Genomic DNA, 55,534 nt, shown 5'->3' on the forward strand with positions numbered 1-55,534 from the left:
GAAATACTCGCCCAGCATCAGGTGTTCGCGGTCGAAGAAGCGGGCGGCGAACAGGTCGAGCACGCGGCGAGCCGCCGCCTCGAAGGCCGGATCGGGGGCGATCGCCTGCCAGGCCAGCAAGGCCTCCAGCATGTGCATGTGCGGGTTCTGGCGACGCGGCAGGACGGGGGGCAGGGCCTCCTGCCAGCCGCCATGAACCGGGTCGGCCATCTGCGCCTCGATGGCGGTCAGGGTGGCCAGGGCCAGCGGCCGGGCGCGGTCATCCTTCAGCACACGCTGCGCGGCGGCGAGGGCGAAGAGGACGAAGGCCAGGTCGTAGAGGTCGGGCGTGGCGTCGATCACGGCGCCCGCGTCATCGGTGGCGCGGATCCATAATCCGTCGTCGCGGCGGTAGTCGCGGATCAGGACGTCGAGGGCGCGGCGGGCGACGGCTTCGCCTTCCGACCAGCCCAGGGCGGCGGCTTCGGCGAAGACATAGACCTGGCGCGCCTGCACCCGCGTACGGCGCGGGCGGCCAATGATGGGGCGGGCGTCGAAGTCCAGCTTTTCGAAGAAGCGGCCCTCGGCGTCGATCCCGGCCTGCGCCCACAGGGGCAGGGCCTGGCCGAACAGCCAGTCGCGGACCCGGGTCTGTGTGATCGGCAACGTCATCTTCTGTGCGGCTTAGGCAGGGTCGCGGGCTTTGCCAAGCACAGGTTTTCGTTGCAACCGGCAACGCGAAGTGACCCTTGCGGGTTTGTCGAGAGGCCCCGGGCTTTGGTAGGAGGCGCTCAAGACCATTGATCCGCCTTCGCGTCCGCGCGCCGAACCGAGTTCCGCCTGCGTGGCCCCCCACCGAGAGAGCGACCCTTCATGACCCTTCCCTTCATCGACCTTCAGGCCCAGCGCCTTCGCCTCGGCGGCAAGATCGAGGCCGCCGTCGCCGACGCCGTCGTCGGCGGCGCCTGGGTCATGGGCCCGCAGGTGCGTCAGTTCGAGGCCGACCTGGCCGCCTTTGGTCAGGCCAAGCACGCCCTGGGCTGCGCCAACGGCACCGACGCCCTGGCCCTGCCGCTGATGGCCTGGGGGATCGGTCGCGGCGACGCCGTCTTCGTGCCCAGCTTCACCTTCGCCGCGACCGCCGAGGTCGTGCCCTGGTTTGACGCCGAGCCGGTCTTCATCGACGTGGACGAGAAGACCTACAACATGAGCCCCGCCCATCTGGAGGCCGCCGTCGAGGCGACGCTGAAGGAAGGCCGCCTGACGCCGCGTGTGGTCATCGCCGTCGACCTGTTCGGCCAGCCGGCCGACTATCCGGCCATCAAGGCCGTCTGCGACAAATACGGTCTGAAGCTGATCTCGGACTCGGCCCAGGGCTTCGGTTGCACCCTCGATGGCGAGCACCCGCTGAAGTGGGCCGACATCACCACCACCAGCTTCTTCCCGGCCAAGCCCCTGGGTTGCTACGGCGACGGCGGGGCGGTGCTGACCAATGACGACGAACTGGCCCAGCTGATCGATTCCATCCGCGTCCACGGCAAGGCGGTGGCGGTCGATCTGAAGGACAAGACCTTCGACCACGACCCCAAATACCTGAACATGCGCGTCGGCCTGAACAGCCGCCTGGACACCATCCAGGCCGCCGTCCTGATCGAGAAGCTGAAGGTCTTCGGGCAAGAGATCGAGTGGCGCAACCGCATCGCCGCCCGCTACAACGAGGGCCTGCGTCCCCACGTCGCCGCCGTGCCGGACGTGCCGACGGGCAATGTCTCGAACTGGGCGCAATACACCATCGAGCATGAGGATCGCGACGGTCTGGCCGCGCACCTCAAGGCCGAGGGCATTCCCACGGCGGTCTATTACCCGATCCCGCTGCACCTGCAGCCGGCCTATGAGATGTATCCGCGCGGGCCGCAGGGCCTGCCGGTGACCGAGCGCCTGATGGAACGGGTCATCAGCCTGCCGATGCACTCGGACCTGGACGAGGCGACGCAGGATCGCATCATCGCCGCCGTCGCCAGCTTCAAGGCCTGATCCTCATGACCCAGCAGACCCCCCTCAAGATCGGCGTCGCCGGCGCCGGCGTCATGGGCCGCAACCACGCCCGCGTCCTGTCCGAACTGCGCGATGTCGAGCTGACGACCGTGTTTGATCCCGACGCCGTGACGGCCGAGGGCGTGGCCGAAGCCTATGGCGCGACCGCCGTGACGACGGCGCAAGAATTCGTCGCCGCCGGTCTGGACGCCGCCGTCATCGCCACGCCGAACCGCTTCCACGCCGAGCTGGGCACAGCCCTGCTGAACGCGGGCGTCCATGTCCTGGTCGAAAAGCCGATCGCGGCCACCGTGGCCGACGCCCAGGCCATGATCGACGCGGCCAAGGCCAACAACCGCGTCCTGATGGTCGGCCATGTCGAGCGCTTCAACCCGGCGGTGGACACGGTCAAGCGCGCCATCGACGGCGACGAGATCATCTCCATCCAGATCACCCGCGTCGGCCCCTTCCCGCCGCGCATGGGCGAGGTCGGGGTGGTCATCGACCTGGCGGTGCACGACATCGACATCATCCGCCACCTGACGGGCTCCGAAGTCGTCGAGGTCCAGTCGTTGCTGGGCCACACCCACGCCTCGCGCGAGGACTCGGCCCTGCTGCAGTTCCGCATGGCCAATGACGTGATCGCCCACATCACCACCAACTGGGTCACGCCCTACAAGACCCGCACCCTGCAGGTCGCCACCAAGAACCGCTTCATCGTCGCCGACCTGATCACCCGCCAGGTGACCGAGTATTTCGGCCAGCAACCGGACGGCTCCTATTCGACGCGGATGCTCAACTCCTGGCCCGCCGAACCGCTCAAGAAGGAGCACGAGGCCTTCGTCCACGCCATCCGCACCGGCGAGACGGCGGCGGTCTCGGGCGAAGACGGCCTGCGCAATCTGGAAGTCGCCCTGCGCTGCCTGGGCGACCACTAGGGCTTAGGCGCGCCGCCGGGCCGGAAGGCCAGGCGGCAATGCAGGCGGCCGTCGGCGTAGTCCATGGCCGCCGATCCGGCGAGGGTCGTACGGATGCTGGTGTCGATCAGGCGCGAGCCGAAGCCCGAGCGCGTCGGCGGCTCGACGACCGGGCCGCCGTGCTCGATCCAGTCCAGGGTGACCCGGCCGTCGTCGTCGGCGTCGGTCCAGCGCACCTCGATCCAGCCGGCCGCGCCGTCCGGGCATTTCAGCGGGCCGTACTTGGCGGCGTTGGTGACCAGTTCATGCAGGATCAGGCCCATCGACAGGGACTGTTCCGCGCCCAGGGTCACGTCCGTTCCCTCCATCCGTAACCGATCCTCGGCATAGGGGCGGAACTCCTGGATCAGGAGATCGCGAAGCCGCGCCTTTTCCCAGCCGTTGGCGGTCAGCAGGTTGTGGGTGTCCGACAGGGCGATCAGCCGCGCCTCGAACAGGCGCATGAAGTCCTCGACGCTGCTGGAGCGACGCGCCGTCAGGGCGGCGATGGACTGGATGGTGGCCAGGGTGTTCTTCACCCGGTGGTTCAGCTCATTGATCAGCAGGCGCTGGCGATGCTCGCTGGTGGCCAGGGCGGCGAAGGCCTGATGCCGGTCGGTGACGTCGGTGATGACGCCCGCCAGCTTGATCGGCTTGCCCGACCGCGAGCGGATCAGTCGGCCGCGCACCTGAAGCCAGCGGCCGCTGTCACGGATCTGATATTCGGCGGCGTAGTCGCCGTCGCCCCTGAGGGCGCGTTCCAGGGCCTCCGCTCGTCGGGCCATGTCCTCGGGCTTCAGCTTGCGGGGAAGGTCGCGGGCGGCGAAGGGCTCGCCCCGGGCCAGGCCGAGGTACTTGCGCGCCCGGCCGGACAGCCAGAGGTCCTGCCCCGGCAGGGCCAGCTCCCAATAGCCGACCCCGCCCGCGTCGATGATGGCGATCAGCTTGTCGCGCTGATCCACCATGGCGACGGCCAGGGCCAGAAACAGGATGAGGACGGTCACCCCGGCGACGGCGGCGGCCAGCATCAGCGGCGGGGCGCCCGGCGTGTCCAGGGGGGCGGCGATCTGGACCGGCGTGACGGTCAGCGCCGCCATGGCCACGTGATGCATGCCCGCGACGGCCAGACCCAGGACCAGGGCCGCCGTCAGCCGCCACAGCCGCGAGCGGTCCTGGTTGACCGCGAACAGGGCGGCGACCGAGGCGAGCAGGGCGACCGCCGCCGAGGCGGCGACCAGTCCGGGTGCATAGGACAGGGCGGCCGATGTTCTCAGCGCCGCCATGCCGACGTAGTGCATGGCGCAGATGCCGGCGCCCATGACCAGGCCCGCCAGGATCATGCGGCGCGTGTCGGCGCGTTCTGCGGCGATCAGGAAGGCGAGGCTGGACCCGGCCGTCGCCAGCAGGAAGGAGACGACGGTCAGGGTCAGATCATAGCGGACCGGCGAACCGGGATCGAAACCCAGCATGGCGATGAAGTGCATCGACCATATGCCGCCGCCCATGGCCGCCGCCGCCGTGGCCAGCCAGGCCAGACGCGCGCCGCCCTGATGGGAACGCACCTGCTGGAACAGGTCCAGCGCCGTCCAGGCCGCGAAGACGGCGACCAGAAAGGACAGGCCGTCGAAGACGGAAACGGCGTGTAGGTGCACTGTCCAGCCTCCCTCGATCTGACCGTGCGCGGACTATGGTTACTGGAGCGCCGTTATCCCGTCCTTGTCCAGCGCCGGGAAAGGGTCAGGCTCAGGCCGCCACCATCTGCATGCCCAGCCATTCGGCGATCAGGGCGGGCTTGCCGGCCCCTTCGATCTCGACGGTGAGTTCGTGCTTCAGCAGCCAGCGTCCGCCCCCCTTGTCCTCGGCGGACAGCAGTCTGAAGCGGCCGCGCACCCTTGATCCGGCCGGGACCGGGGCGAGGAAGCGCAGTTTGTCGAAGCCGTAGTTGACCCCCATGACCACGCCGTCCAGGGGGGCGACCGCGTCATAGCTCATGGCCGAGGCCAGGCTGAGGGTCAGAAACCCATGGGCGATGGTCCCGCCGAAGGGGGTGGCCTTCGCCCGTTCGGGATCAACGTGGATGAACTGCTCGTCTTCAGTGACCCGGGCGAAGGCGTCGATGCGGGCCTGATCGACGGTGATCCAGCGGCTGACGCCGACCTCCTGGCCGATCAGGGATTGAAGATCGCTCGGTTTCGTCATGACGCCCTCCCGTTTTGCGTAGCCTTGCCCGCGTCGCGAGCCCGCGCAAGAGGGCGGGTCAGCCCCTGAAGCGGTCCTCGATGATCTCGGCGAACAGGCCCGGATCGACATTGCCGCCGGACAGGACGATCCCGGTGGTCAGGCCCTTGGCTTCGACCTTGCCGGACAGAAGGGCCGCCAGGGACACGGCGCCGCCCGGCTCGATCACCAGCTTCAGCCAGCGGAAGGCGAAGCGCATGGCCTCGGCGACCTCGGCGTCGGTGACGGTCGCGGCGCCCGCCAGGCGCCGGTTGATCGGCCAGGTCAGCTCGCCCGGCATGGGCGCCATCAGGGCGTCGCAGATCGACGGCGCGCCCTGGGGGTGGGCGACTCGTTCGCCCGCCTCCAGCGAGCGGCGGGTGTCGTCGAAGGCCTCGGGCTCGACCACGATGACGCGGGTGGCGGGGCTCTGTTCGGCCATGACCAGATTGATCCCGGCGATCAGGCCGCCGCCCGAGGCGCCGCACAGCAGCTGGTTCATCGGCGCGCCCGCCTGTTCCAGCATCTCCAGGCCGACCGTGCCCTGGCCCTCGATGATGAAGGGATCGTCGAAGGGGGGAACCAGGATGGAGCCGCGCTCCGCCGCGATCTCGGCGCCGATGGCCTCGCGGCTCTCGGTCCAGCGGTCGTAGAAGCGCACTTCGCCGCCGAAGGCGCGCACGCCCTCGACCTTCACCGCCGGGCTGTCCGAAGGCATGACGATCAGGGCGCGGGTTCCCACGGCTTGAGCCGCCGCCGCCACGCCCTGGGCGTGGTTGCCCGAGGAATAGGCCACGACGCCCCGTTTGCGTTCGTCGTCCGTCAGACGGCTGATGCGGTTGTAGGCCCCGCGAAACTTGAAGGCGCCCGCCACCTGAAGCGTCTCGGCCTTCATCAGGACGCGGCCGCCGACGGCCGCGTTCAGGGCCGGATGCTCGATCAGCGGCGTGCGCACGGCGGCGGGGGCGATCTGGCGGGCGGCGTCGAGGACGCCTTGGAAGCTGGGCGTATGCATAGGATGCCAATACCCCCATCTGCTCGCTTGTCGATACGGCCTGCACCCCGCAGGATCGCCGTCATGGACCCCTATTCGATCATAGACGCGCAACTGGACCGCCGGGCCGCCGAGAATGGCTGGACCGTGGTCAAGGAGTGGGCGGAGGCGCCGGCCAGATTTTTCTATATCGGCGGCCGCGCGCCTTTTGACTGCTTTCAGATTGTGATTGATCCGCCCGCCGCCGACGCGGTTGTCGTGACCGCCCGTTCGGTGGACGCCAACGACAATCAGGAATTCGAGCAGACCTGGCGTGGAGATGTGGCCGAGTTTGACAGCCTTCTGAACTCAGCACTCGCCTTGGTCGAAACCTGGAGAAGCCGCGCGCCATGACCCGTCTCATCCTCGCTATCGACCAGGGCACGACCTCGACGCGGGCCATCGCCTTTGAGGTTACGCCTCAAGGCGCTTTCTCCGCTGTGGCGGTTAGTCAAATTGAGCTGGCGCAACATTTCCCGCAGTCGGGCTGGGTCGAGCATGATGCGGCCGAGACCTGGCGCGCGACCTTGCAGACCTGTCGCGAGGTGGTGAGGAAGGCTGGCGGCGTGGAACGCTTCGCCGCCGTGGGCATCACCAACCAGCGCGAGACCTCGGTCATCTGGGACGCGGCGACCGGCGAGCCCCTGCACCGCGCCATCGTCTGGCAGGACCGGCGCACGGCGGATGTGACCGCGCGGCTGGCGTCGGACGGGCATGAGGCGGCGGTCCAGTCGGCGACCGGCCTGATCCTCGATCCCTATTTCTCGGCCTCGAAATACGCCTGGCTGCTGGACGCCGTGCCGGGGGCGCGCGAGCGGGCGGCGAAGGGCGAGGTGAAACTCGGTACCATCGACGCCTGGCTGATCTGGAAGCTGACGGGCGGGCAAAGCCACGTCACCGACGCCACCAACGCCAGCCGCACCAGCCTGATGGATTTGAACACGCTGAAGTGGCGCGATGATCTTTGCGAGCTGTTCGATGTGCCCATGAAAGCCCTGCCCGAGATCCGGGGCTGCGCCGATCATCTGGGGGACTGCGACGCCAGCCTGTTCGGGCGGGCCCTGCCGATTCATGGATCGGCGGGGGACCAGCAGGCGGCCCTGGTCGGCCATGGGGCGCTGGCGGCGGGGGACGCCAAGATCACCTATGGCACCGGGGCCTTTCTGGTGGCCAATGTCGGAGCCCAGCCGGTGGTCTCGACCAGTCGGCTGCTGGGGACGCTGGGCTATGCGGCGGATGGCCAGGTCGCCTATGGGCTGGAGGGCTCCATCTTCTCGGCGGGGTCGGCGATCCAGTGGCTGCGCGACGGGCTGAAGGTGATCCCGGACTCGCGTCAGTCCGAGGCCATGGCCCAGACGTTGAAGGACAATGGCGGGGTCTATCTGGTCCCCGGCTTCACCGGTCTGGGCGCGCCCTGGTGGCGGCCCGAGGCGCGCGGCACGGTCATCGGCCTGACCCGCGACAGCGGCCCGGCCCACTTCGTCCGCGCGGCGCTGGAGAGCCTGGCCTATCAGACGCGTGACCTGCTGGACGCCCTGAAGGCGGACGGGGCGCCGCCGCTGACGCGGCTCAAGGTCGACGGCGGGGTCACGGCCAACGCCTTCGCCATGCAGTTCGTCGCCGACATCTGCGAGGTCGAGGTGGAACGCCCCGCCTTCCAGGAGATGACGGCCATGGGGGCGGCGCGGCTGGCGGCCTTCGGGGTCGGCCTGACGGCGGAGCTGTGGACCGCCCCTGCCGAGGCGCCCGCCGTCTGGCGTCCGCGCATGGGCGAGCCGGAGCGGACGCGGCTGCTGAAGGGCTGGCGCGGGGCGGTGAAGGCCGCCATCATCGCCGCCGATTGATCGCACGCACGCCAAAGAGCGTGGGCGAGGGGAGAGGACCATGACCGATCAGCTGGACGCGCAATCCGCCTTTTCCGGCACGCGCGAGGTGGACGAGCGCTATCGTCTGGACGAGGCGGCGCTGGACGCCTGGCTGAGCGCCAATGTCGAGGGTTACGCCGGACCGCTGACCCTTCGCCAGTTCAAGGGCGGGCAGTCGAACCCGACCTATGAGCTGACCACGCCGGGCCGGACCTATGTCCTGCGCAGGAAACCGCCGGGGACCCTGCTGGCCAGCGCCCACGCCGTGGACCGGGAGTTCACTGTCATCTCGGCCTTGCACAAGCAGGGTTTTCCGGTGGCGCGGCCCTATGCTCTGTGCACGGATGAAGACGTCATCGGCTCGATCTTCTATGTCATGGACAAGGTCGAGGGGCGGGTCTTCTGGGACCTGAAGCTGCCGGGGCTGACCCCGGCCGAGCGCCGGGCCGTCTATGAGGCGCAGACGGATACGCTGGCGGCCCTGCACGCCTTCGACCCGGCCGCCATCGGTCTGGGAGACTACGGCAGGCCGGGCAATTATTTCGGCCGCCAGGTCGAGCGCTGGACCAAGCAGTATCGCGCCTCGGAGATCGAGCCCATCTCGGCCATGGACCGGTTGATCGCCTTCCTGCCCGACAGCCTGCCGCCGGAAGGGCCGACGCGGATCGTCCACGGCGACTTCCGCCTCGACAACCTGATCCTGGACCCGGTCGAGGCGAAGGTGAGGGCGGTGCTGGACTGGGAGCTGTCGACGCTCGGCGATCCCATGGCCGACTTCTCCTACCTGCTGATCGCCTGGGTCATTCCGGCCAGCTTGAGGAATGGTCTGGCGGGGGCGGATCTGAAGGCCCTGGGCATTCCCTCGGTCGAGGAGACGGTCGAACGCTACGCCGAAAAGGCGGGCACGGCGGCGCCACAGAATCTCGACTGGCTGTTCGCCTACAACCTGTTCCGGCTGGCGGCCATCTGTCAGGGCATCGCCGGGCGGGTGCGCGACGGCACCGCCGCCAGCGCCCATGCCCGGACCATGGCGGCCCAGGTCGGGCCCCTGTCGGAGGCGGCCTGGAGCTTCGCCAAAAAGGCCGGGGCGTGAAGCTTGGCGATAATTAAAACAGTTTTTGTTGCGGTTGGATTTGTGAAACGGCGCCGGAAGCCCTACCTTCCGGTCTGGAGCATTGATCAAGATGTCTGACAGCCAGAAATTCCCCGTCGCCGCCCACGCCCTGGCCTATCTGGCCCACAAGGGCGCCTATTCGGCCGCCGACGCCGCGCCCAGCGCCGTCCTGGCCGCCTCGGTGCCGACCAACCCGGTGGTCATCCGCCGGGTGACGGCCCTGCTGGCCAAGGCGGGACTGATCGCCACGCGCCCCGGCGCCTCGGGCGGGTCCTGGCTGCTGCGTCAGCCCGAGACCATCCGTCTGGACGAGGTGCTGAAGGCGGTGAACGGCTGCGCCCATCTGGGCTCAACCCCCGCCGGGGCCAAGGGCTGTCCGGTCGGCGAGCACATTCCGCGTCAGGTGGCCAAGGCCCTGACCGCCGCCGATCAGGCGGCGGGCGCCGCCCTGGCCAAGATCACCATCGCCGACCTGCTGGAGGCGGACCCGGCCTCGCTGCGCGACTTCGCGCCGCACGGCTCCTGCCCTGTCGCCGCCTGACGCGCGTCGCTTGGGGGAGCCGCGCAAAACCATCCTGATCACAGGGGCCAGCGCCGGCATCGGCGCGGCCCTGGCGCGCGAGTGCGCGGGAAGGGGTCATGACCTGATCCTGACGGCGCGCCGCGAGGGACCCTTGCAGGCTCTCGCGGAAGAGTTGGCGAGGCGGCATGGCGTGACCGCCGAGGTCGTCGTCGCCGATCTGGCCGAACCGGGCGCGTCCGCCGCTCTGGTCGAGACGGTCGGGGGGCGCGGCCTGAGCGTTGACGGCCTGATCAACAATGCGGGCTTCAGCCGCACCACGGGCTTTCTGGCCACTGATCCGGACGACCATGCCGCCATGATCCGCGTCATGCTGACGGCGCCGGTCGAGCTGTCGCGCCTGCTGCTGCCGGGCATGGTCGAACGCGGCTGGGGCCGGGTGCTGAACGTGGCCTCTCTGGCCGGGCAGATGCCGGCGACCGGCGGCGACACCCTGTACGGGCCGATCAAGAGCTTCCTGATCAAGGCCTCGCAGGGGCTGTGGCTGGAAACGCAGGGGACGGGGGTCCACGTCACCGCCCTGTGCCCCGGCTACACCTATACCGAGTTCCACGACGTCAACGGCTCGCGCGAGCAGGTGTCGAGCGCCTATCCCAAGTGGATGTGGATGGAGGCCGACCGCGTGGCCCGCATCGGCTGGGACGCGGTCGAGGCCAATCGTCCGCGCGTCACGCCGGGGTTCGCCAACAACGTGCTGGCGGGGTTGGGCGGGCTGCTGCCGGACGCCCTGGCGCTGAAGATGGTCGGCGGCCACGCCAAACGGCTGGACCGCCTCTAGTCCTCTGAAGGCCTAGTGGCCGCCGGCGGGGTAGGGCGCGGTGACCAGGCTGCTGAACATGCCGGGGATGGCCTCGCCCAGTCCGGCGAGGATGAACTGGATGGCCAGGGCGCACAGGATCAGGCCCAGGACCCGGACCACGATGGCCATGCCGACGTCGCCGAGGATGCGGCTGATCGGGCCGGTGCAGGCGAAGCAGACGAAGGTGACGACGCAGGCGGCCACCATGGCGATCAGCGACGAGGCCGTGCCCGCCGCGCCCAGCTTCTGGGCCTCGCCGGCGTTGATGATGATGGCCGAGATGGCGCCGGGGCCGATCATCAGCGGAATGGCGAAGGGCACGATCAGGCGCTTGAAGCGGCGCTTGGCGTAGCCGCGTACGTCCTTGGCGTCGGTCACGGCGTCGGCGTCGGCGAAGATCTTGAGGAAGTCCTCGCGCGCCATGTCGAGACCGAGCAGCAGCAGCAGGATGCCGCCCGCGATGCGGAAGGCGGCCAGCGAAATGCCGAAGAACTGCAGCAGGCCCAGGCCGGTGAAGAAGAAGAAGCCGAGGAAGACCGCCGCGAAGGCGCAGATCATGGCCGAGACGGTGATGCGCTGACGCAGCGAGGCCCCGGCGGTGGCGGCGGCGAAGATCGGCACATTGCCGATGGGGTCCAGCAGGGCGAACAGCGCCACGAACAGGTTGACCCCCAGATCGACCGCGTTCATTGCTTGCCCCCGCCTCAAATCCCGCCGCGCGACCGCGACTCCTTGTCCCACCTATCGGGGCATCCGCGCGCGCCTGCAAGCCGCCGAGAACCGGAAATGTCTGAAGACCGTCCTAATCGCCCCTTCGACCCGCGCGTCATCTGCGCCCTGGACGTGCCGACGACCGACGAGGCCCGGACCCTGGTCGAGCGGATCGGCGACGCGGTCGGCTTCTACAAGGTCGGGCTGCAACTGTTCGCCTCGGACGGCATGGGTCTGGCGCGCGAGCTGAAGGCGGCGGGGGCTCAGGTCTTCCTCGACTGGAAACTGCACGACATCGGCGCGACGGTGGAGAAGGCGACGGCGGTGCTGGCTAACGCCGGCTGCGACCTGCTGACGGTCCACGCCCGGCCCCAGGTGATGGCGGCGGCGGCGCGCGGCGCGGCGGGATCGGATCTCAAGATCCTGGGGGTCACGGTCCTGACCAGCCTGACCGAGGAGGATCTGAAGGCGGACGATCACAGCCTGTCGGCGGCCGACCTGGTTGAACTGCGGGTGCGTCAGGCGCTGGAGGCGGGCGTCCACGGCGTCGTCTCCAGCCCGCATGAGGCGGCGCGGGTGCGCGAGATCGCCCTCGCCTCCGGTCGCGACGACTTTCTGATCGTGACGCCGGGCGTGCGGCCGACGGGTGCCGCTCTGGACGATCAGGCGCGGGCGGCGACCCCGGCCAGCGCCCTGCAGGCCGGCGCGACCCATCTGGTGGTCGGGCGCCCGATCACCGCCGGCGCCGATCCGCGCGCGGCGGCTCAGGCCATCACTGCAGAGATTGCCCTGATCTGATCGCGCAACCTATTGATCCACGTGAAACAAAAAGGGCGGCCTCCTTGCGGGGGCCGCCCTTTGTCGTGATCAGCCCCGCTCGCCGGGCTCCTGCATATAGGGCCGCTCGGTCGGCGACCGGTGGTGCGGCGGAGGCGGAGGGGGCGGCGGCGCCGCGGGCACGGCGTAGTAGCCCTGTTCGAAGTTGACGACCGGGGGCGCGGTCTCGACGCGGGGCGGTTCGACATGGACCTGGGGTCGGGCGACCTCGACCTGGGCCGGGGCGACGCGCACGTCGGCGGGGGCCACATGAACCGGCGGGGCCGAGACATGGACGCGGGCCGGTTCGACATAGACCGGGGCCGGCTGCACATAGACCGGCGGCGATTCCACATAGACCGGCGGCTGCGAGACATAGACCGGCGGCTGGGTCACATAGACCGGCTCGGGGCGATAATGGACCGGCTGGGGCGGCGGGCCGCAGCGGCCGCAGTCCTGGACGTAGCCGCCCTGATAATAGGACGGTTGATACTGGACCTGGCCGTATCCATAGCCGCGCGCCCAGGGATAGCGGCCATAGCCGTCCACCGGATAGCCGAAGGGCATGGAGCGGGTGACGCCGCTGTAGCCGTAGCCGTGGCGGATCGGTTCCTGTTGCGGCGCGATGACCACGGGCGGGCGCTGGCCGGCGCCGCCGTAGCCATAGCCGTATCCATAGGCCTCGACCGGGCCGTAGCCGCCCTGCCAGCCGCTGTCGCTGTACCAGGTCTGGACGCGGCTCTCGACGATGGGTCCGCGCTGGGCATAGGCCTGCTGGGCGTAGCCGGAGGCGGCGTTGTGGCGCACCTGACGTTGATGGGCCTCGGCGGTTCCGGCGACCAGCAGGGCCGCGCCGACGGCGATGTATGCGACTGCCTTCATGGCCACGCTCCTTGTTTCAGCCGCAAAGGTTAATGCGGTTTGGACGGAAGCGTTCAATATTCTCCCTTCGCGCGAAGTTGGGCGCGAACATGGGCACGACCGGGGGCGCGAACGGGGCGCGTCGCCCCCGATCAGAAGTCGATGGCCAGGCCCTTCTTCTCCCAGTCGCCGTAGCGGGTCGGTTCGGGGCCGCGCGGGCCGCCGTGTTCGGTGTCCAGAACCTGGGCCTCGGCGGCATTGCGACGTTCGGCCGCTTCCAGAAGGGCGCGGCGCGCAGCCTCGCTCAAGGGACGTTCCGCGGTCGCATGGGGCACGTCGGCATTGAACGCAGGCGTTTCCTCGACATCGGCGGCGGCGGGGGAGGTGGGCTGTTCGGTCACAGGGGGTCTGCCTTGAGGGCGGGAGTGCAGGGCCTCAAATAGAGGTTCAGGACTTCTTCGCCACCCCTGACGACGCCCGGACCCGATGAACCATCTCAAGACCTTCGCCCTGCTGGCCGTGATGACCGCCCTGTTCATGGGGCTGGGCTATCTGATCGGCGGCGCGACCGGCATGGCGATCGCCCTGGCCGTGGCGGCGGGGATGAACCTGTTCAGCTACTGGAACGCCGACAAGATCGTGCTGAAGATGTATCGGGCCCAGGTGGTGGACGAGACCCACCCCAACGCCGTGGTCCGGGCCTATGTCGCCGACATCAGGCAGATGGCGACGGATGCGGGCATGCCCCTGCCGACCATCACCATCATTCCCAACGACCAGCCCAACGCCTTCGCCACCGGCCGCAATCCGCAGAACGCCGCCGTGGCCGCGACCAGCGGCCTGCTGGACATGCTGACGCGCGAGGAGGTGCGCGGCGTGATGGCGCACGAACTGGCCCATGTGAAGAACCGCGACACCCTGACCATGACGGTGACGGCGACGGTGGCGGGCGCTATCGCCATGCTGGCCAATTTCGCCCTGTTCTTCGGCGGCGGCGATGACCGTGAGCGGCCGGGCGGCATGATCGGGACCATCGCCCTGATGCTGCTGGCGCCCATGGCGGCGGGGCTGGTGCAGATGGCCATCAGCCGGTCGCGAGAATACGAGGCCGACCGCGTCGGCGCCGAGATCGCCAACGACCCCCACGCCCTGGCCTCGGCCCTGCAGAAGATCGAGGCCTATGCCCGTGGGGCGGTCAATGCTCCGGCCGAGCGCAATCCGGCCACGGCTCACATGTTCATCATCAATCCGCTGAACGGGAAGGGGGCGGACAACCTGTTCTCGACCCACCCGGCCACCGGCAACCGCGTGCGCGCCCTGATGGAGCTGGGGGCGAAGATGGGCATGAACCGGCGTTCGGCCACTGCCCCCGTGGCGTCCGCTCCGGTCGCGGAGGCGTCCCGGACCAGCGTGCCGACCACGCCCTCGACGCCGACCGCCCCGCGCGGACCCTGGGGTTGATCCGAGGCGGATCGCCTTTGCGTGCGCGGCCTTAAGGGGTTAGAGCGCGCGCCATGACCGACGAGACCGACGCCCCCGCTTTTGATCAGGACCGCCCCGAGTGGGCCCAGGCCCACGGCCCGCTGCGCTCGTTCGGACGCATCAAGTCGCGGCCGATCAAGGCGCGCCAGGCGGCCCTGTTCGACACCCTGATGCCGCAGATCGCCGTGCCGGATCTCGCCAAGGGCCCGATCGACCCCCTGGTCCTGATGCCGGAGGCGAAAGAAGTCTGGCTCGAGATCGGTTTCGGCGGCGGCGAGCATCTGGCGGAACAGGCGGCGCGCAACCCCGAGGCCCTGATGATCGGCTGCGAGCCCTTCCTCAACGGCGTGGCCTCGGCCCTGCGCCATGTGGAGGAGGGCGGGCTGAAGAACGTGCGCCTGCACGCCGACGACGCCCGCGCCGTGATGGCGGCCCTGCCCGACGCCTCGCTGGACCGGGTGATGATCCTCTTCCCCGACCCCTGGCACAAGGCGCGGCACAACAAGCGGCGCTTCTTGCAGGACGAGACGGCGGTCGAGATCGCCCGCCTGCTCAAGCCGGGCGGCAAGGTGCGCTTCGTCACCGACTGGCTGGACTACGCCGAGTGGGCTCTGGAGCGTCTGGCGCGGACGCCGGGCCTGACGCGTCTTGAAACGGGCGCCGACTGGTTCGCCGTTCCCCTCGACCACGTCGTCACCCGCTATGAGGAAAAGAAGCTGGGCGACACCACGCCGATCTTCCTGGAGTTCCGGCGCCAAGGCTGACGTAGCGGCATAAGGACTTTTACGCAGGGAATTTTACGCAGCACGGATTTTCCGCTGCGTTTACCGACGTTCTTCATCCTGACCCGGAAAGTCAGGGGATATGACGATGCGTAGTTTGACGATCGGCGGCAGGGTGAACCTGCTGTCGGTGCTGGCGGTGGCCGGCCTGCTTCTGGTGACGGGCCTCTCTCTGATGAAGCTCGACGGCGTGATGCGCGCTGAGATCGCCGACCGGACCCAGAAGACGGTCGAGGTCGCGCACAGCGTCGTGTCCCACTACCAGGCCCAGGAGCAGCTGGGCGTCATGACGCGGCCCCAGGCCCAGGCGGCGGCCCTGTCGACCCTGCGCGCCCTGCGCTACGGCCAGGACGACTATTTCTGGGTCAACGACATGCAGCCGCGCATGGTCATGCACCCCTTCAGCCCGCAGCTGGAAGGTCAGGACCTGAGCGCCAAGACCGACGCCGACGGCGTCTTCATGTTCCGTGAAATGACCGAGATCGCCCGCCGCGATGGGTCGGGCTTCCTCAACTACCGCTGGGCCAAGCCGGGTCAGGAAGAACCGGCGTCCAAGGTGTCCTACGTCAAGGCCTTCAAGCCCTGGGGCTGGGTCATCGGTTCGGGCGTCTATACGGACCAGATCGTCGCCGCCGTGGCCGGCGCGGCCCTGACCCTGGGCGGCATGGCCCTGGCTGTGGCCCTGGCCATGGGCGTGGCTGGCTGGATGCTGGGCCGTTCGGTCGCGAGGCCGGTCGTGGCCCTGGCCGACCGCATGAAGCGTCTGGCTGACGGCGACAAGGCGACCGCCATCCCGGGTCTGGCCCGTCACGACGAGATCGGCCGCATGGCCGGAGCCCTGGAAGTGTTCCGTGACGCCGCCATCGCCAATGACCGTCTGGAAGCCGAGGCCGTGGCCCAGCGCGCCGCCGCCGAGGAGGAGCGCGCCCGCGTCGAGGCTGAAAAGGCGCGCGTAGCGGAAGAGGATCGCGTGGCGGTGACGGCCCTGGGGCAGGGCCTGCAAGCCATGGCCAACGGCGACCTGACTCACCGCATGACGGCCCAGGTTGCGACGCGTTCGGAACAGCTGAAGACCGACTTCAACACCGCCATCGCCCAACTGGAGCAGGCCGTGGCCGTGGTGGTGGACAATGTCGCCGCCATCCGTTCGGGCTCCAGCGAGATCAGCCAAGCCTCGGACGACCTGTCGCGCCGCACCGAGCAGCAGGCCGCCTCTCTGGAAGAGACCGCCGCCGCTCTGGACGAGATCACCGCCACGGTGAACAGGACCGCCGACGGCGCCCGTCAGGCCTCGAACGTGGTCCAGTCGGCCCGCGGCGACGCCGAGAAGAGCGGCGTCATCGTCCGCGACGCGGTCGAGGCCATGAACGCCATCGAGCAATCCTCGGCCCAGATCGGCAACATCATCGGGGTGATCGACGAGATCGCGTTCCAGACCAACCTCCTGGCTCTGAACGCCGGGGTCGAGGCGGCCCGCGCGGGCGACGCCGGTCGCGGCTTCGCCGTGGTCGCCTCGGAAGTGCGGGCCCTGGCCCAGCGCTCGGCCGAAGCGGCCAAGGAGATCAAGACCCTGATCTCGGCCTCGGGCCAGCAGGTCGGGGCGGGGGTGACCCTGGTCGGCCAGACCGGCGAGGCCCTGCAGCGCATCGTCAGCCGCGTGGCGGAGATCGACGGTCTGGTGAGCGAAATCTCGGCCTCGGCCCAGGAGCAGGCCACCGGTCTGCAACAGGTCAACACCGCCGTGAACCAGATGGATCAGGTCACCCAGCAGAACGCCGCCATGGTCGAGCAGTCGACCGCCGCCAGCCACTCGCTGTCGCAGGAGGCCGACGTCCTGGCCGCCTCGGTGTCGCGTTTCCGCACCGGCCAGGCCGTTGCGCCCGTTGCGGCGAAGAAGCCGGCGCAGGCGCCGGTGCGCACGCCGCAGCCGGTGGCCCAGACGGTCGCCGCCCTGCGCAGCAACGGCGGCGCGGCCCGCAAGCCGGCCCTGGCCGTGGTTACGGACGGCTGGGAGGAGTTCTGAATCGCGGACGACGACGGCGGGGGCTGACACGGCCCCCGCTTTCGCCTATATGACCGCTCACATCGTTAGACCGGCGTCCAACGGCGTCGTTTCAAGCGGCGGCCCGGACGGACCGCCGCTTTTGTATTTTGGACCCATCCGGCGCCTGCGTGGCGGCCGGATAAAGAGTGAAGCCCTTGCGCGCCAAGACCGCTGAAGACCGCGCCCTGCTGGAGATGATCGACCCCGTGGCCGAGAGCCTGGGGCTGGCTGTCGTGCGCGTGCGCCTGATGGGCGGCACTCTGCGCCGCCGCCTGCAGATCATGGCCGAGCGCGTCGTCGACAACGACATCTCGGTCGAGGAATGCGCCCGCCTGTCGCGCGCCGTGTCGGAAGTGTTCGACGCCGCCGACCCGATCTCGGGCGAATACCTGCTGGAAGTGTCGTCGCCCGGCATCGACCGGCCCCTGACCCGCCTGCTGGACTTCCAGCTGTTCGAAGGTTTCGAGGCGCGTCTTGAAACCGACCGCATGGTCGAGGGCCGCAAGCGCTTCAAGGGCGTTCTGGCCGGCGTCGAGGGCGACAATGTCGCGATCGACCTGGACGGCGAGGAAGACACGGCCCTGATCCCCTTCGAGTGGATCGCGGACGCCAAGCTGGTGCTGACTGACGAACTGCTGAAACGCGGCGCGGCCCTGCGCGCGGCGCGCGGCGAACCCGAAGACGACGGTCTGCCGGAAGGCGCGGCCGAAGACGAACAAACCACCCCGACCTCGACCAAGGACAAAGCCTGATGGCCGTCACCGGTATTTCCGCCAACCGTCTGGAACTGCTCTCGATCGCCGACGCCGTCGCGCGCGAGAAGAACATCGACCGGGAGATCGTCATCGAGGCGATCGAGGAAGCGATCCAGAAGGGCGCCAAGTCGCGCTACGGCGCCCATCACGACATCCGCGCCAAGATCGACCACAAGACCGGCGAGCTGAGCCTGACGCGTCACGTCACCATCGTCGGCGACGACTGGATGCCGGAAGACGAGCTGGAAGAGTTCAACGACAGCGCCATGGTGCGTCTGCGCGACGCCCTGAAGCGTGACCCCGAGGCCGAGGTCGGCAAGGAATACGTCGAGGTCCTGCCGCCGTTCGAGTTCGGCCGCGTCCAGACCCAGATGGCCCGCCAGGTCGTGACCGGCAAGGTCCGCGAGGCCGAGCGCGCCAACCAGTACGAAGAGTTCAAGGATCGCGTCGGCGAGATCGTCAACGGCACGGTCAAGCGCGTCGAATACGGCAACACCATCGTCGACCTGGGGCGGGGCGAAGGCATCATGCGCCGCGACCAGTCGATCCCGCGCGAGGTGTTCAACGTCGGCGACCGTGTCCGCACCTACATCTACGACGTCCGCCCGGAGGCCAAGGGCCCGCAGGTCATGCTGTCGCGCGCCCACCCCGGCTTCATGGCCAAGCTGTTCGCCCAGGAAGTGCCGGAAGTCTACGACGGCGTGATCGAGATCCGCGCCGCCGCCCGCGACGCCGGTTCGCGCGCCAAGATGGCCGTCCTTTCGAACGACAGCTCGATCGACCCGGTCGGCGCCTGCGTCGGCATGCGCGGCTCGCGCGTTCAGGCGGTCGTCGCCGAACTGCAGGGCGAGAAGATCGACATCATCCAGTGGAACGACGACGAGCCCACCTTCATCGTCAACGCCCTGGCCCCCGCCGAGGTGGCCAAGGTGGTCCTGGACGAAGAGGCTGACCGCGTCGAGGTCGTGGTGCCGGACGAACAGCTGTCGCTGGCCATCGGCCGTCGCGGCCAGAACGTCCGCCTGGCCTCGCAGCTGACCGGCTGGCAGATCGACATCATCACCGAGTCGCAGGACTCCGAGCGTCGTCAGAAGGAGTTCGCCGAGCGGACCGCCCTGTTCCAGGAAGCCCTGGACGTCGACGAGACCATCGCCCAGCTGCTGGTCACTGAAGGCTTCGCCACCATCGAGGACCTGGCCTTCGTGGAATCCTACGAAGTCGCCGAGATCGAGGGCTTCGACGAGGAAACCGCCGAGGAACTGCAGACCCGCGCCCGCGAGTATCTGGACCGCAAGGCCGCCGAGCTGGACGCCAGGCGCGTGGCCCTGGGCGTCGAGGACGACGTCCTGAACGTTCCGGGCGTGACCGGCGCCATCGCCGTCGCCCTGGGCGAAGGCGGGGTGAAGACGGTCGAGGACCTGGCCGACCTGGCCACCGACGAGATCCGCGGCGGCTATGAAGTCCGCAACGGCGAGCGCGTGAAGGTTCCGGGCGTTCTGGAAAGCTTCAACCTGTCGCAGGAAGACGCCGAGCTGCTGATCCTGCAGGCCCGCGTGGCCGCCGGCTGGATCGACGCCTCGGAGCTGCCGCAGCCGGAACCCGAGCCCGAGTACGAGGAAGAAATCTTCGCCGAAGCCGGCGAAGAGGGCGCCGAATATGAAGGCGAAGCCGTTGAAGCCGATGCGGAGGTCTTCGACGAAGACCTCGAGCCGTCGCAAGACGCCTGATGAAAGCCGCGGCCGTCCATGACTTCGAACGAGGCGCTGATCGATAGAGACCGTCAGGACCTGGTGACCCGCCAGGTTCTCGATGAATCTCGTCTGATCCGCTTCGTTCCGGCCCCGGACGGCTCGGTGGCCCCGGATCTGGCGCGCAAGCTGCCGGGGCGAGGGCTGTGGGTCGAGGCCTCGCGGGCCTCGGTCGAGACGGCGGTGAAGAAGAACCTGTTCGCCCGCTCGGCCAAGGCGCCGCTCAAGCCGGCGGCCGACCTGGCCGACATGGTCGAGAAACTGCTGGTTCGGCGTTGTCTGGACCAGCTGGGTCTTGCCCGGCGCGAAGGCGTGCTTATCTCTGGCTTCGAAAAGAGCGCCGCCGCCATTCGCGGCGGGAAGGCGGCTTGGGTCATCGAGGCGGCGGACGGGTCCGCCGACGGTCGAGGCAAGCTTCTGGCCCTGGCGAAACATCCGTCTCCGCCGCCCAAAATCTGCGGCGCTTTCACGGCGGACGATTTGAGTTTGGCCCTTGGGCTGGAAAATGCGATACACGCCGTCCTGCTGAAAGGCGGGCGAGCCGATCGTTGGACCCTGGAGGTCGAACGACTGGCGGGATTTCGGCCTCTGCGTCCAGAGAGCTGGCGCTGGGACGGTCCCGGCGACGGCGCCGAGGACGACCGGGGCGAGACCCCGGAACGAGAGCCTGAGGCTTTTGGCGGGCGAGGACCTGTTTCCTGACCAGGGAGCGGGACCACGCCCGGCTATGGGTGTTTGACGAGACGATGGCGGAATTCTCCGCCCCGAGTAAAGCGACCGGATGAGCGACGAAAACGACAAGACCGAAGACGGCAAGACCCCTGCTAACGCGCCTTCTCAAACGGGGCCGCGCGCTCCGCTGAGCCTGAAGCCGCGCGCGGCGGGATCGGTCTCGACCGGCACCGTGAAGCAGAGCTTCAGCCATGGACGGTCCAAGACCGTGGTCGTCGAGACGAAGCGTCGCGCCGGCGCCGTCCCTGGACATCAGCGTCCGCAGGGCTTCGACGTCTCGCGTCCGCGCGCCGATCAGGGCGCGGCCCAGGCGCCGCGCTCGAACGCGCCTCGCGGCGGCCCCGCCGGCGGCGCCCTGTCCGTCGAGGAACAGGAGGCGCGTCGCCGCGCCATCGCCCTGGCGACGCAGGCCCAGGCTGAGCGCGAACGCGCCGCGGTCGCCGAAAAGGCCGCGCGTGAAGCCGCCCAGCGCGACCAGGCCGCCGCCGCCGAAAAGGCCGCTGAAGCCGCCCGCGCCGAAGCCGCCGCCGCCAAGGCCGCAGCCGACGCCGCCCGCGCTGAAGCCGCCAAGCTGACGGCCGCCGCGCCGCCGGCCGCTCCGGCCAAGCCCAAGATTGAACTGCCCAAGCCGATCGTGCCGGCGCCGACGCCCGCGCCGACCCCGGTTCCGGCTCCGGCCGCGCCCGCCGCTCCGGCCCGTCCGGCCGCGCCCGCGCGTCCCACGGTCAACTTCGGCCAGCGCACGCCCAAGATCCCGACCGGCCGCGCGCCGATCGAACGCCCCGCCTTCGGCGGCCGTTCGGCCCGCGAACAGGCCATGGGCGACGGCGATCGTCCGCAGTCGGACCGCGCTCCGGCCTCGGATCGTCCGCAAGGCGCTCGCCCGCAAGGCGGCCGCCCGGCGACGACCCAGACCGTCCGCTATTCGGCCCTGGCGCCCAAGCCGGCGCCCGGCGCCGCCCGTTCCGGCGCGCCTCGCACCGGCCCCGGCGGTCGTCCGACCCCGAACCAGCCGCCGGCCACGCCGGACGTGGCGCGTCCCAGCCGCACCGCCGGCGCCGGCTTCGGCCGTCCCGTGGGTCGCGACGATGATCGCGACAAGCGTTTCTCGGACGCCGGTCCCGGCAAGGCTGTCAGCCGCACGCGCGGCGAGCCCAAGCGCCGCGAAGGCCGCCTGACCATCCAGTCGGTCGCCGGCGACGGCGACACCGCCGAGCGCATGCGCTCGCTGGCCTCGGTCCGCCGCGCCCGCGAACGCGAGAAGGAAAAGCGCAAGGGCGGCTCGACCGACGCGCCGAACCGGCCGCGTGAAGTCGTCATTCCGGACGTCATCACCGTGCAGGAGCTGTCCAACCGGATGGCCGTTCGCGGCGTCGACATCATCAAGTTCCTGATGCGTCAGGGCATGATGATGAAGATCAACGACGTGATCGATTCCGACACCGCCGAGCTGGTGGCCGAGGAATACGGCATGGCCGTCAAGCGCGTTTCGGAATCGGACGTTGAAGAAGGCTTCATCGCCGAGGCCGACGACGAGGACGCCACCACCCTGCGCGCCCCGGTCGTGGCCATCATGGGCCACGTCGACCACGGCAAGACCTCGCTGCTGGACGCCCTGCGCACGACCGACGTGGCCGGCGGCGAAGCCGGCGGCATCACCCAGCACATCGGCGCCTATCAGGTGCGCCTGGAAGACGGCCAGCGCGTCACCTTCCTGGACACCCCGGGCCACGCCGCCTTCTCGGCCATGCGGGCGCGCGGCGCCAATGTGACCGACATCGTGGTCCTGGTCGTGGCCGCCGACGACGGCGTCATGCCGCAGACGGTCGAGGCCATCCAGCACGCCAAGGCGGCCGGAGCCCCCCTGATCGTGGCGGTCAACAAGATCGACAAGCCGGACTCCAACTCGCAGAAGGTCGTCAACGAGCTTCTGCAGCATGAAGTCATCGCCGAAAGCCTGGGCGGCGACACCCAGATCATCGAGGTGTCGGCCAAGAACCGCATCAACCTCGACGGTCTGATCAACGCCATCCTGCTGCAGGCCGAGGTCATGGACCTGCGCGCCAACCCGGACCGTTCGGCCGAAGGCGTGGTCATCGAGGCCAAGCTGGACAAGGGTCGCGGCCCGGTCGCCACCGTCCTGGTCAAGCGCGGCACGCTGAAGCGCGGCGACATCGTCGTGGCCGGCTCCGCCTGGGGCAAGGCGCGCGCCCTGCTGGACGAACGCAACGCCCAACTGACCGAAGCCGGTCCTTCCGTTCCGGTCGAGATCCTGGGCCTGTCGGAAGCGCCCTCGCCGGGCGACGTCTTCGCCGTGGTGGAGAGCGAGGCCCGCGCCCGCGAACTGACCGAGTATCGCGAGCGTGCGCGCCGCGAGAAGAACCAGGTTTCGGGCGGCTCGGTCTCGCTGGTCGACATGATGTCGAAGCTGCAGTCCAAGAAGGTCAACGAACTGCCGGTCGTCATCAAGGCGGACGTGCAGGGTTCGGCCGAAGCCATCGTCGGTTCACTGGACAAGATGGGCAACGACGAAGTCCGCGCCCGCACCGTCTATTCGGGCGCCGGCGGCATCACCGAGAGCGACGTCAACCTGGCCAAGTCGGCCGGTGCGCCGATCCTCGGCTTTAATGTCCGTGCGTCCAAGCAGGCGCGCGAACTGGCCGATCGTGAAGGCGTCGAGATCCGCTACTACTCGATCATCTACGACCTGCTGGACGACATGAAGGGCGTGCTCTCGGGCATGCTGGCGCCGCTCCAGCGCGAAACCTTCCTGGGCAACGCCAAGGTGCTGCAGGTCTTCGACATCACCAAGGTCGGCAAGATCGCCGGTTGCCGCGTCACCGAAGGCGTGGTCCGCAAGGGCGCCCGCGTCCGCATCATCCGCGACGACGTGGTGGTTCTGGAACTGGGCGTGCTCAACACGCTCAAGCGCTTCAAGGACGAGGTCAACGAGGTGCCCTCGGGCCAGGAGTGCGGCATGCAGTTCCAGGGCTTCCAGGACATCAAGGAAGGCGACTACATCGAGTGCTTCACCGTCGAAGAGGTCAAGCGCACCCTGGACTAGGGCGTGCTGGATTGACGAAGGCCTCAGGGGCGCGGTTTCGAAAGGGACCGCGCCCCTTGTCTTTTCCGGCCGAGGCTTTTCGGCGGGGGCCGATGCCGTTACGGTCCGCCGGTCGCCGGGGGGCGTGTTCCATCGACGGGGTCGCCATGCGCCGCCACATCCTGATTTCAGTCCTTCTGGTCGCCTCCGCAGTTGCGGGCGCCGCCGCCGCCGACACCCGTTTCCTGGCCTTCGACGCGCGCGACCGCACGACCCAGGCGCTGACGCGCGGGGTCACCCTGGAGGTCGAGCGCGGACTGTTCGGCGCGACCGCGGTTCGGAACCTGTTTTCCAGCACTTCGCGCGGTTCGGCCCGGTTCGAGCGCGGCGGTCCCGACGCCGTGCGTCGCGCCCTGCCGGCGGGCGCGGACGAGGGAGGAGTCTACGCCATCGTGCTGGAAGGGGACGGACGCGGCCTGTCGCGAGCCCTCTGTCCCGGCGCTGATGAAAGCTGGGTGGTGATCGGACGGGTCCGGGCGGGGCGGCCCATGACCATGCAGGCGGTCGGTCGCTGGAGCGACGGTCAGTATCGTCACTGTGTCGAACTGAACTACGACTATCGCGGAGAATGGGCGACGCAGCAGGGCGCGGGTCCGGCCCGGGACGTCCCGCTGGCCTACGGGCCGAACTGAAGCCGGGATGCCGGGGCGCTTTCTGATCGCGGTCCTGATCGGTCTGATCGCGGCCCTGTGGACCCTGACCCGGCCGGGCGATCCGGCCCTCTATCCGGCGACGCCGGGCGAGGCGGGGGTGACGGTCTACCTGCTCGACAACGGCTTTCACACCGATCTGGCCGTGCCGCGCGCCGCCCTGATGGAGGGGGGAGGGGCGCTGGCCGAGGCGACGGCAAGCCTGGCGCCCGGCGACTGGGTCCTGGTCGGGTGGGGCGATGCGACCTTCTATGTGGATCAGAGCCCGATCTCGGGTCGACTGGTCGACGGGGCGCGGGCCTTCTTCAGGCCCGGCAACGCCTCGGTCGTCATGCTGGACCCCGAGGCGCGCGACCCGGCGCGGCGTTTCCGGGCCGAGGATCGTCAGGCGCTGAGGCTGTCGTCGGCGGGTATGGCGGCCCTGCGGGAGCGGGTCGAGGCGTCGCTGATGACCGATGCGACGGGGCGGCCCGTGCTGGCCGCCGCCCGTGCGGGCGACGACGCCCGCTTCTTCCAGAGCCGCGAGACCTTCTGGATCGGCCACCTGTGCAATCACTGGACGGCTGAGTTGCTGTCGGCGGCGGGCCTGCCGGTCCGTCCCTATCGCAGCCTGACCTCTGGCGAGGTGATGCGGACCGCTGATCGCGCGGCCAGGCTGGACTTCGAGGCCGCGCGCGACTAGACCCCGCCCCTTCGCTTTTTCAGCCGGCGTCCGATCCCCGGCGAGCGATGCAAGGAGGCGCGCCATGAGCCGCAAACAGCATACCCGCAACGCCACCGGGCCGATGGGGCCGTCGCAGCGTCAGCTGCGGGCCGGCGAACTGATCCGTCACGCCCTGGTCGACGTCCTGCGTGAGCAGGAAATCCATGACGAGGCCCTGCTGGGGGTGTCGATCACCGTGACCGAGGTGCGGCTGTCGCCGGATCTGAAGCACGCCACCTGCTTCGTCGAGCCCCTGGGCGCCGGCGTCGAGGCGGCCGTGACGGCCGGTCATGAAAACGAGATCATCAAGGCGCTGAACGCCCACGCCAAGTTCCTGCGCGGCCAGCTGGGCCGCCACATCGACATGAAGTTCACCCCCGACCTGCGCTTCCGCCACGACGAGAGCTTCGACGCGGCCAGCCATATCGACCGGCTGTTCGACGACCCGCGCGTCCGCGCCGACGTGGAACGCGTCGACGACCAGGACGAAGACTGACCCATGGCGCGACGCAAGAAGGGCGAGATCGTCAACGGCTGGGTCTGCCTGGACAAGCCGTTCGAGATGGGCTCGACCGAGGCGGTGACCAAGATCCGCCGCCTCTTCGACGCCCAGAAGGCGGGTCACGCCGGGACGCTGGACCCCCTGGCCTCGGGCATCCTGCCGATCGCTCTGGGTGAGGCGACCAAGACGGTGCCCTTCATGATGGACGCCGAGAAGATCTATCGCTTCACCATCCACTGGGGCATCTCCACCGACAGCATCGATCGTGAGGGCGAGATCATCGCTCGCTCGGACGTCCGTCCCTCGGTCGAGGCGGTCAAGGCGGCCCTGCCGAGCTTTGTCGGCGAGATCGACCAGGCGCCGCCGCAGTTCTCGGCCATCCGGGTCAACGGCGAGCGGGCCTATGACCTGGCCCGCGACGGGGTGCAGTTCGAACTGGAGACCCGCAAGGTCGTGATCCATGAGGCGGCCGTCACGGACGCCCCGGACGCCGACCACGTGGAAATCACCATGCGCACGGGCAAGGGCGTCTATGTCCGTTCCCTGGCCCGCGACCTGGCCGCCATGCTGGGCGCCGAGGGGCATGTTTCGGCCCTGCGGCGCGAGCGGGTGGGGCCGTTCTCGACCGAGAACGCCGTCACTCTGGATTTTCTCGTCGATCTGGCGCATAAGGGCGCCGCCTTGGAAGGCTTGCTGCCCGTTTCGACCGCTCTGGACGACATCCCGGATCTGGCCGTCACGGAACAGGACGCCTTCTCGCTGAGGCAGGGACGGCCGATCGTTCTGCTCCCCCGTCAGGTTGAAACCTTGAAGAGCCAGCTATCCGCCGGTTCGCGCACGGTGTCGGCCTTCGCGGGAGAGACCCTGGTCGCGCTCTGCACCATGCGGGCCGGACGGCTAGAACCCGACCGTGTTTTCAATCTCCCCTAGCGCTCGTTTTCGGGCGGCGCGACAGGGCTCCAACATGGAGACTCTCGATGTCGATTACGGCTCAACGCAAGAGCGAAGTCATCGCCGACAACGCTCGTTCGGCTGCAGACACCGGCTCGGCCGAGGTCCAGGTCGCGATCCTTTCGGAACGCATCGCCAACCTGACCGAGCACTTCAAGACCCACAAGAAAGACAACCACTCGCGTCGCGGCCTCCTGAAGATGGTCTCGCAGCGTCGTCGTCTTCTTGACCACCTGACCAAGGTCGATCGCGAGCGTTACACCGCTCTGATCGCCAAGCTGGGCCTGCGTCGCTAAGGCGGCCGACCGGCAGCGGATAGATTTCTCGAGGCGCGGGCGGACACGTCCGCGCCTCGTTCCGCACCTAAGAGCCTTTTGTCGAAGCGGACGCGGTTCGCCTTGAGAAACGCTCGAACAGTGAGCTTCCTGCGCGCCGCAGGTCTTTAACGGCGCAGACGCGAGGGCCAGGACGGTCCTTGCTCCATCCGCCCGGACGCGATGGCGCGACCGGGTTTTCGGGACCGAGGGACTGAACAGCCCGAGGCTCCACACACCCCCGCCGGGAATACGCCCGCGGGAGACGAAAGAAGAAAAATGTTCGATATCAAACGCAAGACGATCGAGTGGGCCGGACGCCCGCTGACGCTGGAAACCGGCCGCATCGCCCGTCAGGCCGACGGCGCCGTGCTGGCGACCTACGGCGAGACCGTGGTTCTGGCCACCGTCGTCTACGGCCGCGCGCCCAAGCCGGGCCTGGACTTCTTCCCGCTGACCGTCAACTACCAGGAAAAGACCTTCGCCGCCGGCAAGATCCCGGGCGGCTACTTCAAGCGTGAAGGCCGTCCGAGCGAGAAAGAGACCCTGGTCTCGCGCCTGATCGACCGTCCGATCCGTCCCCTGTTCGTCAAGGGCTTCAAGAACGAGACCCAGGTCGTCGTCACCGTGCTGCAGCACGACATGGAGAACGACCCGGACGTCCTGGGCATGGTCGCCGCCTCGGCCGCCCTGACCATCTCGGGCGTGCCCTTCATGGGCCCGATCGGCGCCGCGCGCGTCGGCCTGATCGACGGTGAACTGGTCCTGAACCCGGCCATCGACCAGATGGGTGAAAGCGCCCTGGACCTGGTGGTCGCCGGTACGCAAGACGCCCTGATGATGGTCGAATCCGAAGCCAAGGAGCTGTCGGAAGAGAAGATGCTCGAGGCCCTGATGTTCGCGCATGCGGGCATGCAGCCGGTCATCGACGCCATCATCGATCTGGCCGAGCACGCCGCCAAGGAGCCCTTCGACTTCCAGGCCGAAGATCACTCGGACGTCGTCGCCTCGATCAAGAAGCTGGTCGGCGAAGACATCAAGGCCGCCTACGCCCACCCGGGCAAGTATGAGCGCCGTTCGGGCGTCGACGCGGCCAAGAAGACCGCCGCCGCCGCCCTGGTGAAGACTGACGAGAACCCCGAAGGCGTCGACGCCTCCAAGTTCTCGGCCGCCTTCAAGGAATGCGAAGCCGAGGTCCTGCGTCGCGACATCATCGAGAACGCCCACCGCGTCGACGGCCGCGCCCTCGACAAGGTCCGCGCCATCGTCTCGGAAGTCGGCGTCCTGCCGCGCACCCACGGTTCGTCGCTGTTCACGCGCGGCGAAACGCAAGCTCTGGTCGTCGCCACCCTCGGCACCGGCGAGGACGAGCAGTACATCGACAGCCTGCAGGGCACGTACAAAGAGTCCTTCCTGCTGCACTACAACTTCCCCCCCTATTCGGTGGGTGAAGCCGGTCGCATGGGTTCGCCCGGCCGTCGCGAAATCGGTCACGGCAAGCTGGCCTGGCGCGCGATCCGTCCGATGCTGCCGACCAAGGAAGACTTCCCCTACACTATCCGTCTGGTCTCCGAGATCACCGAGTCCAACGGCTCGTCCTCGATGGCCACGGTCTGCGGTTCGTCGCTGGCCCTGATGGACGCCGGCGTGCCGCTGGTCCGTCCGGTCTCGGGCATCGCCATGGGTCTGATCCTGGAGCCGTCGGGCGAGTTCGCCATCCTGTCCGACATCCTGGGTGACGAAGACCACCTGGGCGACATGGACTTCAAGGTCGCGGGCACCTCGGAAGGCATCACCAGCCTGCAGATGGACATCAAGGTCGCCGGCATCACCAAGCAGATCATGGAGCAGGCCCTGACCCAGGCTTCGGCCGGTCGTCTGCACATCCTCGACGAAATGTCGAAGGCCATGGACGCTCCGCGCGCCGAGCTGGGCGAGCACGCTCCGAAGATCGAAACGATCAAGATCCCGGTCGACAAGATCCGTGAAGTGATCGGTTCGGGCGGCAAGGTGATCCGCGAGATCGTCGAGAAGACCGGCGCCAAGATCGACATCGGCGATGACGGCACCATCAAGGTCGCCGCCAACGACCAGGAGAAGATCGACGCCGCCAAGAACTGGATCAACTCCATCGCCGCCGAGCCGGAAATGGGCGCGATCTACACCGGCAAGGTGGTCAAGGTCGTCGACTTCGGCGCCTTCGTGAACTTCTTCGGCGCCAAGGACGGTCTGGTCCACGTGTCCCAGATCGCTCTGGAACGCGTCGCCAACCCGGCCGACGTCCTGTCGGAAGGCCAGGAGGTCAAGGTCAAGTTCCTGGGCTTCGACGACCGCGGCAAGACCAAGCTGTCGATGAAGGTCGTCGACCAGGCCACGGGTGAAGACATCACCGACAAGATCAACGCCGAGCGCGCTGAACGCGGCGAAGCCCCGCTGTCGGAGGACACCGGCGGTCGTCCGAAGCGCGAAGGCGGCGATCGCGGCCGTCGCCGTCGCGACTAAGCGACAGCCTCACGGTTGAACGGAAGAAGGCCCCGCTGGAAACGGCGGGGCCTTTTGCATGGGCGGTTCTGCCAGTAACTGTGGTGCATGATGCAGGATGACAATGGGCGCGGCGGCGGCACCGCCGACTACAGCCGCGACAAGGGGGGGCAGGCCCTGGGCGCCCGGCTGCGACGACTGTCGGAACGGATCGACAGCGACGGCACCCGTATCTACGCCGTTCGCGGCGTGGTGTTTGAACAGCGCTGGTTCGGAGTCCTGAACCAGATGATCCTGCAGGGCCCCACGACGGTCGGCGAGATCGCGGCCGCCTTGCAGATCACTCATGTCTCGGTCAGCCAATCGTGCCGCTCGTTGCAAAAGGCGGGGATCATCCGCTCGGATCCCGATCCGGCGGACGCCCGGCGGCGTATCCTGATCTTGACCCCGGCGGGCGATGCCCTGGTCGAGCGGATGACGCCTCTGTGGGCCGCTTTCAACGAGGTCGCCGCCGACCTCAATGAAGAGGCGGGCGATGTCGTGGCGGCGCTTGACCGGCTCGATGACGCTCTGGCGCGCAAATCCATGTTCGACCGTATCAGCGAGCGCATCCAGGGCCTGGCCTCAAAGGCCGATTGACGAAATAAGTAGCTGCCTACATATTCAGGTCGCGGGCGAACCGTGTGCGATGAGGTGATCTGAATGAGCTGGAATACGAACCGACGCGCCTTCCTTGCGGCCTCGGCCGCCGTGGCGCTCGCCCCCGCCGTTGCGCGGGCCTCGCAAGCCGCCGCGCCAGCGACAGATGACGTGATCGCGCGCCTGTACCGCAACGCCATGGTTATCGACGGCAATCTGGTGGGCCCGTTCGACGACGCCGCGCCTCTGGATCGCGCCACGGCGGACGAGGTGCTGAGTTCGGGTCTGACCGCCTTCAAGATGACCATCGGGGGATCTGTTGGCGCATTCGATGCGGTCAACACCGACATCGCCGCCTTCGACAAGGCGATCGCGCTGAGCCCCCACGTCTATATGAAGATCGAGACCGCCGCAGACCTGCTGACCGCCAAGCGAAATCGACGGGTGGGGGTCATCTACTCGTTCGAGGACGCCGGCATGCTGGACGGCAAGCCGGCCAATGTCGACCACTTCAGTGCGCTCGGCGTGCGGGTCATGCAACTGAGCTATAATGGCGTTTCGCCTTTCGCCTCGGGCGTCATGGCGCCGCAACCCTCGGCCGGCCTGACCGACCTGGGGCGTGAAGCGGTGGCCCGGATGAACGCCTGCGGCGTGACGCTGGACCTCAGCCATGCGGACGAACGGTCCAGCCTGGAGGCGACAGCGGCTTCGACCCGTCCCGTGACCATCACACACGCCGGCTGTTCCTCAACCTATGCTCACCCCCGTAACAAGAGCGACGCGGTCCTGCGCGCCGTGGCGGAAAGCGGCGGCGTGGTCGGCCTCTATGGTCTCAGCTATATCAGCGCCGGTCCGGAGCAACAGTCGCTGGAAGACTACATGGCGCACATGCTGCACGCCTTGTCGGTATGCGGCGAAGACCATGTCGGGATCGGCAGCGACGCCATCCTGACCCCGTTCGACACCTCGCCCGAAAGCATGGCTCAGTGGGACGCCTCGATCGCCGCCCGCAAGGCCGCTGGCGTGTCTGCACCAGGCGAGGGCCGTCCGCCGTTCGTCACCGGCCTGAACCGGTCTGATCGGGCCGAGGTCATCGCTCGCGCCCTGCTGGATCGCGGTCAGCCTGTGCGGGTCGTCGAAAAGGTGCTCGGCGCCAATTTCCAGCGAGTCTTCACCGAAACCTGGCGGGTCTGAGGGCAGGGTCCAGACGCGGTCAGGCTGCGCATTCCTTCGGCTTCTCTTCGTCCGGGCCGTACATGGCGCAGGAGCGGTCGATTTCGCCCTGGATCATGTCGCAGGGGTTGGCGCTGTTGCAGGGCGGGCGGGTGGCTGGGCTGACGGCGATACAGCGCTCGACCAGTCGCTTTGAGCGGGCCTCGCCGATGTCGGCCAGGCAGGAGCCGGGCTCGCCGACGGGCGTGACGGCGGGGGTAGCCGTCGGCGCCTCGGCTTCCGGTGCGGCCTGCTCAGGCTTGGGTTCGGCCTTGGGCTTGGGCGGGGCGACGGGGGCGTCCTTGAGCGGCACGGCGTCGATCGGTTCCTGGGACAGCCTGGTGTCGACGCCAGGGGTCGGCGCCTCGGCGGGCGCGGACGACGGTTGGCCGCAGCCGGCGAGCGACAGGACCAGAAGAGCGGCGGCGAGGGCGGGGCGCATGAGGCAGTCTCCGTTCGCGGGAGGCCGCACCATGCCTTGATCGGCCCTCGCGGCCTAGCCCTCGATAATCAGCGGCCGAGCGCGGCGCGCTGCAGGGCGAACAGTTCGGCGCAGCCGATGCCGGCCAGTTCGAACAGGCGGTCGAATTCGGGGCGGCTGAAGCCGCGCTTCTCGCCCGTGGCCTGGATCTCGACGATGCCGCCGGCGCCGGTCAGGACGAAGTTGCTGTCGGCCTCGGCGGTGGAGTCCTCCTCATAGTCGAGGTCCAGAACCGGCAGGTCGTTGAAGATGCCGCAGGACACGGCCGCGACCTGATCGATGATGGGGTTGGTCTTCAGCACGCCTTCGTCGGTCAGGTAGTTGAGGGCCGTGGCCATGGCCACCCAGGCGCCGGTGATGGAGGCGGTGCGGGTGCCGCCGTCGGCCTGGATGACGTCGCAGTCGATCAGGACCTGACGCTCGCCGAGCGCCTTGAGGTCGACCACGGCGCGCAGGCTGCGGCCGATCAGGCGCTGGATTTCCTGGGTGCGGCCCGACTGCTTGCCGGCGGCGGCTTCACGACGGCCGCGGGTGTGGGTGGCGCGCGGCAGCATGCCGTATTCGGCGGTGACCCAGCCCTGGCCGGTGTTGCGCATCCAGCCCGGCACCTTTTCCTCGACCGAGGCGGTGCACAGGACCTTGGTGTGACCGAAGGTGACCAGGCACGAGCCCTCGGCGTAGCGGTTGACGCCGGTCTCCAGCGTGACGGCGCGGAGTTGTTCGGGGGTGCGTTCAGACGGGCGCATGGGATTTCCTTGGAACCTGGGTGGGGCGTGCTTATCCTGAAAGCGTGAGCCTGTATGCCCCCCATCCGTCGCCGTTCGGAAGCGCCCCCGCAGGCCTGGGGACGCTGGACGCCCGTGCGCGCGACATTTTCCGCCGCATCGTCGAGACCTATCTGGAGACGGGCGAGCCGGTCGGATCGCGCACCATCTCGCGCGGCGGTCTGGCCCTGTCGCCCGCCTCGATCCGCAACACCATGCATGACCTGACCCTGGCGGGCCTGCTGGCCTCGCCGCATGCGTCGGCGGGCCGGGTGCCGACCCATGCGGGCCTGCGCCTGTTCGTCGACGGCCTGCTGGAGGTCGGCGACATCGGTCAGGACGAGCGGCGCGAGATCGACGCGCGTCTGGCGGGCAAGGGGCGCAACTTCGAAGAGGCGCTGGACGCCGCCAGCAACCTGCTGTCCGGTCTGGCCGGGGGGGCGGGCATCGTCGCCAGCCCGGTGCGGGACGCGGGCGTCAAGCACGTCGAGTTCGTGGCCCTGGGCCATGATCAGGCCCTGGCGGTGCTGGTCGGCGACGACGGCACGGTCGAGAACCGGCTCATGCCCCTGTCGGCGGGAGTGACGCCCTCGACGCTGTCCGAGGCCTCAAACTTCCTCAACGCCCGGCTGAAGGGCCGCCCGCTAGCCGAGGCGCGCACCGAGATGAGCGCCGAACTGGACGCCGCCCGGCGCGAGCTGGACGCCGCCGCCGCCCGTCTGGTCGAGGACGGACTGGCCGCCTGGTCCGGCGGGGGCGAGCGCGACCGGGCCCTGATCGTGCGCGGCCGCGCCAACCTGCTGCAGGACGCCCAGGCGACCGAGGATCTGGAGCGGGTGCGCGTCCTGTTCGACGATCTGGAGCAGAAGGAACAGCTGATCGGCCTGCTGGACGGGGTGGGCGCGGCACAGGGGGTGCGCATCTTCATCGGCGCCGAAACGCGCTTGTTTTCGCTTTCGGGTTCCGCCGTGATCGCGGCGCCCTATATGACGGGTCGGCAGCGGATGCTGGGCGCCATCGGCGTCATCGGCCCTGCAAGACTGAACTATGCCCGTGTCATCCCGTTGGTGGACTATACCGCCCGGGTGCTGGGCCGGATTCTGGACGGACAAGAGACGTGAACGACATCAACGACGAGACCCGGGACCAACTCGAGCAGGACATGGGAGAGGCCGCCATCGACGCCGCGCAGGAAGCCGCCGAAGACGGCGACATGGCCGTGGTCGACGCCCTGATCGCCGAGCGCGACCAGTGGAAGGATCGCGCCCTGCGCGCCGTGGCCGACGCCGAGAACATCAAGCGCCGCGCCGAGACGCAGCAGAACGACGCCCGGGCCTACGCCATCCAGCGCTTCGCCAAGGACCTGCTGAGCGTGGCCGACACCCTGGAGCGCGGCCTGCAGTCGGCGCCCAAGGACGCCGAAGGCCCCGCCGCCGCCATGGCCACGGGGCTGGAGCTGACCCAGAAGTCCCTGCTGTCGGCCTTTGAATCCAACGGCCTGACCCGGGTCGCGCCCGAGCCGGGCGAGGCCTTCGACCCGCACCTGCATCAGGCCGTGATGGAGCAGCCTTCGGACAGCGTGCCGGGCGGCACGGTGATCCAGACCTTGCAGCCCGGCTACGCCCTGTTCGGCCGCACGGTGCGCGCGGCCATGGTGGCGGTCGCGGCCAAGGGCTCGGGCCCGGCGGGCGGCGGCTACTCGGAAGCCAATACGACCGGCGGGAATTTCGACGCTAAGGCGTGAACCTCGGTTGATTGAGAACTGGAAAGGCCCGGGGCAGACGCTCCGGGCCTTTTCCTTTGAGCCCTCCCCCTCGAGGGGGGAGGGAGGCTATTTCAACCGCGCCTCGAAGAAGCCCAGCAGCCGTCGCCAGCCGTCCTTGGCGTCCGCCTCGCGATAGCTGGCGCGGTAGTCGGCGTGGAAGCCGTGCGGGGCGTCGGCGTAGAGGATTATTTCGCTGTCGGTCTTGCCTGCGGCGCCTAGGGCCGTGCGCATGGCTTCGACGCTGGCGACGGGGATGCCGCCGTCCTGACCGCCGTAGAGGCCCAGAACAGGCGCTTTCAGGTCAGCGGCCAGATCGACGGGCCAGGGGCGGCCTGCCGTCTTCTGTTCGTCGGTGGCGTTGGCGGCGGGAGCCAGGCGGCCGTACCAGGCGACCCCGGCGTCCAGGGCCGGGAAGCGGGCGCAGGCCTGCCACACCACCTTGCCGCCCCAGCAGTAGCCGGTGATCCCGACCTTGTCCGAACGAGCCCAGGACTGGAGGCCGATCCAATCCAGCGTTGCGCCCACGTCGCCCATGACCTGCTCGTATCCGGCGGCCCCGACGATGGTCATGATGGCCGACATGTCGCTGAGCGGAGCCGGGTCTTCCTTGCGCACGAAGAAGGCGGGGGCGACGGCGGCGTAACCGGCCTTGGCCAGACGGCGGCAGACGTCGCGGATGTATTCATGCACGCCGAAGATCTCGGAGACGACGATGACGACGGGGAAGGGGCCGTCGCCCTTGGGCCTGGCGACATAGGCGGGCAGTTCGAAGCCGTCGGGAGCGGGGAAGGAGACGGTGTGGGTGATCAGGTCGATGCTGTCGGTGGTCACGGGGCTGGCCGCCTGACTGAGGGCGGCGGGGGCGTAGGCGGCGAAGGCGACGCCGCCGAGGGCCGCGACCCCCAGGCTGCGGCGGCTGGGGGCGATCTGGTCGGCGCTCAGGCCCTCGGGCCGGGTGATGAGGGGCATCAAGGGTCTCCGCTGCGGCTTCGGACGAGACGGCGACTGTGGCCCGGCTTTGGCGGTGCCGTCGAGTCCTGTTCAGCGGGCCCGTCTGAGGGTCAGGTTGATCCGCCCGCCGCCGGGCACCAGTTGTGAAGAACCCGCCAGAAGCCGGTCGATCCCGTGCCGGGCCAGCCGCGCCGGGCCGGTCAGGGCGCAGACGTCGCCCGAGGCCAGCTTAAGGCTCTGGGTCTTGCCGCCCTCGGCGGGGCCGATGCGGAAGACCGCCGTATCGCCCAGCGACACCGACAGGACCGGCGCGCTCAGGTCGGCTTCGTCACGGTCCTGATGCAGGCCCATCTTCGCCTCATGGCGATAGAGGTTGACCAGACAGGCGTCGGGCGGGACGGGCCAGCCGGTCAGGATGTCCCACAGGTCGAGCAGGGCCTGGGGCATGGCCGGCCAGGGCCGGTCGGTGACGGGGTGGGTCGGCTGATAGCGATAGCCCGCCCGGTCCGAGACCCAGGCCAGCGGCCCCATCCCGGTCATCTCAACCGAAAAGGGCCGGCCTCCGGGTGTCGTCGGGCGATAGAATGGCGCGGTTTCAGCTGCCGCCAGCACCTGATCCAGCAGGGCCTTCTGCGCCGCCGCGTCGAGCGCGCCCGGCCACAGGCGAAAGCCGGGCAGGCCGGTCGGGGTTTCGCGAAAGACGGGGCGGTTCATGGCCCTCACTTAAGACCCTTCTCCCGATGGGAGAAGGTGGCCCGAAGGGCCGGATGAGGGTTCCCGCTATCCATCGGCGCAAGCCGTCGCAAGGCCCATCGCCACGGCTTTCGCCGACTGACACCTTCGCCCCTCACCCTTTCGCCGCGCGGATCGCCTTCTCCGAGGCTCAAGCCCTCTCCCACCGGGAGAGGGTCCATGCGAGGAAACTCAACCGAATCCGGCCTGAACCGCACGAAACCCTTGCAGCCCCTGCGGTCTTTCCCATATCCGGGCCAGTCTGGAAGAAACCCCGAAGTTGCTGGGGCTTTCGACCGCAACCATCCAACCCGCCCGACCGGATGACCGGAACGGCTTTCAGCCCAACTGGGGGCGGTCACGCGCGGCGCTTTTCGAAGGCCGCCGCATCGCCCGCCGCAAGGAGTGAAAAGACAAACTCATGGCCAAGATCATCGGCATCGACCTCGGCACGACCAATTCGTGCGTCGCCGTCATGGACGGCAAGAACCCCAAGGTCATCGAGAACGCCGAAGGCAACCGCACGACCCCGTCGGTCGTGGCGATCCAGGACAGCGGCGAAGTGCTCGTCGGCCAGCCTGCGCGTCGCCAGGCGGTCACCAACCCGACCAACACCTTCTTCGCCATCAAGCGCCTGATCGGCCGCAATTTCGATGACCCGGTGGTGGCCAAGGACAAGGGCATGGTGCCCTATGAGATCGTCAAGGGCCCGAACGGCGACGCCTGGGTGCGCGCCCACGGCAAGGACTATTCGCCGCAACAGGTCTCGGCCTTCACCCTCGGCAAGATGAAGGAGGCCGCTGAGGCCTACCTCGGCGAGACCGTGACCCAGGCCGTCATCACTGTTCCGGCCTATTTCAACGACGCCCAGCGTCAGGCGACCAAGGACGCCGGCAAGATCGCCGGCCTGGAAGTCCTGCGCATCATCAACGAGCCGACCGCGGCCGCCCTGGCCTATGGCCTGGAGAAGAACGACGGCCAGAAGATCGCCGTCTATGACCTGGGCGGCGGCACCTTCGACGTCTCGATCCTGGAGATCGGCGACGGCGTCTTCGAGGTGAAGTCGACCAACGGCGACACCTTCCTCGGCGGCGAGGACTTCGACCTGCGTCTGGTCGACTACCTGGCCGACGAGTTCAAGAAGGAGCAGGGCGTCGATCTGCGGACCGACAAGCTGGCCCTGCAACGCCTGAAGGAAGAGGCCGAGAAGGCCAAGAAGGAGCTGTCCTCGACGACCCAGTACGAGGTCAACCTGCCCTTCATCACCATGAACGCCTCGGGCCCGCTGCACCTGAACATCAAGCTGTCGCGCGCCAAGCTGGAAGCCCTGGTCGAAGACCTGATCACCCGCACCATCGAGCCCTGCAAGAAGGCCCTGGCCGACGCCGGTCTGAAGGCGGCGGACATCGACGAAGTCGTTCTGGTCGGCGGCATGACCCGCATGCCCGCCGTGCAGGAAGCCGTGAAGAAGTTCTTCGGCAAGGAGCCGCACAAGGGCGTGAACCCTGACGAGGTCGTGGCCCTGGGCGCCGCCGTTCAGGCCGGCGTTCTGCAAGGCGACGTCAAGGACGTGCTGCTGCTGGACGTGACCCCGCTGACCCTGGGCATCGAGACCCTGGGCGGCGTCTTCACGCCCCTGATCGAGCGTAACACGACCATCCCGACCAAGAAGGCCCAGGTCTTCTCGACCGCCGACGACAACCAGTCGGCCGTGACGATCCGGGTCTTCCAGGGCGAGCGCCCGATGGCCGCCGACAACAAGGTCCTGGGTCAGTTCGACCTGATGGGCATTCCGCCGGCGCCGCGCGGCATGCCGCAGATCGAGGTCGCTTTCGACATCGACGCCAACGGCATCGTCCACGTCACCGCCAAGGACAAGGCGACCAACAAGGAGCAGTCGATCCGCATCCAGGCCAACGGCGGCCTGTCGGACGCGGACATCGACAAGATGGTCAAGGAAGCCGAAGCCAACGCCGCCGCCGACAAGGTCCGCAAGGAACTGGTCGAGGCCGTCAACGGCGCCGACAGCCTGGTCCACTCGACCGAGAAGGCCCTGTCGGAGCATGGCGACAAGATCGACGACGCGACCAAGGCGACCATCCAGTCGGCTCTGGACGACCTGAAGTCGGCCAAGGAAGGCTCGGACCCGGAAGTCATCCGTGAGAAGACCAACACCCTGGCCCAGGCCTCGATGAAGCTGGGCGAGGCCATGTACGCCGCCCAGCAGGGCGCCGGTGAAGACGGCGCATCGGAGGCTCCGGCCGACGACGGCGTGGTCGACGCCGAGTTCGAGGAAGTCTCGGACGCCGACGACGACAAGAAGAACGCGTAACGAAACGCGACTGAAGACGACCGGCCCCGCTTGCCAGACGGCAGGCGGGGCCGTTTCATAAAACTTGCATCATTCGACCGGGCGCCCATGTCAGCAGGCATGGCCGTCGGGTCATCCGCGAACGCACGATCCTCGGCTTAACCGGGACGGCGGGCGCGACGGGAAAGTAAGAGGACGAACGCCTGATGGCGCAGCGTGACTATTACGAGATTCTGGGGGTCGAGCGGACCATCGACGCCGCCGGCCTGAAGTCGGCCTATCGCAAGCTGGCCATGATCCACCACCCGGACCGCAACGGCGGCTCGGAAGAATCCCTCGCCCAGTTCAAGGAGATCTCCGAGGCCTATACGGTGCTGTCGGACGATCAGAAGCGGGCCGCCTATGACCGGTTCGGTCATGCGGGCGTGAACGGCGGCGCCGGCGGCGGCGACCCGTTCGGACGCGGCGGCGGCCAGGGTTTCCACGACATCAACGACATCTTCTCCCAGGTCTTCGGCGACGCCTTCGGCGAGGCGTTCGGCGGCCGGGGCGGCGGGCGCCAGCAGGGCGGCCCGCGCCGCGGCTCGGACCTGCGTTACGACCTCGAGATCACCCTGGAGCAGGCCTACAAGGGCGCCGAGGTCGAGATCGCGGTGCCTACCACCATGACCTGCGAGGTCTGCGACGGCTCGGGCGCCAAGGTTGGGACCAAGCCGACCATCTGCTCCACCTGCGGCGGCGCCGGGCGCGTGCGCCAAGCCAACGGCTTCTTCCAGGTCGAGCGCACCTGCCCCCGCTGCGGCGGCTCGGGCGAGATGATCGCCGACCCCTGCACCGCCTGTCACGGCCACGGTCAGGTCCGCAAGAACCGTCAGCTGAGCCTCAAGATCCCCGCGGGCGTCGACGACGGTTCGCGCATCCGCCTGTCGGGCGAGGGCGAGGCGGGTCAGCGGGGCGGTCCGCGCGGCGACCTCTATGTCTTCCTGTCGGTCCATGACCACGAACTGTTCGAACGCGACAACCTGGACCTTCTGGTCACGGTGCCGGTGCCGATGACGGTGGCGGCGCTGGGCGGCGTGGTCGATGCGCCCTGCCTGGTGTCCGAGGCCTGCGACGGCAAGTGCAAGGCCACGGTCGAGGTGCCTGCGGGCGCCCAGACCGGCAAGACCGTCCGCATCAAGGGCAAGGGCATGCCCCACCTGAACGGCCGCCAGCGCGGCGACCTGGTGGTCGAGCTGTTCGTCGAGACCCCGACCGATCTGACACCGCGTCAGAAGGAGCTGATGCAGGAACTGGCCGCCTCGTTCGGCGAGAGCCAGAACCCGCGCAACACCAGCTTCGCCGGCAAGGCCAAGCGTTTCTGGGCCGACATCCTGGGCGGCGACGCCGACAATCCGAAAGAGACCGCGTGAGCGACATCTTCCACGCCGGCATCTCCGGCGCCCGGGGCCGCATGGGCCGCGCCGTTTCACAGGTTCTGGACGCCCGTGAGGACGTGGTGGTCGCCGCCCGTTTCGATCGCGGCGAGACGCCCGATCTGAACCTGTGCGACGTCATCATCGACTTCTCGACGCCCGAGGCCTCGGTCGATCTGGCCCGGGCCTGCGCCGCGCGCGGCGGCCCGGCCCTGGTCATCGGCTCCACCGGCCTGTCGCCGGAACAGGACGCGGCGCTGGAGGCGGCGGCGGAGAAGATCGCCATCGTGCGCAGCGGCAACTTCTCGCTGGGCCTCAACATCCTGATCGGTCTGGTCGAGCACGCGGCCCAGCGTCTGGACGGCCGCGACTGGGACATCGAGGTGCTGGAGACTCATCACCGGCGCAAGGTGGACGCCCCCTCGGGCACCGCCCTGATGCTGGGCGAGGCCGCCGCCAACGGCCGGGGTCGTGATCTGGAAGACCTGAAGACGGCCCCCTATGACGGCATCACCGGCCCGCGCGAGCCAGGCAAGATCGGTTTCGCCTCCCTGCGCGCCGGCGGCGTTATCGGCGAGCATACGGTGCTGTTCGGCTCGGACGACGAACTGCTGACCCTGTCGCACTCGGCCATCGATCGGTCGCTATTCGCCAAGGGCGCCGTGGCCGCCGCCGCCTGGGTGCGCAACCGCCGCCCCGGCCTCTATGACATGCAGGACGTCCTCGGCTTCCGTCAGGCCTGAGGCGGATGACCCGGCACGGCGCCAGTTACGGCATGACCCTGCGGGTCGCGTCGGCCCTCAGCTTCTCCCTGATGTACGCCCTGATGAAGTGGGCGGCGACGCTGGAGCCTGTCTCGGCGGGTGAGATGGTCTTCTACCGTTCGATCTTCGGCCTGCCGGTCGTGCTGTTCTGGGTTCTGAACAGCGGCGGCGGGTGGGCGGCGATCTCGACCCGACGCCCGCTGGTTCATCTCTGGCGTTGCGCCCTCGGCGTGACGGGGATCCTGCTGATCTTCCAGGGGTTGCGGCTTCTGCCCTTGGCCGACGCCACCACCATTGGCTTCACGGCGCCCATCTTCGCCACCCTGCTGTCCATCCTCGTCCTGAAGGAAAAGGTCGGACGCCATCGCTGGACGGCGGTGGTCGTGGGCTTCCTCGGAGTTCTGGTCATGGTGCGGCCCGGCGCCGAAGGGGCGCCGCCGCTTGCCGGATTGCTGTTCGCGCTCGGCGGCGCCTTCGTGGCCGCTTCGGTCACGGTCACCCTGCGCCAGCTGGGCAAGACGGAGAAGGCGACCGCCATCGTTTTCTGGTTCTTCGTCGCCTGCGCCCTGGCGGGCGGGGCGCTGGCCCTGATGGATGGCCATAGCCACACCTGGCCGGTCCTGGCCGTTCTGGCGGCCGGGGGGCTGGCGGGCGGGTTGGCCCAGCTGCTGATGACCAGCTCGCTGCAGCACGCCCCGGTTTCGGCCCTGGCGCCGCTGGACTATCTGCAGATGGTCGGGGCCGTGGTTCTGGGGTGGCTGTTGCTGCGTGACGCGCCGACGGCGGCGACTTTGGCGGGCGCCGCCCTGATCGCGGGCAGCGGTCTTTACACCGCCTGGCGCGAGCGCGTGCTGAGACGCGAGATCACGCCGCCCTCGTCCAACGCCTCGGTCTGAGGCGACGCCGCCGCAAGACAGCCTGCCATGGCCTGTCGCCACAGATCCAGGCGGGACGAGCGCCCGGCGATGAGGGCGTCCAGCGCGACGGCTGTCGAGGGGGCGTTTCGAGGCGCGATCATGCCCCAGATCGGGAAGGCGCGACGGGCGATGCGTTCGCGCGCCAGCACGACGATGTCGTCATGTCGCTGATCGAAATGCAGATGCAGCATCAGGATGTCGAGCGCGGTCGGACTGCCTTCCAGCAACTGGATGAAAACCCCGTCCCTGAGGGCCAGGGCGCCGGTGATGCCGACCTGGGCGTTGCGAAAGGCCGAGACGTGAACGATGTCAGCGACCTGCTCGTCAGCCTGCTCCGGCGCCAGTCGGGCGCGGCTGCAGTAGACGAGCTGGTCCAGGGTGTTCATGCCGCCATGCTAGATTGAACGCGGATATCCCGTAAAGCGAGGTTTCGTCAGCGCCCGGTCGAGCCGAAGCCGCCGGCGCCGCGCGCGGTTTCATCCAGGGCCTCGACCTCGGCCATGACGGCCTGGGCGTAGGGCGCAATCACCATCTGGGCGATGCGCTCGCCGCGCTTGATCTCGAAGGCGATCTGGCCGTGGTTGATCAGGATGACCCCGACCTCGCCGCGATAGTCGCTGTCGATGGTGCCGGGCGAGTTCAGGCAGGTGACGCCGTGCTTCAGGGCCAGGCCCGAGCGCGGGCGCACCTGGGCCTCATAGCCGGGCTCCAGGGCGATCTTCAGGCCCGTCGGGATCAGCCTGCGTTCGCCGGGGGCCAGGACGACCGGCTCGAACTCCGGCAGGGCGGCGCGCAGGTCCATGCCCGCCGATCCCGTCGTCTCATAGGCGGGCAGGGCCAGACCCTCGGCGTGGGGCAGGCGTTCGACGCGGACGGTGGTCATCAGTTCAGTCTCTCAGGCCTTGAAGTGATCGGCGATGCGGTGGGCGAGCTTCCTCGCCACCTCGGTCTTGGACTGGCGCGGCCAGGGCTCAGCGCCGCCCTGGGTGAACAGGGTCACGGCGTTGCCGTCCGAGCCGAAGACCTCGCCCGAGACGTCGTTGCCGACGATCCAGTCGCAGCCCTTTCGTGACAGCTTGGCGCGGGCGTTGGCCTCCAGGTCGCTGGTCTCGGCGGCGAAGCCGACCACCAGCCTGGGACGTTTCGGTCCGGGGGCGGAGACGCCCGCGAGAATGTCGGGGTTCTCGATCAGGGCCAGGGAGGGCGGTCCGCCCGGCTTCTTCTTGATCTTGCCCGAGGCGACGCCGTCCACGCGCCAGTCGGCGACGGCGGCGCTCATGACCGCAATGTCGGCGGGAAGGCGGGCCTCGACAGCGGCCTTCATTTCGGTCGCGGCCTCGACCCAGACGCGGGTGACGCCGACCGGGGCGTCCAGCGCGACCGGGCCGGAGATCAGGGTCACCTCGGCCCCCAGTTCAGCCAGGGCGGCGGCCACGGCGTAGCCCTGCTTGCCGCTGGAGCGGTTGGTCAGGCCGCGCACCGGGTCGATGGGCTCGAAGGTCGGTCCGGCGGTGACGACGGCGGTCCTGCCGGCCAGGGGGCGGCCGTCGGGTCCGGCCAGCAGGCGGGCGATCTCGTCGAAGATGGCGGCCGGTTCGGCCATGCGGCCGGGCCCGAACTCGCCGCAGGCCATGACCCCGTCGTCGGGTCCCACTACGGCCGCGCCGTGGAAGCCGTCGAAGCTTTTCAGCCGCGCGACATTGGCCTGAACCGCCGGGTGCAGCCACATGCGCACGTTCATGGCCGGGGCCAGCAGCACCTTCTTGTCAGTGGCCAGAAGCGTGGTTGAGGCCAGGTCGTCGGCCAGACCATTCGCCGCCTTGGCGATCAGGCCCGCCGTCGCCGGCGCCACCACCACCAGGTCGGCCCAGCGCGACAGTTCGATATGGCCCATGGCCGTCTCGTCCTCGGGCATGAACAGGTCCTGGCGCACCGGATGGCCGGTCAGGGCCGCCAGGGACATGGGGGTGACGAACTCGGCCCCTGCCCTGGTCAGCACGGTCATCACCTCGGCGTCGGCCTTCCTGAGCAGGCGGATCAGCTCCAGCGCCTTGTAGGCGGCGATGCCGCCGCCGACGATCAGCAGGACCTTGCGGCCCGAAAGCGAGGATGCGGTCATGGGAGAATCTCTAGCGGCGCCCGGTGACGGCGTCGAGACAGCCTCGCTTCAAACACAAATGTGAATAGGAACATTGCAAGAACGCTTGCGGTGTGCATATCTGTGGTTGTCGAACTGTCCTGGGAGGGGATCATGCGACTTCAGGTAGCGGCGGCGGGTCTGGCGGCCTTGGTCCTCGCAAGCTGCGACAGCGGCGGCTCGGCGGTCGAGACGCGAGAGCGCGCGACGATCGAACCTGTGGCGCTGAGTTCGTCAGCGACGGAGACGCCTGAGGTTGAAGAGGCGGCTGAGGCCAGACCGCCGGTCACGGCGAACCGGCGTGAAACCGCCGACGCCAAGGTGCAGCGCCTGTTCGAACGTAACGGCGCCGCTTTCGGGGCCAGGTCGGCGGAGGATTATCTGAGCAAGGTGCGAGCCTTCACCGAGGCGTCGCCGCGTGGAACCGAGACGGTCAAGCGCCCGAACGGCGACACCCTCTACTACCAGGCCTCGACCAACACCTTCGCCGTGACGGACCGCAACGGCGTGCCGCGCACCATGTTCAAGCCGGACGACGGCCCGACCTATTGGGCCCAGCAAAAGGAGCGGGCGCCGACTTTCGGCCAGCGCCGCTCAACCCCGTCCGAGTAATCAGGCGGCGTCGAAGGTCAGGGGGGCGCCCCAGAAGCGGGCGATCAGGTCCGACTGCGGGCCCGGCGTGCCGGTGGTCAGGAAGTCGCGACGGCCGGACGAGCCGAGCTCGTATTCCGGATGGCGCGCGAAGTAGCGCTCCAGGGAGTCGGCCACGGCGGCCGGCTGGCTGATGACCTGGACGCCGGCGGGCAGGGCGTCGGCGAATAGGTCGGCGACGATTTCGTAGTGGGTGCAGCCCAGGATGGCCTTGTCCGGGTGGCGGCCGATGCGGCGGCGCAGGGCGTCGACATGGTCGTCGACCACCACCTTCAGTTCCTCGGTCGGGGCGCCCAGTTCGATCAGGCCAGCCAGGCCGGGGCAGGGCTCGGTGAAGACGGCCAGGTCTTCGCGGCGCTTGTCGATCTCGATCTCATACACCCGGCTCATGGCCGTGGCGGCGGTGCAGAAGACGCCGGTGACGTCGATCGCCTGCTTTTTCTCGCCTTCCAGCCGTCCGTTGCGCTCGGCCTCATAGGACCAGGGCAGGCCGGTGGCCGCCTCGATGGTCGGGACGATGATGCCCAGGACGTTGACCGGGCGGCCCAGCTTTTCGCGCATCCCCGGAATCCAGGTCTGCTGCAGGCGGCGCAGCGCAATGGCCGAGGCTGTGTTGCAGGCCAGGACCACGACCGAGGCGCCGGCCTCGAACAGGCGCTCGCATCCGGCGCGCGTCAGCGCGACGATGTCCTCGCCGCCACGCCCGCCATAGGGGGCGTGGGCCTGGTCGCCCAGATAGATGAAGTCCCGCGTCGGAAAGCGGGTCGTGAGTTCGCGGTGGACCGTCAGTCCGCCCACGCCGGAGTCGAAAACGCCTATCGCCATGCAGCGGCCTTTAGACCCGTGGGGTTCCGTCGTCCAATGGTTAGGATTACATCGGCTTCATGTGACGGCCCGGCCAAGCGCGCCTAGGGTCGCGCGAACACGAAAAAAGGTTGGGAGACCTGGATGCACAGACGCCATCTTCTCATCGGGGGCGCGAGCCTCTTCGCCCTGTCGGGCTGCGCCTCCGCTGGCGCTCTGGAGAACGGAATGACGGGACCGACCGCCGCTTCCCTGTCGACCGCTGACGAGGCGCGCATCGCCCGCGCCGTCCTGCCGACGACCGCGCCGCGCGCCGAGCTGCTGCAGCCCTGGACCGGCCCCTATGAGGGCGTGCCCCCGTGGGACAAGGTGACCGCGCCCAAGATGCGCGAAGCCGTCCTGGAAGGCATCGAGCTGCAGCGCGCCGATATCGCCGCGATCGCGAACAACGCCGAGGCCCCGACCTTCGCCAACACCCTGGTGGCGATGGAGCTGGTCGGCGAGCCGCTGGATCGCGCCATCAACGTCTTCAGCGTCATGACGTCGAACATCGGCGGCGACGCGTGGGACGTGCTGGAGGTCGAGCTGTCGCCGATCCTCTCGGCCGCCGGCGACGAGATCATCTTCAACGAAAAGCTGTTCCAGCGTATTCGCGCGGTGGCCGACGGCGCTGATGCGGCGGGTCTGAACGCCCAGCAGAAGCGTCTGGCCGAGCGCAGCCGCGACAGCTTCATCCGCAACGGCGCCGCCCTGGATGCCGCCGGCAAGGCCGAGCTGGGCCGCATCAACACCGCCCTGTCGAACGCCTTCACCGGCTTCGGTCAGAAGGTGGTGGCCGACGAGAACACCTGGACGGTCATCGCCGACGAGGCCGGCCTGAAGGGTCTGCCGGACTCGAACAAGGCCGCCGCCGCCGCCGCCGCCCGTTCGCGCAACGTCCAGGGCTGGGCCATCGTCAACACGCGCTCCAGCGTCGATCCCTTCCTGACCTTCGCCGACGATCGCGCCCTGCGCGAGCAGGTGTGGAAGAAGTTCGTCAAGCGCGGCGACAACGGCGACGCCAACGACACCAAGTCGACCATCGCCCAGATTGTCGCCCTGCGTCAGCAGCGCGCCCGCCTGCTGGGCTTCGGCAATCACGCCGACTGGCGCATGCAGGACACCATGGCCAAGACCCCGGCCGCGGCCATGGAGCTGATGCAGCGCGTCTGGGCCCCGGCCAAGGCCCGCGTCGCCGAGGAGGTCGCCGACATGAAGGCGATCGCCGGTTACGACATCGAGCCCTGGGACTACCTCTACTTCGCCGAGAAGGTCCGCAAGGCCAAGTACGACCTCGACCAGAACGAGCTGAAGCCCTACTTCGAGCTGCACGCGGTGCGCGCGGCATCCTTCTACATGGCCGAGCGCCTGTACGGCTTCGTGTTCAAGCCTCTGGCCAAGGGAACCGTCTCGACCTTCGAACCGGACGTGACCACCTATGAGGTCACCGACAAGGCCACCGGCAAGCTGATCGGCCTCTATTACGCCGACGATTTCGCCCGTCCGGGCAAGCGTTCGGGCGCCTGGATGACGACCTACCGGTCGTTCTCGCAACTGACGGGTTCGAAGCCGATCCTGGCCTCGAACAACAACAACTTCGTCAAGGCGCCGGAAGGCCAGCCCCTGCTGATCTCGCTGGACGACGCCGAGACCCTGTTCCACGAGTTCGGCCACGCCCTGCACTACTTCTCGTCGGTGGTGACCTATCCGTCGTTCGGCAACACGCCGCGCGACTTCGTGGAATATCCGTCGCAGGTGCACGAGCACTGGGTGCTGAGCCGTCCGATCCTCGACGGCTACATGAAGCACGTCGAGACCAAGCAGCCGATGCCGCAGGCGCTGGTGGACAAGATCGAGGCTTCCTCGACCTTCAACCAGGGCTACGCCACCGTCAGCTACCTGTCCTCGGCCCTGGTCGATATGGATCTGCACACCCAGGCGACGCCGCCGACCGACATCGCGGCCTTCGAAAAGGCCTCGCTGGACCGTCTCGGCATGCCCAAGGAGATCGTGATGCGGCACCGCCTGCCGCAGTTCAACCACCTCTTCACCTCGGACGCCTATTCGGCCGGCTACTACTCCTACCTGTGGTCGGAAGTGATGGACGCCGACACCTGGGCCTACTTCGAGGAGTCGGGCGACGTCTTCAATCCGGACATCGGCGGCCGCTTCAAGTCGATCATCCTGGCGCCGGGCAACACCACGGATCGCGGCGACGCCTATCGCCAGTTCCGCGGCCGCAACCCCGATGTGGCGGCCCTGCTGAAGGTGCGTGGCTTCCCGACTTCCTAAGAAGTGGGCCTACCGCCCTTCGGGCTACTTGAGGCCCGTTGAGCGCTAAAATTGGAAGGGCCCGGCAGAGCAATCCGCCGGGCCCTTTTCTATTCGCGCTGAGGTGGCGTAAGCCTTGGCTGTGTCATAGGCCGCGTCGGGTCGAGAAGGCGGAGCCTTCTGATCGCGGCTCAACAGGAATGAGGTTCCCCGCATGAGCGTCGTCGCCTCCTACGTCTACAAGGACGGCCAGCGGGTGCGCGAGGCGCCGCTGACGGATCAGGGCCTGACCCTGGGCAAGGGCGAGTATCTGTGGATCGGCCTGCACGAGCCGACGGGCGAGGAGACGGACACCCTGGTGCGGCGCTTCAACCTGCACCCCCTGGCGGTCGAGGACGCCATGACGGCGCACCAGATCCCCAAGCTGGAGGTCTATGGCTCCGAGCTCTTCATCGTCGCCCGCACCGCCCAGGCCGAGGGCGACCACATCGTCTATGGCGAGACCCATATCTTCATCGGGCCCAACTACGTCATCACCATCCGCCATGGCTCGGCGCGCGGCCACACCCAGCTGCGCGCCCAGCTGGAGGCCTCGCCCCAGCAGTTGAAGCACGGGCCGGACTTCATCCTGCACGGGGTGCTGGACTTCATCGTCGACGGCTACATCCCCATCATCGACGCCATCGAGGACAAGGTGCTGGAGATGGAGCAGGTGGCGCTGGACAGCTTCCTGTCGCGCGACGACATCACCCGCCTCTTCCTGTTGCGGCGCGAGCTGCTGAAGTTCAGCCGCATCCTGGGGCCGATGGAGGAGGTGGCGGTCAAGCTGCAGTCGCTGGACCTGCCCTGCATCGACCGCGAGGTCCGGCCCTATTTCCGCGACGTGGCCGACCATGTGCGGCGCGTCGCCAGCCGGGCGGGCGTGCTGCGGGACATCCTGGCCTCGGTGTTCGAGGCCTCCAACCTGCTGGAACAGCAGCGGCAGGGCGTCATCACCCGCAAGCTGGCGGCCTGGGCCGCCATCCTGGCCACGCCGACGGCCGTAGCCGGCATCTACGGCATGAATTTCGAACACATGCCGGAGCTGCGCTGGGTCTATGGCTACCCGGCGGTGATGGGGCTGATCCTCGTCATCTGCCTAGGGCTCTACGTCACCTTCAAGCGCTCGAAGTGGCTGTGATCAGCCGCTGTTCCTGAGGCCCGCCGCCACGCCGTTGATGGCCAGAAGGATGCCGTTGCGCACGCGCGGATCGTCGTCGCCGGCGCGGCGGCGGCGGATCAGCTCGATCTGGACGTGGTTCAGCGGCTCGACATAGGGCATGCGCTGGCGGATCAGCCGGTCCAGCTCGGGTTGCCCCCCCAGCAGGTCGTCGTGCCCGGTGATCGACAGGACGGCGGCCTTCGTGCGCTCCCATTCCTTGAGGATCTCGCCGTAGATGCGCTCGGCCAGAGCCGCGTCGGGGACCAGTCCGGCGTAGCGGCGGGCGATGGCCATGTCGGCCTTGGCCATGACCATCTCCATGTTCTGCACCACGGTGCGGAAGAAGGGCCAGGCGGCGGTCATGTCGCGCAGTTCGGCCGGGTCTTCGCCCTGGACCGCCGAGCCGAAGCCGAACCAGCCGGGCAACATGACCCGCGACTGCGACCAGCTGAAGACCCAGGGAATGGCGCGCAGGTCCTCGATGGCGGTGGAGGTCGAGCGGCTGGCCGGGCGCGAGCCGATCTTCAGGTCGGCGATCTCGGCGATGGGGGTGGCGGCGCGGAAATAGTCGACGAAGCCAGGCGTCTCATAGACGAGGGCGCGATAGGCCTTCATTGAGGTCGCCGACAGGCGGGCCGCCGTGGCCCCGTGTTCGGCGCTGTAACCGCCGTCGGTCTGCGGCCCCAGGGAGGCCAGAAGCGTCCCGCAGGTCAGGGCGTCGAGGTTGCGCTGCGCCACCTCCGGCTCGCCGTACTTGTTGGCGATGACCTCGCCCTGTTCTGTGACGCGGATGCGGCCCGCGACGGTGCCCGCCGGCTGGCCCAGGACGGCGGAGAAGCTGGAGCCGCCGCCGCGACCGACCGCGCCGCCGCGGCCGTGGAACAACTGCAGGCGCACCCCCGCCGCGCGCGTCACCTCCAGCAGGGCGCGCGAGGCCTCGTGCAGCTCCCAGCCCGAGGTCAGGTAGGAGCCGTCCTTGTTGCTGTCGGAATAGCCGATCATGACCTCTTGCACCCCGCGCGCAGTCGCCACGGCGCGGGCCGAGGGCTCGGCCAGGACGCGCTCCAGCGTCGGCTGCGAGGCGCGCAGATCCTCGATGGTCTCGAACAGGGGGGCGGCCTGGATGGGGCAGGCGGCGGGATCGGCGGGGTCGTAGAGGCCGACCTCCTTGAGCAGCAGATAGACCTCCAGCATGTCCGAGGCCGCGTCGGTCTTGGACACGATATGGGTGCGGATGGCCTGGGGACCGAAGGCGGCCAAGGCCTGCGCCGCCGCCTGCAGGATGGCGCGTTCCTTCAGCGTCTCGGGCGCGTAGTCGGCGTAGGGCGAGAAGAGGGGGCGCGGACCCGCCAGTTCGCGCGCCAGCATGGTCAGGCGCGCCTCCTCGTCCAGGGCGGCGTAGTCGGGGCAGACGCCCGCCACCTTCAGCAGGTCGGTGACGACGCGTTCGTGGACGTCGGAGTTCTGGCGCAGGTCCAGCGTCGCCATGTGGAAACCGAAGACGTCCGCCGCCGTGATCAGCCGCGCCAGCCGGTCGTCGGCGAAGACGGCGCCGTGGGTGCGGATCAGGCTGTCGTGCAGCACGGCCAGATCGGCGCGGAAGGCGTCGGGTCCCTCATAGGCCGGGGCCTCGAAGGCGGCGGGCAGGGGGGCGGGGCCGCCGGTCAGGGCCAGATGGGTGGCCGACAGTCGGGCGTAGATGCGGCTCAGCGCCCGACGATAGGGCTCGTCCGCGCGCTGGATCGAGGCGTCGGCCGAGCTTTCGGCCAGGGCCGCCAGTTCGGGGGTGACGGCGGTCAGGTCGGCGGACAGGCTGAGCTCTTCGCCCAGGGCGTTCACCTCTTCCAGATAGAAGCGCAGCACGGCGCGCGCCTGGGTGCGGAAGGCGGCGGCCAGAACCTCGGCGTCGACATTGGGGTTGCCGTCGCGATCGCCGCCGACCCAGGTGCCGATGCGCAGGAAGGGCGGCAGGTCGGGCGCGTCCAGCAGGGCGCGCCACTCGGCCAGCTGGGCCGGGGCGACATGCAGGAATATCCGCTGCAGCCAGTCGGTGACGGTGTTGATCTCGTCCTGCACCACCAGGCCGGAGGCGCGGGTCAGGCGGGTGGCCCACAGGATGACGATCTGGCGGCGCAGGGCCGCCTTCAGCGCCGTAGGCGAACAGGCGATCCCGTCGCGGTCGCAGCCGTCCAGCAGGGCGCCGACGGCGGCGATGCGGTCGATCACGCTCTTGCGGCGCACTTCGGACGGGTGGGCGGTCAGGACGGGCGAGATCAGGGCCTGGGACAGCAGATCGCGCACCGCCGTCCTGTCCACGCCCGCCGCATCCAGCCGCTTCAGCGCGCCCTCGGGCGTATCGGCGCGCTCGCCGGCCTCGGCCTGATCGCGGGCTCGGCGCTTTCCGGCCCGATCCTCGGCGACATTGGCCAGCAGGGAGAAGGCGGCGAAACCGTGGGTCAGGCCGATGGCCTGGTCCAGCGACAGATCCTTGAGCAGGGCCTCCAGCTTGGACGCGTCGTGCGAGGCCGGGTTGCGGTGATAGGCCACCGAGGCCTGACGCACCGCCTCGATCCGGTCGTAGAGTTCCTGTCCGCCCTCGTCGCGGATCACCTCGCCGAGCAGGGCGCCCAGCAGGCGAACCTCGTCGCGCAGTCGGTCGTCGGCGGCCTGGATCATCACATTGTCCTTCAGCGGGGAGGCTGGAAGCGGAACCGTATCAGCGGAATCCGAACGGGCTAGTCCCCATGGTCAACGCTGAAACCCTTTGTGTGGTTGAGGGCGGGGAGAGGCGGGAGTCGACATTTGCTTGTGGATGCTCCATAAGCCGCCGCTTCCGGCGCAATTGAACCTGCGCCTCCTCCGGTACGACAGCTTTCCTTGGTCGTGCTACCGCGCTGAGCGCTGCTTGAGCACAGCCCATACGGGCTCAGGCAGGCCGACCGGCCGATAGCCCCCAAAGAAAGAACGAGCCCGGCGAGGACCCTCTGCCGACGTGATCGTCGCCAGAGGCCGTTTCTCTATGGAGGTCAGGGTTCGCGCATGAAAGGTATTGAATGTTCGAGGCTCTGAACGAGCGGCTGACAGGCGTATTCGACCGGATCACCGGTCGCGGCGCCCTGTCCGAAAAGGATGTCGAGGAAGCGCTGCGCGAAGTCCGCGTCGCCCTGCTCGAGGCCGATGTCGCCCTGCCGGTGGTCAAGGACTTCATCAGCCGCGCCAAGGAACAGGCGACCGGCGAAGAGGTCATCCGTTCGGTCAAGCCGGCCGATCAGGTGGTCAAGATCGTCTATGACGGTCTGGTCGAGATGCTGGGCGGCGAAGAGCCGGTCCCGCTGAACACCAACGCCGCCCCGCCCGCCGTCGTCCTGATGGCCGGCCTGCAGGGCTCGGGCAAGACCACGACCTCGGCCAAGCTGGCGCTGCGGCTGACCAAGTTCGATCGCAAGAAGGTCATGATGGCCTCGCTGGACACGCGTCGTCCGGCGGCCATGGAGCAGCTGGCGACCCTGGGTCAGCAGATCGAGGTCGCGACCCTGCCCATCGTGGCGGGTGAGAGCGCGGTCCAGATCACCCGCCGCGCCCTGCAATCGGCCAAGCTGCAGGGCTTCGACGTCCTGATCCTCGACACCGCCGGCCGCATCACGCTGGACGAGGCCCTGATGAACGAGGTGGCCGAGGTCGCCTCGATCGCCAAGCCGGTCGAGACCCTGCTGGTCGCCGACAGCCTGACGGGTCAGGACGCGGTTCGCACCGCCGCCGCCTTCCACGAGCGCCTGCCGCTGACCGGCCTGGTGCTGACCCGCGCCGACGGCGACGGCCGCGGCGGCGCCATGCTGTCGATGCGCGCCGTCACAGGCCTGCCGATCAAATATCTGGGCGCCGGTGAAAAGGTCGACGCCCTCGACGTCTTCGACGCCCGCCGCGTCGCCGGCCGCATCCTGGGGCAGGGCGACATCGTCGCCCTGGTCGAAAAGGCCGCGACCGAGCTGGATCAGGCCAAGGCCGAGAAGATGGCCCGCAAGCTGGCCAAGGGTCAGTTCGATCTGGACGATCTGGCCGCCCAGCTGCAGCAGATGAAGAAGATGGGCGGGCTGCAGGGCATCATGGGCATGCTGCCCGGCGTGGCCAAGCTGAAGGCCCAGATGGCCGACAGCAACGTCAACGACAAGATGATCGCCCGCCAGGAAGCCATCATCAGCTCCATGACCAAGGCCGAGCGCAAGAAGCCCGACCTGCTGAACGCCAGCCGCAAGAAGCGCGTCGCCGCCGGCGCCGGCGTCGAGGTTCAGGACATCAACCGCCTGCTGAAGCAGCACCGGCAGATGGCCGACATGGTCAAGTCGCTGTCCAAGGGCGGCGGCAAGAACCTGCAGAAGATGGCCGCCATGATGGGCGGTCTCGGCGGAGGCGGGGGAATGCCCGGCCTTCCCGGCATGGGCGGCCCCGACATGGCTCGCCTCAAGGCCCTGGGGGGCGGCAAGATGCCGGAACCCAGCGCCGACGAAATGAAAGCCATCCAGGACCGGCTCGCCGGACTGGGCGGCGGACAACTTCCGGGGGGCCTTCCGGGCCTGCCGGGCTTCCCGAAAAAGAACTGATTTCGATTTTCTAGAAAGAGACTGAAAATGCTGAAGATTCGTCTGGCCCGCGGTGGCGCCAAGAAGCGCCCCTACTACTACATCGTCGTGGCTGACTCGCACGCTCCGCGCGACGGCAAGTTCATCGAGCGCGTCGGCAGCTACAACCCGATGCTGCCCAAGGACAGCGCCCAGCCGCGCGTCACCCTGAAGGCTGACCGCATCGCCGAGTGGCTCGGCAAGGGCGCCCAGCCGACCGACCGCGTCGCCCGCTTCATCAGCCAGTCGCAGGACGAAGTCCTGGTCGGCAAGGTCCAGTGGACGCAGGGTAACAACCCGAACAAGGGCGCTCCGGGCAAGAAGGCCCAGGAACGCGCCGCCGAGCGCGCCCAGCGCGAAGCCGACCGTCTGGAAGCTGAAGCCGCCGCCAAGGTCGAGGCTGCCGAAGCCGCCGCCCGCGCCAAGGAAGAAGCCGCCGCTGCTGCTGAAGCCGCCAAGAACGCCCCGGCTGCTGAAGAAGCCCCGGCTGAAGCCGCTGCTGAAGAAGCTCCGGCCGCCGAAGAAAACGCCGAGGGCTAAACCCTTCGGCTTCCCGGTTCCGACCGGGATGCGGAAATGGAAAGCAGCGTCCGATCCCGGGCGCTGCTTTTCTGCTATCTGGCGCTGACAATTACGAACGGAGCCTGCGATGAGCGGTGCTGAAAAACTGATCCTCGTCGGCCAGATCGGCGGCGCCTTCGGCGTGAAGGGCGAGGTGCGGATCACCGCCTTCACCGCTGACCCCATGGCTCTGATGGCCTATCAGCCCCTGCTGAAGGCGGACGGGACCCCGGCCCTGACTCTGCTCTCGGCGCGCCCGGACAAGGCGGGCGTGGTGGCCAGGGTCAAGGAGATCACCGTCAAGGAACAGGCTGACGCCCTGCGCGGCCAGAAGCTGTTCGTGCCGCGCGACCGCCTGCCCGAGCCGGACGAGGATGAGTTCTATCTGACGGATCTGGTCGGTCTGGAGGCCCGCGACCTGGACGACACCGTGGTCGGCACGGTCAAGTCGGTGCAGAATTTCGGCGCCTCGGACATGCTGGAGATCGCGCCCAAGGAAGGCGGGCCGACCTGGTACCTGCCCTTCACCCGCGAGGCGGCGCCGGATCTGCGCATCTCAGAGGGCTGGCTGCGCATCGTGCGCCCGACCGAGGTGGACGAGCGCGACGAGGCCTGATCGACCGCCACCGACACGGTGGCTATTGCGACGGGCGATCCGGCTTCCAACATGGAAGGTTCAACCCTCCCGGAGCGCCCCATGGCCGACCTGTCCGCCTTTCCGATCACCCGCCAGTATCCTGCGCAGCATCCCGACCGGCTGCAGCTCTATTCCCTGCCCACGCCCAATGGGGTGAAGGTCTCCATCCTGCTGGAGGAGCTGAGTCTGGCCTATGAGCCGCACCTGGTCGACATCGGCAAGAACGAGACCTGGACGCCCGACTATCTGTCGCTGAACCCCAACGGCAAGATCCCGGCCATCATCGACCCCGACGGTCCGGGCGGCAAACCCCTGCCCCTGTTCGAATCCGGGGCCATCCTGGTCTATCTGGCGGAGAAGACGGGGCGCTTCCTGCCGGCCGATCCGGCCGCGCGCTACGAGACCCTGCAGTGGGTCTTCTTCCAGATGGCCGCGATTGGTCCGATGTTCGGACAGGTCGGCTTCTTCCACAAGTTCGCCGGTCGGGACTACGAGGACAAGCGTCCGCGCGACCGCTACGTCGCCGAGTCCCGGCGTCTGCTGGGGGTGCTGGAGGGGCGACTGGAGGGCCGGGACTGGATCATGGGCGAGGACTACACCATCGCCGACATCGCCAGCCTGGGCTGGGTGCGCAACCTGATCGGCTTCTATGAGGCGGGCGATCTGGTCGGGTTTTCCGACTTCCCGCGCGTGGCCGCCTGGCTGGAACGGGGTCTGGCGCGGCCGGCGGTGCAGCGGGGTCTGAACATCCCGGCGCGGCCTTAAGAGAGGTAGCGGGGGCGCGGACGCCGCGCCCCCGCGAAACTCAGACTTCTTCGGTCGGGGCGTCGCCGACGTGCTTCTTGATCGACTCGATGGCGCGTTTGGCGCCCGACTTGTCGGAATAGCCCTCGGTCGAGAAGATGATCTCGGAGTTGTACTTGAACCGGACGCGGAATTCGCCCGCCTTGTCCTGATAGACTTCAAACTTGTGCGCCATGATCGCCTCGTTCTGTGGCCGCCAGTCGGCCAAGTGTCAGGCTGTCACAGTCCCGCTGGGGACGAAAGGGCGAGAAATGTAAAACCGGGTCAGGCTCTGGCGCGGATCCAGCGTCGCGCCGCCAGGGCGATGAAGCCGACCGCCAGCCCCCAGAAGGCCGAGCCGACCCCGAACAGGGCGACGCCGGACGCCGTGGCGGCGAAGGTCAGCACCGCCGCCTCGCGGTCCTCGGTCACGCCCATCATGCCGGTCAGCGACCCCGTCAGCGGGGCGATCAGGGCCAGGCCGGTGATGACCGCCAGCGCCCCCGTGGGCATGGCGATGAACAGGCCCGCCAGCGGCGCCGCGAACAGGGCGACGACCAGATAGATCAGGCCGTAGATCACGCCGACGGTCCAGCGCCGATCCTGATCGGGGTGGGCTTCGGGCCCGGTGCAGATGGCGGCGGTGATGGCGGCCAGATTGACGCCGTGGG

54 protein-coding genes (2 of these 54 only partly in view) are annotated in these 55,534 nt (G+C 68.6%); 36 read left to right on the forward strand and 18 right to left on the reverse strand.

What is annotated here, in order from left to right:
- Positions 1–645, reverse strand: partial view of an AGE family epimerase/isomerase gene (locus ACZ5XO_RS00345; protein WP_464163367.1) — the 5' portion only. 456 nt of this gene lie to the left of the window's left edge; only the first 645 of its 1,101 coding nucleotides appear in the window; its start codon is at positions 643–645; its stop codon lies beyond the left edge, outside the window.
- Between the two features lie 207 nt (positions 646–852).
- On the opposite strand from ACZ5XO_RS00345, the gene ACZ5XO_RS00350 reads away from it, so the two are divergent.
- On the forward strand, positions 853–2,013 hold the full coding sequence (locus tag ACZ5XO_RS00350) for a DegT/DnrJ/EryC1/StrS family aminotransferase (RefSeq protein ID WP_464163368.1): 1,161 nt from the start codon (positions 853–855) through the stop codon (positions 2,011–2,013).
- Between the two features lie 5 nt (positions 2,014–2,018).
- Entirely contained in the window at positions 2,019–2,951 is a 933-nt protein-coding gene (locus ACZ5XO_RS00355) for a Gfo/Idh/MocA family oxidoreductase (RefSeq protein WP_464163369.1), read from the forward strand.
- Here the strand turns inward: ACZ5XO_RS00355 and ACZ5XO_RS00360 are convergent.
- The 3 genes from ACZ5XO_RS00360 to ACZ5XO_RS00370 all read right to left on the reverse strand — a co-directional run bounded on the left by ACZ5XO_RS00360 (position 2,948) and on the right by ACZ5XO_RS00370 (position 6,201).
- Entirely contained in the window at positions 2,948–4,621 is a 1,674-nt protein-coding gene (locus ACZ5XO_RS00360; RefSeq protein ID WP_464163370.1) for a sensor histidine kinase, read from the reverse strand. The two genes, ACZ5XO_RS00355 and ACZ5XO_RS00360, sit on opposite strands and share 4 nt — an antisense overlap.
- Before the next feature lie 91 nt (positions 4,622–4,712).
- Positions 4,713–5,168, reverse strand: coding sequence for a MaoC family dehydratase (locus tag ACZ5XO_RS00365; protein WP_464163371.1), 456 nt, complete (start codon positions 5,166–5,168; stop codon positions 4,713–4,715).
- 58 nt (positions 5,169–5,226) lie between these two features.
- Positions 5,227–6,201 (reverse strand): threonine ammonia-lyase, encoded by a 975-nt coding sequence (locus tag ACZ5XO_RS00370; RefSeq protein WP_464163372.1) that lies wholly within the window; start codon positions 6,199–6,201, stop codon positions 5,227–5,229.
- 63 nt (positions 6,202–6,264) lie between these two features.
- On the opposite strand from ACZ5XO_RS00370, the gene ACZ5XO_RS00375 reads away from it, so the two are divergent.
- From ACZ5XO_RS00375 to ACZ5XO_RS00395, 5 genes are all read left to right on the forward strand, one after another.
- Positions 6,265–6,573, forward strand: a complete 309-nt coding sequence (locus ACZ5XO_RS00375) for a hypothetical protein (RefSeq protein ID WP_464163373.1) — start codon at positions 6,265–6,267, stop codon at positions 6,571–6,573.
- The gene (gene glpK / locus ACZ5XO_RS00380) at positions 6,570–8,063 is read left to right on the forward strand and encodes a glycerol kinase GlpK (RefSeq protein ID WP_464163374.1); all 1,494 of its coding nucleotides are present in this window, start codon (positions 6,570–6,572) and stop codon (positions 8,061–8,063) included. The genes ACZ5XO_RS00375 and glpK overlap by 4 nt, the downstream gene beginning before the upstream one ends.
- Positions 8,064–8,103: 40 nt before the next feature.
- Positions 8,104–9,177, forward strand: a complete 1,074-nt coding sequence (locus tag ACZ5XO_RS00385; RefSeq protein WP_464163375.1) for a phosphotransferase family protein — start codon at positions 8,104–8,106, stop codon at positions 9,175–9,177.
- Between the two features lie 91 nt (positions 9,178–9,268).
- Positions 9,269–9,739: an Rrf2 family transcriptional regulator gene (locus ACZ5XO_RS00390; RefSeq protein ID WP_464163376.1), complete on the forward strand. Its 471-nt coding sequence runs from the start codon at positions 9,269–9,271 to the stop codon at positions 9,737–9,739.
- A 10-nt stretch (positions 9,740–9,749) separates the two neighbouring features.
- On the forward strand, positions 9,750–10,556 hold the full coding sequence (locus tag ACZ5XO_RS00395; RefSeq protein ID WP_464163377.1) for an SDR family NAD(P)-dependent oxidoreductase: 807 nt from the start codon (positions 9,750–9,752) through the stop codon (positions 10,554–10,556).
- 12 nt (positions 10,557–10,568) lie between these two features.
- On the opposite strand, the gene ACZ5XO_RS00400 is transcribed toward ACZ5XO_RS00395, so the two are convergent.
- On the reverse strand, positions 10,569–11,267 hold the full coding sequence (locus tag ACZ5XO_RS00400; RefSeq protein ID WP_464163378.1) for a MarC family protein: 699 nt from the start codon (positions 11,265–11,267) through the stop codon (positions 10,569–10,571).
- A 96-nt stretch (positions 11,268–11,363) separates the two neighbouring features.
- Here ACZ5XO_RS00400 and pyrF point away from each other — a divergent pair, with 96 nt between their 5' ends.
- A complete protein-coding gene (gene pyrF / locus ACZ5XO_RS00405; protein ID WP_464163379.1) occupies positions 11,364–12,086 on the forward strand; it encodes an orotidine-5'-phosphate decarboxylase in 723 nt (240 codons plus the stop codon).
- 69 nt (positions 12,087–12,155) lie between these two features.
- Here pyrF and ACZ5XO_RS00410 read toward each other — a convergent pair whose 3' ends face one another.
- Positions 12,156–12,986: a hypothetical protein gene (locus ACZ5XO_RS00410; protein ID WP_464163380.1), complete on the reverse strand. Its 831-nt coding sequence runs from the start codon at positions 12,984–12,986 to the stop codon at positions 12,156–12,158.
- Between the two features lie 131 nt (positions 12,987–13,117).
- Entirely contained in the window at positions 13,118–13,366 is a 249-nt protein-coding gene (locus ACZ5XO_RS00415) for a DUF1674 domain-containing protein (RefSeq protein ID WP_464163381.1), read from the reverse strand.
- 85 nt (positions 13,367–13,451) lie between these two features.
- Here ACZ5XO_RS00415 and htpX point away from each other — a divergent pair, with 85 nt between their 5' ends.
- The 15 genes from htpX (at position 13,452) to ACZ5XO_RS00490 (ending at position 31,045) form a co-directional block, all read left to right on the forward strand.
- Complete coding sequence (gene htpX, locus ACZ5XO_RS00420; RefSeq protein WP_464163382.1) at positions 13,452–14,426, forward strand: zinc metalloprotease HtpX; 975 nt, start codon at positions 13,452–13,454, stop codon at positions 14,424–14,426.
- A gap of 53 nt (positions 14,427–14,479) precedes the next feature.
- The gene (gene trmB / locus ACZ5XO_RS00425; protein WP_464163383.1) at positions 14,480–15,211 is read left to right on the forward strand and encodes a tRNA (guanosine(46)-N7)-methyltransferase TrmB; all 732 of its coding nucleotides are present in this window, start codon (positions 14,480–14,482) and stop codon (positions 15,209–15,211) included.
- A gap of 106 nt (positions 15,212–15,317) precedes the next feature.
- A complete protein-coding gene (locus ACZ5XO_RS00430) occupies positions 15,318–17,252 on the forward strand; it encodes a methyl-accepting chemotaxis protein (protein WP_464163384.1) in 1,935 nt (644 codons plus the stop codon).
- A 176-nt stretch (positions 17,253–17,428) separates the two neighbouring features.
- On the forward strand, positions 17,429–18,025 hold the full coding sequence (gene rimP / locus ACZ5XO_RS00435) for a ribosome maturation factor RimP (protein ID WP_464163385.1): 597 nt from the start codon (positions 17,429–17,431) through the stop codon (positions 18,023–18,025).
- Positions 18,025–19,755, forward strand: coding sequence for a transcription termination factor NusA (nusA, locus tag ACZ5XO_RS00440; RefSeq protein ID WP_464163386.1), 1,731 nt, complete (start codon positions 18,025–18,027; stop codon positions 19,753–19,755). Before rimP ends, nusA begins: the two co-directional genes overlap by 1 nt.
- An 18-nt stretch (positions 19,756–19,773) precedes the next feature.
- Positions 19,774–20,478, forward strand: a complete 705-nt coding sequence (locus tag ACZ5XO_RS00445; protein ID WP_464163387.1) for an RNA-binding protein — start codon at positions 19,774–19,776, stop codon at positions 20,476–20,478.
- A 79-nt stretch (positions 20,479–20,557) separates the two neighbouring features.
- On the forward strand, positions 20,558–23,572 hold the full coding sequence (infB, locus tag ACZ5XO_RS00450; protein WP_464163388.1) for a translation initiation factor IF-2: 3,015 nt from the start codon (positions 20,558–20,560) through the stop codon (positions 23,570–23,572).
- 146 nt (positions 23,573–23,718) lie between these two features.
- The gene (locus ACZ5XO_RS00455) at positions 23,719–24,243 is read left to right on the forward strand and encodes a hypothetical protein (protein ID WP_464163389.1); all 525 of its coding nucleotides are present in this window, start codon (positions 23,719–23,721) and stop codon (positions 24,241–24,243) included.
- Between the two features lie 7 nt (positions 24,244–24,250).
- Positions 24,251–24,943, forward strand: a complete 693-nt coding sequence (locus ACZ5XO_RS00460; protein WP_464163390.1) for a DUF2459 domain-containing protein — start codon at positions 24,251–24,253, stop codon at positions 24,941–24,943.
- Between the two features lie 64 nt (positions 24,944–25,007).
- Positions 25,008–25,460: a 30S ribosome-binding factor RbfA gene (gene rbfA / locus ACZ5XO_RS00465; RefSeq protein WP_464163391.1), complete on the forward strand. Its 453-nt coding sequence runs from the start codon at positions 25,008–25,010 to the stop codon at positions 25,458–25,460.
- A 3-nt stretch (positions 25,461–25,463) separates the two neighbouring features.
- A complete protein-coding gene (truB, locus tag ACZ5XO_RS00470) occupies positions 25,464–26,396 on the forward strand; it encodes a tRNA pseudouridine(55) synthase TruB (RefSeq protein ID WP_464163392.1) in 933 nt (310 codons plus the stop codon).
- A gap of 47 nt (positions 26,397–26,443) precedes the next feature.
- Positions 26,444–26,713 carry a 30S ribosomal protein S15 gene (rpsO, locus tag ACZ5XO_RS00475; protein WP_464163393.1) on the forward strand — a complete coding sequence of 90 codons (270 nt, stop codon included), beginning with the start codon at positions 26,444–26,446 and terminating at the stop codon, positions 26,711–26,713.
- Positions 26,714–27,010: 297 nt separating this feature from the next.
- Positions 27,011–29,233, forward strand: a complete 2,223-nt coding sequence (gene pnp / locus ACZ5XO_RS00480) for a polyribonucleotide nucleotidyltransferase (RefSeq protein WP_464163394.1) — start codon at positions 27,011–27,013, stop codon at positions 29,231–29,233.
- Between the two features lie 87 nt (positions 29,234–29,320).
- A complete protein-coding gene (locus ACZ5XO_RS00485; RefSeq protein ID WP_464163395.1) occupies positions 29,321–29,851 on the forward strand; it encodes a MarR family winged helix-turn-helix transcriptional regulator in 531 nt (176 codons plus the stop codon).
- Positions 29,852–29,914: 63 nt separating this feature from the next.
- Entirely contained in the window at positions 29,915–31,045 is a 1,131-nt protein-coding gene (locus tag ACZ5XO_RS00490; RefSeq protein WP_464163396.1) for a dipeptidase, read from the forward strand.
- A gap of 19 nt (positions 31,046–31,064) precedes the next feature.
- Here ACZ5XO_RS00490 and ACZ5XO_RS00495 read toward each other — a convergent pair whose 3' ends face one another.
- Together ACZ5XO_RS00495 and rph are read right to left on the reverse strand one after the other, a co-directional pair.
- Positions 31,065–31,505, reverse strand: a complete 441-nt coding sequence (locus ACZ5XO_RS00495; RefSeq protein ID WP_464163397.1) for a hypothetical protein — start codon at positions 31,503–31,505, stop codon at positions 31,065–31,067.
- A gap of 68 nt (positions 31,506–31,573) precedes the next feature.
- A complete protein-coding gene (gene rph / locus ACZ5XO_RS00500; RefSeq protein ID WP_464163398.1) occupies positions 31,574–32,290 on the reverse strand; it encodes a ribonuclease PH in 717 nt (238 codons plus the stop codon).
- 50 nt (positions 32,291–32,340) lie between these two features.
- Between rph and hrcA the strand changes: the two genes are divergently transcribed.
- Positions 32,341–33,429: a heat-inducible transcriptional repressor HrcA gene (hrcA, locus tag ACZ5XO_RS00505; RefSeq protein ID WP_464164944.1), complete on the forward strand. Its 1,089-nt coding sequence runs from the start codon at positions 32,341–32,343 to the stop codon at positions 33,427–33,429.
- A gap of 41 nt (positions 33,430–33,470) precedes the next feature.
- A complete protein-coding gene (gene grpE / locus ACZ5XO_RS00510) occupies positions 33,471–34,052 on the forward strand; it encodes a nucleotide exchange factor GrpE (protein WP_464164945.1) in 582 nt (193 codons plus the stop codon).
- Positions 34,053–34,139: 87 nt separating this feature from the next.
- Here the strand turns inward: grpE and ACZ5XO_RS00515 are convergent, their stop codons facing one another.
- Positions 34,140–35,042 carry a dienelactone hydrolase family protein gene (locus tag ACZ5XO_RS00515; RefSeq protein ID WP_464163399.1) on the reverse strand — a complete coding sequence of 301 codons (903 nt, stop codon included), beginning with the start codon at positions 35,040–35,042 and terminating at the stop codon, positions 34,140–34,142.
- A 72-nt stretch (positions 35,043–35,114) separates the two neighbouring features.
- Positions 35,115–35,738 carry an alpha-ketoglutarate-dependent dioxygenase AlkB family protein gene (locus ACZ5XO_RS00520; RefSeq protein ID WP_464163400.1) on the reverse strand — a complete coding sequence of 208 codons (624 nt, stop codon included), beginning with the start codon at positions 35,736–35,738 and terminating at the stop codon, positions 35,115–35,117.
- Positions 35,739–36,177: 439 nt separating this feature from the next.
- On the opposite strand from ACZ5XO_RS00520, the gene dnaK reads away from it, so the two are divergent.
- The 4 genes from dnaK to ACZ5XO_RS00540 all read left to right on the forward strand — a co-directional run bounded on the left by dnaK (position 36,178) and on the right by ACZ5XO_RS00540 (position 41,142).
- Positions 36,178–38,088, forward strand: a complete 1,911-nt coding sequence (dnaK, locus tag ACZ5XO_RS00525) for a molecular chaperone DnaK (RefSeq protein WP_464163401.1) — start codon at positions 36,178–36,180, stop codon at positions 38,086–38,088.
- Positions 38,089–38,273: 185 nt separating this feature from the next.
- Positions 38,274–39,479 (forward strand): molecular chaperone DnaJ, encoded by a 1,206-nt coding sequence (dnaJ, locus tag ACZ5XO_RS00530; protein ID WP_464163402.1) that lies wholly within the window; start codon positions 38,274–38,276, stop codon positions 39,477–39,479.
- The gene (gene dapB / locus ACZ5XO_RS00535; RefSeq protein WP_464163403.1) at positions 39,476–40,225 is read left to right on the forward strand and encodes a 4-hydroxy-tetrahydrodipicolinate reductase; all 750 of its coding nucleotides are present in this window, start codon (positions 39,476–39,478) and stop codon (positions 40,223–40,225) included. The genes dnaJ and dapB overlap by 4 nt, the downstream gene beginning before the upstream one ends.
- Positions 40,226–40,230: 5 nt before the next feature.
- Positions 40,231–41,142, forward strand: a complete 912-nt coding sequence (locus ACZ5XO_RS00540; RefSeq protein WP_464163404.1) for a DMT family transporter — start codon at positions 40,231–40,233, stop codon at positions 41,140–41,142.
- On the opposite strand, the gene ACZ5XO_RS00545 is transcribed toward ACZ5XO_RS00540, so the two are convergent.
- The 3 genes from ACZ5XO_RS00545 to coaBC are packed head-to-tail and all read right to left on the reverse strand — an operon-like array spanning position 41,073 to position 43,282.
- Entirely contained in the window at positions 41,073–41,549 is a 477-nt protein-coding gene (locus ACZ5XO_RS00545; RefSeq protein ID WP_464163405.1) for a BLUF domain-containing protein, read from the reverse strand. The two genes, ACZ5XO_RS00540 and ACZ5XO_RS00545, sit on opposite strands and share 70 nt — an antisense overlap.
- Before the next feature lie 47 nt (positions 41,550–41,596).
- On the reverse strand, positions 41,597–42,046 hold the full coding sequence (gene dut / locus ACZ5XO_RS00550) for a dUTP diphosphatase (protein WP_464163406.1): 450 nt from the start codon (positions 42,044–42,046) through the stop codon (positions 41,597–41,599).
- A 12-nt stretch (positions 42,047–42,058) separates the two neighbouring features.
- Entirely contained in the window at positions 42,059–43,282 is a 1,224-nt protein-coding gene (gene coaBC / locus ACZ5XO_RS00555; RefSeq protein ID WP_464163407.1) for a bifunctional phosphopantothenoylcysteine decarboxylase/phosphopantothenate--cysteine ligase CoaBC, read from the reverse strand.
- A gap of 132 nt (positions 43,283–43,414) precedes the next feature.
- On the opposite strand from coaBC, the gene ACZ5XO_RS00560 reads away from it, so the two are divergent.
- Positions 43,415–43,912: an S-type pyocin family protein gene (locus tag ACZ5XO_RS00560; protein WP_464163408.1), complete on the forward strand. Its 498-nt coding sequence runs from the start codon at positions 43,415–43,417 to the stop codon at positions 43,910–43,912.
- On the opposite strand, the gene ACZ5XO_RS00565 is transcribed toward ACZ5XO_RS00560, so the two are convergent.
- A complete protein-coding gene (locus ACZ5XO_RS00565) occupies positions 43,913–44,776 on the reverse strand; it encodes a glutamate racemase (protein ID WP_464163409.1) in 864 nt (287 codons plus the stop codon). It abuts the gene before it with no gap.
- 207 nt (positions 44,777–44,983) lie between these two features.
- Between ACZ5XO_RS00565 and ACZ5XO_RS00570 the strand changes: the two genes are divergently transcribed.
- Both ACZ5XO_RS00570 and ACZ5XO_RS00575 read left to right on the forward strand, forming a co-directional pair.
- Positions 44,984–47,086 (forward strand): M3 family metallopeptidase, encoded by a 2,103-nt coding sequence (locus ACZ5XO_RS00570; protein ID WP_464163410.1) that lies wholly within the window; start codon positions 44,984–44,986, stop codon positions 47,084–47,086.
- Positions 47,087–47,279: 193 nt separating this feature from the next.
- On the forward strand, positions 47,280–48,245 hold the full coding sequence (locus tag ACZ5XO_RS00575; protein WP_464163411.1) for a magnesium and cobalt transport protein CorA: 966 nt from the start codon (positions 47,280–47,282) through the stop codon (positions 48,243–48,245).
- Here the strand turns inward: ACZ5XO_RS00575 and ppc are convergent, their stop codons facing one another.
- Positions 48,246–50,942: a phosphoenolpyruvate carboxylase gene (gene ppc, locus ACZ5XO_RS00580; RefSeq protein ID WP_464163412.1), complete on the reverse strand. Its 2,697-nt coding sequence runs from the start codon at positions 50,940–50,942 to the stop codon at positions 48,246–48,248.
- Between the two features lie 377 nt (positions 50,943–51,319).
- Here ppc and ffh point away from each other — a divergent pair, with 377 nt between their 5' ends.
- The 4 genes from ffh to ACZ5XO_RS00600 all read left to right on the forward strand — a co-directional run bounded on the left by ffh (position 51,320) and on the right by ACZ5XO_RS00600 (position 54,845).
- Positions 51,320–52,864 carry a signal recognition particle protein gene (gene ffh, locus ACZ5XO_RS00585; RefSeq protein WP_464163413.1) on the forward strand — a complete coding sequence of 515 codons (1,545 nt, stop codon included), beginning with the start codon at positions 51,320–51,322 and terminating at the stop codon, positions 52,862–52,864.
- Between the two features lie 27 nt (positions 52,865–52,891).
- Entirely contained in the window at positions 52,892–53,422 is a 531-nt protein-coding gene (gene rpsP / locus ACZ5XO_RS00590; protein ID WP_464163414.1) for a 30S ribosomal protein S16, read from the forward strand.
- 109 nt (positions 53,423–53,531) lie between these two features.
- Positions 53,532–54,059, forward strand: a complete 528-nt coding sequence (rimM, locus tag ACZ5XO_RS00595; protein ID WP_464163415.1) for a ribosome maturation factor RimM — start codon at positions 53,532–53,534, stop codon at positions 54,057–54,059.
- 81 nt (positions 54,060–54,140) lie between these two features.
- Positions 54,141–54,845, forward strand: a complete 705-nt coding sequence (locus ACZ5XO_RS00600) for a glutathione binding-like protein (RefSeq protein WP_464163416.1) — start codon at positions 54,141–54,143, stop codon at positions 54,843–54,845.
- A gap of 40 nt (positions 54,846–54,885) precedes the next feature.
- Here ACZ5XO_RS00600 and ACZ5XO_RS00605 read toward each other — a convergent pair whose 3' ends face one another.
- Together ACZ5XO_RS00605 and ACZ5XO_RS00610 are read right to left on the reverse strand one after the other, a co-directional pair.
- Complete coding sequence (locus ACZ5XO_RS00605) at positions 54,886–55,059, reverse strand: YegP family protein (RefSeq protein ID WP_114817138.1); 174 nt, start codon at positions 55,057–55,059, stop codon at positions 54,886–54,888.
- An 89-nt stretch (positions 55,060–55,148) separates the two neighbouring features.
- A protein-coding gene (locus tag ACZ5XO_RS00610) for a benzoate/H(+) symporter BenE family transporter (RefSeq protein WP_464163417.1) crosses the window boundary here: on the reverse strand, positions 55,149–55,534 show its end. Its footprint extends 787 nt past the window's final position; 386 of the gene's 1,173 nt are visible here — the last part of the coding sequence; the start codon falls outside the window, past its right edge; it ends in the stop codon at positions 55,149–55,151.

This window comes from Brevundimonas sp. T2-11, assembly GCF_055397675.1.

What these genes read in the sequence shown, in the direction of transcription:
- ACZ5XO_RS00350 (WP_464163368.1), top strand. Translation starts at nt 853, where the DNA reads ATGACCCTTCCCTTCATCGACCTTCAGGCCCAGCGCCTTCGCCTCGGC.
- ACZ5XO_RS00355 (WP_464163369.1), top strand. Translation starts at nt 2,019, where the DNA reads ATGACCCAGCAGACCCCCCTCAAGATCGGCGTCGCCGGCGCCGGCGTC.
- ACZ5XO_RS00365 (WP_464163371.1), bottom strand. Translation starts at nt 5,168, where the DNA reads ATGACGAAACCGAGCGATCTTCAATCCCTGATCGGCCAGGAGGTCGGC.
- ACZ5XO_RS00370 (WP_464163372.1), bottom strand. Translation starts at nt 6,201, where the DNA reads ATGCATACGCCCAGCTTCCAAGGCGTCCTCGACGCCGCCCGCCAGATC.
- ACZ5XO_RS00375 (WP_464163373.1), top strand. Translation starts at nt 6,265, where the DNA reads ATGGACCCCTATTCGATCATAGACGCGCAACTGGACCGCCGGGCCGCC.
- glpK (WP_464163374.1), top strand. Translation starts at nt 6,570, where the DNA reads ATGACCCGTCTCATCCTCGCTATCGACCAGGGCACGACCTCGACGCGG.
- ACZ5XO_RS00385 (WP_464163375.1), top strand. Translation starts at nt 8,104, where the DNA reads ATGACCGATCAGCTGGACGCGCAATCCGCCTTTTCCGGCACGCGCGAG.
- ACZ5XO_RS00390 (WP_464163376.1), top strand. Translation starts at nt 9,269, where the DNA reads ATGTCTGACAGCCAGAAATTCCCCGTCGCCGCCCACGCCCTGGCCTAT.
- ACZ5XO_RS00400 (WP_464163378.1), bottom strand. Translation starts at nt 11,267, where the DNA reads ATGAACGCGGTCGATCTGGGGGTCAACCTGTTCGTGGCGCTGTTCGCC.
- pyrF (WP_464163379.1), top strand. Translation starts at nt 11,364, where the DNA reads ATGTCTGAAGACCGTCCTAATCGCCCCTTCGACCCGCGCGTCATCTGC.
- ACZ5XO_RS00410 (WP_464163380.1), bottom strand. Translation starts at nt 12,986, where the DNA reads ATGAAGGCAGTCGCATACATCGCCGTCGGCGCGGCCCTGCTGGTCGCC.
- htpX (WP_464163382.1), top strand. Translation starts at nt 13,452, where the DNA reads ATGAACCATCTCAAGACCTTCGCCCTGCTGGCCGTGATGACCGCCCTG.
- trmB (WP_464163383.1), top strand. Translation starts at nt 14,480, where the DNA reads ATGACCGACGAGACCGACGCCCCCGCTTTTGATCAGGACCGCCCCGAG.
- ACZ5XO_RS00430 (WP_464163384.1), top strand. Translation starts at nt 15,318, where the DNA reads ATGCGTAGTTTGACGATCGGCGGCAGGGTGAACCTGCTGTCGGTGCTG.
- nusA (WP_464163386.1), top strand. Translation starts at nt 18,025, where the DNA reads ATGGCCGTCACCGGTATTTCCGCCAACCGTCTGGAACTGCTCTCGATC.
- ACZ5XO_RS00445 (WP_464163387.1), top strand. Translation starts at nt 19,774, where the DNA reads ATGACTTCGAACGAGGCGCTGATCGATAGAGACCGTCAGGACCTGGTG.
- infB (WP_464163388.1), top strand. Translation starts at nt 20,558, where the DNA reads ATGAGCGACGAAAACGACAAGACCGAAGACGGCAAGACCCCTGCTAAC.
- ACZ5XO_RS00455 (WP_464163389.1), top strand. Translation starts at nt 23,719, where the DNA reads ATGCGCCGCCACATCCTGATTTCAGTCCTTCTGGTCGCCTCCGCAGTT.
- ACZ5XO_RS00460 (WP_464163390.1), top strand. Translation starts at nt 24,251, where the DNA reads ATGCCGGGGCGCTTTCTGATCGCGGTCCTGATCGGTCTGATCGCGGCC.
- rbfA (WP_464163391.1), top strand. Translation starts at nt 25,008, where the DNA reads ATGAGCCGCAAACAGCATACCCGCAACGCCACCGGGCCGATGGGGCCG.
- truB (WP_464163392.1), top strand. Translation starts at nt 25,464, where the DNA reads ATGGCGCGACGCAAGAAGGGCGAGATCGTCAACGGCTGGGTCTGCCTG.
- rpsO (WP_464163393.1), top strand. Translation starts at nt 26,444, where the DNA reads ATGTCGATTACGGCTCAACGCAAGAGCGAAGTCATCGCCGACAACGCT.
- pnp (WP_464163394.1), top strand. Translation starts at nt 27,011, where the DNA reads ATGTTCGATATCAAACGCAAGACGATCGAGTGGGCCGGACGCCCGCTG.
- ACZ5XO_RS00485 (WP_464163395.1), top strand. Translation starts at nt 29,321, where the DNA reads ATGATGCAGGATGACAATGGGCGCGGCGGCGGCACCGCCGACTACAGC.
- ACZ5XO_RS00490 (WP_464163396.1), top strand. Translation starts at nt 29,915, where the DNA reads ATGAGCTGGAATACGAACCGACGCGCCTTCCTTGCGGCCTCGGCCGCC.
- ACZ5XO_RS00495 (WP_464163397.1), bottom strand. Translation starts at nt 31,505, where the DNA reads ATGCGCCCCGCCCTCGCCGCCGCTCTTCTGGTCCTGTCGCTCGCCGGC.
- rph (WP_464163398.1), bottom strand. Translation starts at nt 32,290, where the DNA reads ATGCGCCCGTCTGAACGCACCCCCGAACAACTCCGCGCCGTCACGCTG.
- grpE (WP_464164945.1), top strand. Translation starts at nt 33,471, where the DNA reads ATGGGAGAGGCCGCCATCGACGCCGCGCAGGAAGCCGCCGAAGACGGC.
- ACZ5XO_RS00515 (WP_464163399.1), bottom strand. Translation starts at nt 35,042, where the DNA reads ATGCCCCTCATCACCCGGCCCGAGGGCCTGAGCGCCGACCAGATCGCC.
- ACZ5XO_RS00520 (WP_464163400.1), bottom strand. Translation starts at nt 35,738, where the DNA reads ATGAACCGCCCCGTCTTTCGCGAAACCCCGACCGGCCTGCCCGGCTTT.
- dnaK (WP_464163401.1), top strand. Translation starts at nt 36,178, where the DNA reads ATGGCCAAGATCATCGGCATCGACCTCGGCACGACCAATTCGTGCGTC.
- dnaJ (WP_464163402.1), top strand. Translation starts at nt 38,274, where the DNA reads ATGGCGCAGCGTGACTATTACGAGATTCTGGGGGTCGAGCGGACCATC.
- ACZ5XO_RS00540 (WP_464163404.1), top strand. Translation starts at nt 40,231, where the DNA reads ATGACCCGGCACGGCGCCAGTTACGGCATGACCCTGCGGGTCGCGTCG.
- ACZ5XO_RS00545 (WP_464163405.1), bottom strand. Translation starts at nt 41,549, where the DNA reads ATGAACACCCTGGACCAGCTCGTCTACTGCAGCCGCGCCCGACTGGCG.
- dut (WP_464163406.1), bottom strand. Translation starts at nt 42,046, where the DNA reads ATGACCACCGTCCGCGTCGAACGCCTGCCCCACGCCGAGGGTCTGGCC.
- coaBC (WP_464163407.1), bottom strand. Translation starts at nt 43,282, where the DNA reads ATGACCGCATCCTCGCTTTCGGGCCGCAAGGTCCTGCTGATCGTCGGC.
- ACZ5XO_RS00560 (WP_464163408.1), top strand. Translation starts at nt 43,415, where the DNA reads ATGCGACTTCAGGTAGCGGCGGCGGGTCTGGCGGCCTTGGTCCTCGCA.
- ACZ5XO_RS00565 (WP_464163409.1), bottom strand. Translation starts at nt 44,776, where the DNA reads ATGGCGATAGGCGTTTTCGACTCCGGCGTGGGCGGACTGACGGTCCAC.
- ACZ5XO_RS00570 (WP_464163410.1), top strand. Translation starts at nt 44,984, where the DNA reads ATGACGGGACCGACCGCCGCTTCCCTGTCGACCGCTGACGAGGCGCGC.
- ACZ5XO_RS00575 (WP_464163411.1), top strand. Translation starts at nt 47,280, where the DNA reads ATGAGCGTCGTCGCCTCCTACGTCTACAAGGACGGCCAGCGGGTGCGC.
- ppc (WP_464163412.1), bottom strand. Translation starts at nt 50,942, where the DNA reads ATGATCCAGGCCGCCGACGACCGACTGCGCGACGAGGTTCGCCTGCTG.
- ffh (WP_464163413.1), top strand. Translation starts at nt 51,320, where the DNA reads ATGTTCGAGGCTCTGAACGAGCGGCTGACAGGCGTATTCGACCGGATC.
- rpsP (WP_464163414.1), top strand. Translation starts at nt 52,892, where the DNA reads ATGCTGAAGATTCGTCTGGCCCGCGGTGGCGCCAAGAAGCGCCCCTAC.
- rimM (WP_464163415.1), top strand. Translation starts at nt 53,532, where the DNA reads ATGAGCGGTGCTGAAAAACTGATCCTCGTCGGCCAGATCGGCGGCGCC.
- ACZ5XO_RS00600 (WP_464163416.1), top strand. Translation starts at nt 54,141, where the DNA reads ATGGCCGACCTGTCCGCCTTTCCGATCACCCGCCAGTATCCTGCGCAG.
- ACZ5XO_RS00605 (WP_114817138.1), bottom strand. Translation starts at nt 55,059, where the DNA reads ATGGCGCACAAGTTTGAAGTCTATCAGGACAAGGCGGGCGAATTCCGC.